Raw genomic sequence first — 48656 nt, 5'->3', positions numbered from 1 at the left:
TTTGAAAAAGCGAGCGAAAAGTTGCTTTATCTGCTATACTAATTTCGTTGCAAGTTCCCGAGAGGATCCGTACGAACGGAGATGCCTTGTAACCGAATTTAACTAGGGGGAATCACCATGACAGAAAGACATTTATTTACCTCAGAATCTGTTTCTGAAGGGCATCCAGATAAAGTTGCTGATCAAATCAGTGATGCAATTTTAGATGCAATTTTAGCACAAGATCCAATGGCACGTGTTGCTTGCGAAACATCCGTAACAACCGGGTTAGTTTTAGTATTTGGAGAAATTTCGACTACTGCTTATGTAGATATTCAAAAAGTTGTACGAGAAACAATTAAAGAAATTGGTTATACTCGTGCAAAATTTGGGTTTGATGGAGATACGGTAGCCGTTTTAGCAGCGATTGATGAACAATCACCAGATATTGCTCAAGGTGTAAATGAAGCGTTAGAAATTCGCGAAGAAGACCAAAAAGATTTACTAGATGAGATTGGTGCAGGTGACCAAGGACTTATGTTTGGATTTGCGGTTGATGAGACATCAGAATTGATGCCTTTACCAATTGCTTTAAGCCATCGCTTAGTTCGACGCCTTGCAGAATTACGTAAATCTAACGAATTAACTTATTTACGTCCAGATGCGAAATCACAAGTTACTGTAGAGTACGGAGAAGATGGTCAGCCTGAACGTGTTGACACAATCGTTATTTCGACACAACATGATGATGCAGTGGATAATGAAACAATTCATAAAGATGTAATTGAAAAAGTTATTAAGGAAGTTATTCCGGCAGAGCTATTAGATGATAAGACTAAATATTATATCAATCCTACTGGTCGCTTTGTTATCGGAGGTCCTCAAGGGGATGCTGGCTTAACAGGAAGAAAGATCATCGTTGATACTTATGGTGGTTATGCTCGCCACGGTGGCGGTGCGTTTTCTGGGAAAGATGCAACAAAAGTTGACCGTTCTGCAAGTTATGCTGCACGTTATATTGCAAAAAATATTGTTGCTGCAGGTCTTGCAAGAAAAGTTGAAGTTCAATTAGCTTATGCGATTGGTGTTGCACAACCTGTATCGATTTCAATCAATACTTTCGGCACTGGAACGCTACCGGAAGAAGATTTGATTGCTGCAGTAAGAGAAAACTTTGACCTTCGCCCAGCTGGTATTATCGAAATGCTTGACCTACGTCGTCCAATTTATAGACAAACAGCTGCTTATGGGCACTTTGGACGTACGGATGTTGATTTACCTTGGGAACGTACAGATAAAGTAGAAGCATTGAAAGCAACTTTAAGTAAGTAATAAAAAATGCTGGAACGATTATCTTTAAGATAGTCGTTCTGCTTTTTTTTATGGTTTTATTCGTTGAATTATCTGAAATCATTCTTGTTTAAATAGATTTTATTTTTGATAATTGAATATGGGGAGGAAAAAAATGAAAAAAGAAACAAATGTAACGTTGGTAACAATAGGCGTATTTATTGCTACATTTATGACGGCTATTGAAGGCACAATTGTAACAACAGCAATGCCAACAATCGTTGGTTCACTACATGGAATGGAAATAATGAATTGGGTATTTTCAATTTATTTATTAACAAATGCCATGTTGACACCAATTTATGGGAAACTAGCTGATAAAATTGGTCGAAAGCCAATTTTTATTTTTGGTACATTACTTTTTATTATTGGTTCTCTGTTCTGCGGGTTATCTCAAACAATGATTGGATTGATCGCAGCACGTGCATTGCAAGGGATGGGCGCGGGAGCAATGATGCCTGTGGCTTTGACAATTATTGGTGACTTATATTCAATAGAAAAGCGTGCAAAAGTATTAGGATTGAACAGCTCTGCATGGGGAATCGCTAGTGTGTTTGGTCCTCTGGCTGGCGGTTTTATTGTTGATACGATTAGTTGGCACTGGATTTTCTTTATTAATGTGCCAATTGGTATTGGATTGATGATACTGATTTGGGTTTATTTAAATGAACCAGCGATTGAACGTGAAGCAAAACCAATGGATGTTTTGGGAAGTTTGAGTCTGATGGCAACATTAGTGACCTTGTTACTTGGTTTTCAATTACTAGGTGATCAAGGATTTACAACGTTTGTTATTAGTTTGTTGATTGTTAGTGTTTTACTATTTTTCTTTTTTATCTGGGCAGAAAAGCGTGCAAAAGATCCTGTTATCATGTTGGAATTGTTTAAGAATCCATTGTTTGTGATTGTCAATTTAGCTGCTGCTTTAGCAAGTGGATTTTTGATGGGAATCGATGTATATATTCCAATGTGGATGCAAGGTGTTCTTGGTTTGAACGCTGCGATAGGTGGATTAGTTTTAGCGCCACTTTCCCTTGTTTGGATGGTAGGATCGTTTTTGGCGAGTCGATGGATGTCACAAATGTCAACTCATTGGGTGTTAAGAATTGGATTGTTGATTACGACTGTTGGTGGCACGTGGTTATACTTGATGCCTTTTGAAAGTAACTTTTTATGGTTCTTTGCAATTTCAACGATTATTGGTGTCGGATTGGGAATTACGATGACGACTTCAACTGTTAGCGCTCAAAATAGTGTTCCACATGAACAATTAGGTGTGGCAACTTCATTTAATACGTTGGTGCGAACAATTGGTCAAACAGTTATGGTGGCAGTTTTTGGTTTATTGATGAACGCAGTTACTCAGAGAGAATTAGCAGCGAAACAACTAACTGATGATGCCGATATCATGAATAAATTAGTGAATCCTCAGACTGCTAAGCAAATTGATGCCACATTATTAGTTCCATTAAGAGAAATTTTATATGATGGATTACACAGCGTTTATTTTGCTGGTTTGCTTCTAGTCGTTCTTGCCTTAGCTTTAACATTCTTTGTACGCATTAAAAGTGGTAGAATAATAGAAAGTTAAAGAAGGTAGGCGAAAAAATTGGCATTTATCCAAGCGAATATCTATTCCAATATATTAGAAATGGAAGTTAACCTAAATGTTATTCTTCCACAGCAAACGAAGAAAATAATTGGCACAAGTACGCAGCAAAAAAACACAGATATCCCGGTGCTGTATTTATTACATGGGATGGGTGGTAACCATAGTGTCTGGGAGCGTCGATCATCTATTGAACGTTATGCTGCAGAGTATGGTTTGGCTGTGATTATGCCGTCAACGGATTTAGGCTGGTACACAGATACGACATACGACATGAATTATTGGACGTTCATTTCAGAAGAGCTGCCAGCTATTTGTCATGAATTATTTCCACAGTTGACAACAAAAAGAGAGAAAACATATGCTGCTGGGTTATCGATGGGAGGCTACGGCGCATTAAAATTGGGATTAGCTAAACCTGAAAATTTTGCAGCAGTGATTTCATTATCCGGAGCAGTTTCTGTGGGGAACCGAATGGATGATTTACTAAAGATTCGAAAGCAGTCTTTCTGGGAAGGAATCTTTGGACCACTAGATCAAATTGAAGGGTCGGTAAATGATCCAAAATTTTTACTGGATAAGTTAGTGACTAGTGGTAAACAAGTACCACGAATCTTTTTGGCTTGCGGGGAATCTGATTTTTTGTTTACTGCTAATCAGGAGATGGCTAAGGCAATCAAAGAAAATGGGTTAGCTGTTACGTTTGAACATGGACCAGGTGAGCATAACTGGATTTTTTGGGATGAATGGATCCAACGTGCGTTTGTTTGGTTATTTGAAGGACAATAAAAAAGAGCAAGTCAGTAATGTGGTGCCCACTACATTACTGGCTTGCTCTTTTATTGTAAAGTTTTGCTATATTCAAGACCAGCTAGGTAAATGGCCACATTATTAAGGAACTCTTGTTTATTATCGGAAGTACGATGGGCATGAATATCTTCAATCAAACCAGTTAACTGATGTTCTTGAACATAAGTACGCATATATATAACAGATTCTTTTAATAGCTCATTACCATTCATTACTTCATGCCGTAGTTTTTGTTCCTGTTGGTAATCCATTAATTGACCAATTAATAAATTATGCAAAGCCGAGATTGCTTGATGACTTTGTTGTAATGAAAAGTTTTGCTTGATGAGTAATTGAATCATCGTTTCTAAATGTTCCAGTCGACTAGGAAATGCTGGAACAGTATGAATTTCGATTTCAGCAGCACAAGGAAACTGAGAATAAAGATCATAATAGTTTTCCATAAACTGTAAAAGTTGTTGCTTCCATGGCAACGTTTCGTTGGGAACGACTAACGTCTCTTCAATTGTTTCTGCCATTTTTTGCAAGAGCTGTTGTTTATTTTTGAAATACCAATAAAGTGCAGGTGCCTGGACGTCTAGTTTTTTTGCTAGATTACGCATAGACAGAGCGGAGAATTCCTTTTTTTCTGCTAAAATTGCAAAGGCATTTTGAATAATTACTTTTTGGGAAAGCTTGGGTTCCATTTAATCGACCTCTTGTATTGCATTATTTTTTTAAACATGGTAAATTGTTATGCGGTCTTATTTTACAGTGTTAAAGAGAGGCTGTCAATTTAACTAAAGGGGTGTATATAACACATGAATCTAATTTTAAGACATGCGAAGAAGTATAAAATGGCTGTCTTTATTTCATTGGTTTCCGTAGGGATTATGGTTGCGGCTACGTTGTGGCAACCAAAACTATTACAACAAGTACTTGAAGCTATTATTACAGAAGATAACGATGAAATGAAAACAATTGGTATCTATCTGATTGGCTTGGCTGTCCTAGGACTGCTTGCAGGCGTGACAAATACGATTTTTTCCGCTAGAGTAGCGCAAGGTGTAAGTGCGGATATTCGAGAAGAAGCATTTCGAAAAATTCAAACATTTTCATTTGGAAATATTGAGCAGTTTTCTGCAGGAAACTTGGTTGTTCGTTTGACGAATGACATCACGCAAATTCAAAATTTAGTAATGATTTCTTTACAATCACTTTTTAGAATTCCATTTTTATTTATTGGTGCATTTATTTTAGCGATGATGACAATGCCTCAATTATGGTGGATCATTGTTGCATTGATTGTTGCAGTAGTTATCATTACTGGACTTTCTTTTACAAGAATGGGTAAGCACTTTATGATCATTCAAGAGTTGATTGACAAAGTGAATAGTATTGCAAAAGAAAATCTCATGGGAATTCGCGTGGTCAAATCGTTTGTCCAAGAAAAGAACCAGCTAAAAACATTTACCAAAGTGAGCGATGAGTTAACTGAGCACAATATCATTGTAGGAACTTTGTTTTCAGTGATGATTCCTTCCTTCATGTTGGCAGCCAATCTAGCAGTAGTGGGTGCGATTTTCTTTGTGAGTGATTTGGCGAAAGATGATCCTACCCTAATTGGTGGAATAGCTTCATTTATGAACTATTTGATGCAAATCATGATGGCAATCATTATTGGCGGCATGATGATGATGATGACTTCAAGGGCTGCTGTTTCACTTAAACGAATCAAAGAAATCTTGGATACAGAACCAGATTTAACTTATCTTGATGTACCTGAACAAGAATTAACAGGCTCTGTAACGTTTGACCATGTGTCTTTCCGTTACCCTGGTGATGACGAAGATACATTAAAAGATATTAGCTTTGTGATTGAACCCGGAGAAATGATTGGGATTGTAGGTGCAACGGGTGCAGGTAAGTCAACTTTGGCACAATTGATTCCTCGACTATTCGATCCAACAGAAGGAACAGTTGAAGTTGGCGGTGTTGATTTGAAAAAGGTGAATGAAAAAAGTCTGCGTAAAACAGTTTCCTTTGTTTTACAAAAAGCAATTCTCTTTTCTGGAACAATTGCACAAAATTTGCGTCAAGGAAAAGAAGACGCAACAAAAAAAGACATGGAGCGTGCATCTAAAATTGCTCAAGCACAAGAATTTATCAGTAAATTAGCAGAGAGCTATGAAGCTCCTGTTGAAGAAAGAAGTAGTAATTTTTCTGGTGGGCAAAAGCAACGCTTATCTATTGCTCGTGGCGTAATTGGTGATCCTAAAATTTTGATTTTGGATGACAGTACTAGTGCCTTGGATGCTCGTTCAGAAAAATTAGTTCGTGAAGCATTGAATCACGAATTAAAAGAGACGACGACAATCGTTATTGCACAAAAAATCGCGTCTGTGGTCAAAGCAAATCGAATTCTAGTATTAGATGAAGGTCGCTTAGTGGGTGAAGGTACACATGAAGAATTAGTTGCAAGTAATCAAGTGTATCAAGAAATTTTTGAAACACAAAAAGGAATGGAGGAGTAATCAATGACTGATTTAATTAAAGCAAGTAAATTTTTCTATCATTATTTGAAACGTTATAAATTCTCCTTTTTCTTTATCTTTGTGACAGTGATTATTGCTACTTACTTACAAGTGAAGGCTCCTCAATTTGTTGGGGAAGCTTTTCAGGAGTTAGCAAATTATGTCACAGGATTAATGCAAGGCGTTGATGATAAGAGCAAATTCATTGATATTATTTGGAAATTGTTGATTTTTTATGTTTTAGCTAGTGCTGCAAACTTTATTTATAGTATTTTATTTACGCAAGTAGTTGGAAAATCAACAAATAGAATGCGTATTGGTTTGTTTAATAAACTTGAAAAATTGACGATTCGCTTCTTTGATTCTCATCAAGATGGTGAAATCTTAAGCCGTTTTACGAGTGATTTGGATAATATCCAAAATAGTTTGAACCAAGCATTGCTTCAAGTTATTACGAATGCAGTGTTGATGATTGGTATTTTAATTATGATGTTTCGTCAAAATGTGGAGTTGGCATGGGCAACGATTGCTTCTACTCCTGTTGCCATCTTGATTGCGGTATTTATCATTCAAAAAGCGCGAAAATATGTTGACTTACAGCAGGATGAAGTTGGTAAATTGAATGGTTATATGGATGAAAAAATCAGTGGGCAACGTGTAATCATCACTAATGGGCTACAAGAAGAAACAATTGATGGTTTTCTGGAACATAACCAAACAGTACGTAAAGCAACTTATAAAGGTCAAGTGTATTCAGGTTTACTGTTTCCAATGATGCAAGGAATGTCGTTGGTTAACACGGCAATCGTCATTTTCTTTGGTGGTTGGTTAGCTTTAAATGGTGATTTAGAACGTTCAGTTGCATTAGGATTAGTAGTAACTTTTGTTCAATATTCACAACAATATTATCAACCATTGATGCAAATTTCTTCTGGCTATAGCATGATCCAATTAGCAATTACAGGTGCTAGAAGATTAAATGAAATGTTTGATGAACCAGAAGAAGTCAAACCAGTTGATGGGAAAGCATTTGATGGTGTTGAACAAGAATTAGCATTAAAGCATGTTGATTTTGGTTACAAACCAGATAATTTAGTTTTGAAGGATGTTTCGATTAAGGTAAACAAAGGCGAAATGGTCGCTTTAGTTGGTCCAACTGGTTCTGGTAAGACAACGATTATGAACTTATTGAATCGTTTTTATGATGTCAATGATGGATCTGTTATGATTGATGGTACCGATATTCGTGAATTTGATTTAGATATGTTACGTAAACATGTGGGGATCGTGTTACAGGAATCTGTATTGTTTTCTGGAACGATTCGCGACAATATTACGTTTGGTAAACCAGAGGCAACGGATGAAGAGGTCATCAATGCAGCGAAACAAGCCAATATCCATGACTTTATCATGTCGTTAGAAAAAGGATATGAAACGGAAGTCTCAGAAGAAAATAATTTATTTAGTACAGGACAGAAACAATTGATTAGTATCGCACGAACAATTATTACGGAACCAAGTTTGTTGATTTTGGATGAAGCAACAAGTAATGTTGATACTGTTACAGAAGCAAGAATCCAAAAAGCAATGGATGAAGCAATCAAAGGGCGTACAAGCTTTGTTATCGCGCATCGTCTCAAAACCATTTTGAATGCCGATCGCATTGTTGTTTTACGTGATGGAGTAGTAATTGAAGAGGGCAATCATCATGAATTGCTAGCAGAAGACGGATTCTATGCTGAACTTTACCACAATCAATTTGTGTTTGAGTAAGAAGGAATGAAAGCATAACTATTTTTGACAGCTAGAGGCCATACAAAAAGAGAGTACAGCTATTTTTAGCTGAACTCTCTTTTTTTCTTCTTTTTCTCAATGCAATAAAGGATGGGTGGCTGATTTTTTTGATTGATAAATTGATAAGTTAAAACGTTGTATTGCTCCTGTGACAATTGTTGGCAAAATTCTTGAACCATGTCAAGTTCATTTTCTCCACCCACATGTCCGTAGTAAACAACTAAAATCAATCGACCTTTTGGAACTAGACGCGCTAAGATCTCTTCCATTGCTTGCTTAGTTGTTTGTGGCAAAGTGATAATTTCTTTGTCGCTTTGTGGAAGATAGCCCAAATTAAAAATACCTGCTTTGATTGGCTGATTAATTGAAATTACTTGGCCAAGGGTTTCATGACCTTGTAAAAATAAAGTAGTGCGTTCTGTTAAGTTGGCTGCTTTCAATTTTTCCTGAGTGGAATCAATAGCTTGTTGTTGGATATCAAAACTATAAACATGTCCTGTTTTACCAATCAACTCAGCCATAAAAACGGTGTCGTAACCATTTCCCATTGTCGCATCAACCACTTGATCACCGGGTTGCAAAATTTCTTTTAATAAGGTGTGGCTAAAATGAAGCGCTGTTTGTAGCATTTATATGAGCTCCTTTGTTCGAACGTTGAATTTTCCTTGGTAGCTATCACGACGAATTAATTCTTCATCAATTGCATTCAAGACTTCCCATTTTTTCAAGCTCCACATTGGTCCAATTAGTGAATCCCAGGGTGCATCACCAGTTAAACGATGAATAATGATTTCTTGAGGAATCATCTCTAGCTGATCACAGATTACATGAACATAGTCTTGTTGACTCATTAGCTGAAGGCGACCCTCATGATAATCACGCAGCATGCGGGTTTTACGCATTAAGTGCATGAGGTGCAGCTTAATTCCTTGAATGTCAGAATCTAAGATTGTTCGGCGAACGTTTTCACGCATCATCTCTAAAGATTCTCCAGGTAAGCCATTGATGAGGTGCGTACATACACGAATGTTGTGTTTGCGTAGTTTACTTACGCCGTCTAGATAAGTTTGATAATCGTGTGCACGATTGATTGAAGTCGAAGTTTCCTCAAAAGTCGTTTGCAGGCCGAGTTCCACCCAAAGATAGAGACGAGTATTTAATTCGGCTAGATAATCAACCACTTCATCTGGCAAGCAATCTGGTCGTGTACCAATCGAAAGTCCAACAACGCCAGGAAGATTGATAACTTGTTCAAAACGTTCTCGAATCACTTCAACAGGTGCATGTGTATTAGTGAAATTTTGAAAATAAACGATATATTGTTGTACATGTGGCCATTTTTGATGCATCATATCAATCTCTTTATGAAATTGAATAGGCAGCGGATCTTCAGGCGCAACAATCATGTCTCCCGACCCAGAAACACTACAAAAAGTACAACCACCATGAGCTACCGTACCGTCACGGTTAGGACAATCGAAGCCACCGTCGATAGGCACTTTGAAAATTTTGCCACCAAATTCATTGCGCAAAGCATAATTCCATGAATGATAACGTTTATTTCCTTCTGCATAAGGAAATTCCATTTAAATTCCTTCTTTCTTTTCCCTTGTTAGGTAATTGATTCCTTCTTTTTCAAATAAATTGGATAAGTATAACATAACCAAGTTAATCCTAATAAGTAACCACCTAAAACATCGCTTGGAAAGTGTACGCCTAAATAAATTCGGCTAATACCAACACTTAAAATAATCAATCCTAAGATAAATTGCAACAAAAATCGCACTGTTTTATTGTTTATCAAATGAGGTAATAAGAAAATCAAGGTGCCATACAAAATCATGCTCCCTGTCGAATGCCCACTAGGGAAGCTATAGCTTGATTCACTAACTAAGTGTGGTAAGGTTGGGCGATCACGCATAAAAAATAATTTAATCAATGGATTAGTAATTCCAGCAATCAAAATAAAATTAGTTGTTAACCAAATCAGTTCGACATGTTTCTTTTTGATCCACAAGAAAAAAATCAAGCAAACAAAAATAGAAATGACGGTTAACGGGTTTCCTAATTTTGTAACCATCATTTGATACGTATTCCAATGTGGCAGTGGTGCTCGAATAATTGAAGTGAAGAATTGATCGAAGCCATGAAGCTGTGATAAATGAAATTTTACAAAATAACTAAGAGTTAAGAAAAGTACAAGAAAAATACTCGCTGTAACTCGAAACGTCGTGTTTTGTTTCATAAAATGCCTCCTTAATCTAATGAAATCATTATAGCATTTTTTTAGTTGCTAGATTTTTTGCTCGGAGAAACGAAATGAAAAACTGATGAAATTTTGATGATAGGATCTAGCGTAATGCTGACGAAAAGATTTAGTAATATTTCTGAAATAAAAACTAATGATTTTAAAAAGTCATTAGTTTCTGCAACGTAGAGCTATCAAGACTTTTATGAACTCAAATGATTGGGTATTACATAAAATTACATACAGATTACAAAGGATAACAAAGAGTTTAAAGAACTTTTAATGTAGTTTAAGAAAAGTTATACTTATAGTAACTGAAAAATGGATGCGGAGGATAGAAAATGGAGAAGGCAACGATCGGAAGAAAAGAGCGGAGACGCCAAGAAGAAAAGAAACGTTTTAGAAATGCAAAACGTGGAGTAGCAGCAGTTGGTACTGCAATGGTTGGTTGTTCTGTTGCGGCACCGTTGATTCAACCAGTTCCTGTAGCCGCAAATGAGCTACCTGCTCAAGTTGGTGCAAGAATCAATACTTCAGCATTTATTGCGGAAATCTCAACTTATGCGCAACCTATTGCCCAAGCAAATGATTTATACGCTTCGGTTATGATTGCCCAAGCAGTTGTTGAAAGCGGCTGGGGAAGTAGTGCGTTGTCACAATCACCTTATCACAATTTATTTGGAATCAAAGGCAGTTACCAAGGTCAAACTGTTTATATGAATACATTAGAATATTTAAATAATAAATGGGTAACGAAAAAAGAACCTTTCCGTCATTACCCAACTTTTGCAGAATCATTTAGTGATAATGCTTATGTATTGTGCAATACTTCTTTTGGCAATGGCTACTATTATGCTGGTACTTGGAAAAGTAATACCAAGTCTTACACAGAAGCTACTGCAGCATTAACTGGTCGCTATGCGACAGATCCAACGTATTCAACAAAATTAAATAATATTATTGTAACTTATGGATTAACCAAATACGATACACCTGCAACTGGTAATGCGGGTGGTGGTGCTACAACTGGTTCAGGCAGTGGGGTGAATACAGGAACAGGCTCAAATAATTCTGTGACGACACCAACTGATAATGGTTCTACAACTACCACATCAACGTATACTGTCAAATCAGGTGATTCTGTCTGGGGTATTGCGAATGCGCATGGAATTACCATGGCGCAATTGATTGATTGGAACAATATCAAAAATAATTTTGTTTACCCAGGTCAACGTTTAACAATCAAAGGGGAACAATCAACAGGTTCATCAACAAATAATTCTGGAAGTAATACGAACTCTTCTGGTAACAGTAATACAACGAATACACAACCAAGTAATGGTTCGAAATATACCGTTAAATCAGGTGATTCTGTTTGGGGCATCTCAAATGCACATGGGATTACAATGAATCAATTGATCCAATGGAACAATATCAAAAATAATTTTGTTTATCCAGGTCAACAATTAGTTGTTTCTAATGGTACAACTGGCACAACGACAAATCCAGGTTCATCAAATTCAAATGCGAATACAAATCAATCAGGTAATGCAAGTGCATCGACTGGTTCTTATACGGTTAAAGCGGGTGATTCTGTCTGGGGCGTGGCAAATGCCCACGGAATCACGATGGCACAACTTATCCAATGGAATAAAATCTCGAATAACTTCATTTATCCAGGGCAAAAACTGATTGTGAAGAATGGGACATCAAGTAGTGCGACAACCAACAATAATGCTACTACGAATAATAGTAATTCGACCAGCTCTTCAGCAGAAACAACAACTTCTTCCACTTACACGGTGAAGGCAGGCGAATCTGTTTGGGGCGTAGCAAACAAAAACAACATTACAATGGCACAATTGATTGAATGGAATAATATTCAAAATAATTTCATTTATCCAGGGCAAAAATTGATTATCAAGGGTGGTTCTACTGCATCGACTAATTCAGCAAGTGGGAATGCAACAGCTACGACTGGAAATAACGCAGCGAATACAACTACTTCTTCAAATAATGCGAAACCAACGATAAGCACAAGTACCAGTGGAGATACGCTGTACACGGTGAAGGCAGGCGAATCTGTCTGGGGTGTAGCAAACAAAAACAACATTACTATGGAACAATTCATTGAATGGAACAACATAAAAAACAATTTCATTTATCCAGGCCAAAAAGTCATTGTGAAAAAAGGATCAGCACAAACAACAGCGCCTACTACTAACTCTGGGACTAAAAAGTACACAGTAAAAGCCGGTGAGTCTGTTTGGAGTGTTGCCAACGATCACAATTTATCAATGGCGCAATTCATTGAGTGGAATAATATTAAAGACAATTTCATTTATCCAGGTCAAAGTGTGATAGTTGCAAAATAAATCTAAAAATTTTGTCAAATACTATTTGAACTTACTGAAGATATTTGTTACTATGAATCTACTTAAATAAGCAACACTTGAAAAGGAATTAGTAAAAAGTTGGAAGTTTTAGAGAGCACATGGTTGGTGAAAATGTGTACGGACGCTTTTGAACTCGCCTTTGAGTTGCCTTTGCTGAAAATAAAAGTAAGCAATGGCGGTGACGACCGTTACAACGTTTGAGGCCTATTTCCAATGGAAAAGGTAAAAATTAGGTGGTACCACGTAGATTACGTCCTATAAAAAGAGCAATCTTTTTATAGGACTTTTTTGTTTTTTATCGGTAGAACGAAAAAAACAATGAGGAAAGTAACTTACTTTCAACGAAAAAAATGCAGGGGGACAGAAAATGAGTTATAACCATAAAGAAATTGAAAAAAAATGGCAAAAATATTGGGCGAAAAATCACACATTTAATACCCAAGATGATCCACAAAAACCAAAATTTTACGCACTAGATATGTTTCCGTATCCATCTGGTCAAGGATTACATGTGGGACATCCAGAAGGATATACTGCAACAGATATTCTTTCACGTGTGAAACGTAGTCAAGGTTTCAATGTGTTGCATCCAATGGGGTGGGATGCATTTGGACTTCCAGCAGAGCAGTACGCATTAGATACTGGGAATGATCCTGCAGAATTCACGAAGAAAAATATTGAAACGTTCCGCCGTCAAATCAATTCTTTAGGCTTTAGTTATGATTGGAACCGTGAAGTGAATACCACAGATCCAGAGTATTACAAATGGACACAATGGATCTTTACGAAATTATATGAAAAAGGGTTAGCGTATGAAGCAGAAGTTGCTGTGAACTGGGTTCCAGAACTAGGAACAGTGATTTCAAATGAAGAAGTTATTGATGGAAAGAGCGAACGTGGCGGCTTTGACGTCGTGCGTAAACCGATGCGCCAATGGATGTTGAAAATTACTGCATATGCGGATCGCTTATTAGACGATTTAGAAACCGTAGATTGGCCAGAAAGCATTAAAGAAATGCAAAGAAACTGGATTGGTCGCTCAGTTGGGGCAAATGTGGAATTCAAAGTGGCTGGGACAGATAAATCTTATACAGTCTTCACAACTCGTCCCGATACATTATTTGGAACAACTTATTCTGTTTTAGCACCAGAATTAGATTTGGTTCGTGAAATCACGACACCAGAACAAAAAGCAGCTGTTGAAGCGTATATTGAAGAAACTGCGAAAAAATCTGATTTGAAGCGGACAGATCTTGCCAAAGAAAAAACAGGAGTCTTTACTGGTGCGTATGCAATTAATCCAGCCAATGGCAAAGAAATTCCAATTTGGATTGCTGATTATGTACTTGCTTCTTATGGAACAGGTGCGATCATGGCAGTTCCTGCGCATGATGAGCGTGACTATGAATTTGCCAGAGTGTTTGATTTGCCAATCCAACCAGTTATTGAAGGTGGCGATCTTTCAAAAGCAGCACATACAGAAGATGGCCCACATATCAATTCTGAGTTTTTAGATGGCTTGAACACAGAAGAAGCCATTGCTAAAATGAATAGCTGGCTTGAGGAAAATGGTTTTGGTAAAAAAGAAGTTAGCTACCGTTTACGCGACTGGTTGTTCTCACGTCAACGTTATTGGGGAGAACCAATTCCAATTATTCATTGGGAAGACGGCACAGTAACTGCACTATCAGAAGAAGAATTACCATTACGTTTGCCAATTACAGATAACATTAAACCAAGTGGTACTGGTGAGTCACCATTAGCAAATATCACTGATTGGGTCAATGTTGTTGATCCAGAAACAGGTAAAAAAGGTCGTCGCGAAACAAATACGATGCCACAATGGGCTGGGAGTTCTTGGTATTACCTACGCTACATTGATCCACACAATAAAAAAGAATTAGCAAACTATGAAAAACTAGAACGCTGGATGCCAGTGGATATCTATGTTGGTGGTGCTGAACATGCAGTGCTACATTTATTATATGTTCGCTTCTGGCATAAATTCCTGTATGATATTGGTGTTGTTCCAACAAAAGAACCATTCCAAAAATTGTATAACCAAGGAATGATCTTAGGCGAGAACAATGAGAAAATGTCAAAATCACGTGGAAATGTTGTAAATCCAGATGACGTAGTTGAAGCTTATGGTGCGGATACATTACGTATGTATGAAATGTTCATGGGACCTTTAGATGCTTCGATTGCATGGAGCGAAAACGGACTAGAAGGTAGCCGTAAATTCTTGGATCGTGTATGGCGCCTGATCGTGGATGAAAACAATAAAATGCGTGATCGTATCACAACCATCAATGATGGCAAACTAGCAAAAGTTTACAATCAAACAGTGAAAAAGGTAACAGAAGACTATGCAAGCATGCATTTCAACACAGCTATTTCTCAATTAATGGTCTTTGTTAACGAAGCGTATAAAGCGGATGCCTTGCCTTACGAGTATGTTGAAGGATTTGTTCAATTGTTAGCGCCTGTTGCGCCACATTTGGGCGAAGAACTTTGGGCAATTTTAGGAAACGAAGATGGAATTTCTTATGTACCTTGGCCAACATATGATGAAGCTGCATTGGTTGAAGATGAGATTGAAGTTGTTTTCCAAGTCAACGGAAAAGTTCGTTCTAAAGCAAATGTTGCACATGACTTAGGCAAAGATGAGCTTGAAAAAGTAGCTTTAGCAGATGAAGCAATTCAAGAACAAATTGCTGGAAAAACGGTTCGTAAAGTGATTGCTGTTCCAAATAAATTGGTTAATATTGTTGCAAACTAAAAACAAGCAGCAAACGGATTAAAACGAGAGAGGAAACTCAAGCATCATTGAGTTTCCTCTCTTTGTTTTTCATTTGGAATGAGGTAGGAAAGCAAAGTAGGCGATAATCGTTTCAACCTATTTTTTTGTCTACTCAATCAAGAATGCTATACTTTATTAAAAAGGGGGAAATGACATGAAGCTTACAGAAAACGTTGAAACGTATTTACAAAAGAAACGAGCGGAAAGAAGTGAAACAATTCGAAAAAGGAATCAAGAACCGAATAGAAGAAAGAAGCAAACTGGCTGGGGAAAAATGGCAGATTCTGGATATGGTGGGTTGAACAGGGTAAATAAAATCGATTTAAAAGATTTTTTAGCCGCCGAGCAACGAAATGTAGAAGAGCGAGTAAAAAAACCTAAAAGATAAATTGGCTTACATAAAAAATGGACTGCGATTTTTTTCGCAGTCCATTTGCATTATTTAGTAATAATAGGATTAATGTGTATGCAGGTATAAATTACTAATTAAAGTTGTTTTTCCTCGATCAGTCGCTTCACGATAGCATAATCACCTTCATAAAGAACATCTTCGCCATTGATTTTTTGATAAGGATCCACGCCTTTTCCGGCAATGACTACGGAATCTTCGGCTGTACTTTCAGTCAAAGCCTGTTCAATCGCAGCTGGACGATCCATTTCATAATGAATAAGCAACTCTTCATTCGTGATTGCTTCAGCAATTTCATCGGCAATTTTTTGAGGATCTTCAAAGGCTGGATCATCAGCCGTTAAGAAAACAACATCTGCTGTTTCTGACAAGACTTTTCCAAAATCATGACGTCGAGAAATAGCTTTATTTCCGGGACTGCCCAAGACAACAATGACGCGCCCCTTAGGATGTTCACTTTTGGCAAATGCCAATAATGTTTTTAAACTTAAATAATTATGTGCATAGTCAACATAAACATGTGCACCATTCTGTTGAATTAGCTGATCCATACGTCCGGGAACGCGAGCTGCTTTTAAGCCAGTTTGCGCATCTTCGATTGAAGCACCAGTCAAAGCAGCTGCAATGATTGCGCTAGTCGCATTTTCTTGATTGAATCCGCCAGCCAGTAAAATATCATATTCTGCTTCGATGGGTAACTGTCCATGATGACTTGTCAAAGCAAAAGGATGACCTAATCCGGCTAAACTTGTGACTTGATAAGTTGTTTCAGGCGAGCGCCCATACACAATTGCAGGTATGTGATAAAGGTCAGCAGTTTCTTTCAACAGCTCGAAATAATCACTTTCATGATTCAAGACAACGGTTTTAGAATTTAAAATCAACTGACGTTTACAATAAAAGTAATCATCAAATGTTGGATGCTCGATTGGGCTAATGTGGTCGGGTGAAATGTTTAAGAAGATACCGACATCTAATGTTAGTCCATAGACGCGCTGTGTTTTATAAGCCTGAGAAGAAACTTCCATGACTAAATGAGTCATCCCATTCGTAACTGCTTCAGCCATCATTCGATACAAATCCAAAGATTCTGGTGTGGTCAAATGAGATTTAAAATAAGTTTGGCCATCTAGTGTTGTATTCATTGTCGAAAGCAAGGCAGTTTTCTTATTCGTTGTGTGGTCTAGGATTGCCTTGGTAAAATAAGCTGCTGTTGTTTTTCCTTTCGTGCCAGTGTAACCAATGACCTGTAGTTTTTGTTGTGGATAATCATAAAATGCCATGGCTAAAATGGCCATCGCTTTACGAATGTCGGTAACGATAACGCCCACAGCAGCTACTTCATAAGGCTGTTCAGCGACATAATAAGCTAGTCCTTGCGAAACAGCAGACTGTAAATACGCTTCTTTAAAGTTCAGACCTTTACAAAAAAATAAAGTTGATTCATCGACTTGACGAGAATCATAACTGATCGTTTCAAATGAAAAATTAGTTGGCGCAGTTAAATGCCAGCCTTGATTGGAAACAAATTCTTTTAATAGATTTTCTTTTAGTAACAATTCACGGACATCTTCTAAGGAGAAGCTCATTGATTGATCCCTCGCTTTGTTGAATTTTCTAACTAATTATAGCATAGCATGAAATGTTTTTCTTTAATGCAAGGTTCTTTTTAGGAAAATCGCTTAGGTTCAGATTACTTGAACAGAGTAGATACTTTTTAAGAAAAGAGCGTGTTGTAGACTAGCAAATTCAGTTGAAAAAGAAACCGAATTCAAAAAAAGCACATCTTCACAGAAAAACCATCGAAAAGAGATTGCTAGTTTCCTGTTTTACAATTAAAATAATAGTAATGTTTTGAAGAAAGTTGGAATAATTGAGATGAATAATCAAAGAGGACCGACAGAAAAAGTTTTAACTGCCCAAGAAAAAATGGCTCGAGGCTCTGCTTGGATGACAACAAGTAATATCCTTTCGCGTTTATTGGGTGCGATTTATATTATTCCGTGGTATGCCTGGATGGGCGAAAATGCAAAAGCAGCAAATGGTTTGTTTAACATGGGCTATAATATTTATGCGCTGTTTTTATTGATTTCAACAGCTGGGATTCCTGCGGCGATTGCCAAACAAACGGCTCGTTATAATTCATTAAATGAATATGGTACTTCTCGCCGACTTTTCTTCCGCGCTTTACAAATGATGGGGATTTTAGGCATTGTTTTTGCCGCGTTCATGTATCTTGCTTCACCTTGGCTTGCGCATGCTTCTGGTGGCGGAGACGAATTGATTCCAACAATGCGTTCATTGAGTATTGCGGTATTGGTATTCCCATGTATGAGTGTAATTCGTGGGTATTTCCAAGGAAATCAAGACATGATGCCTTATGCACTTTCACAAATTGTTGAACAAGTTGCACGAATTTTTTACATGTTGTTGATGACGTTTATCATCATGAAGATGACTACAGGCGATTACGTGGCTGCAGTCACGCAATCAACGTTTGCCGCGTTTATCGGAATGTTAGTTAGTATTGTGGTTTTGCTTTATTATTTAAGAAAACAACAACCACTGATGAATCAGCATATTGAACATAGCAATAACCAAGTAAATGTAGCAACTAGAAAACTATTACTGGATACTATGAAAGAGGCTATTCCATTTATCATTGTTGGATCAGGAGTAACGATTTTCAAATTGGTTGACCAGTTTACGTTCATTCGAATCATGTCTGCCACGACGGAATATTCAAAGGCACAGTTGCTTGATCTATTTTCTATTTTTAGCGCAAATCCAGATAAGTTAACGATGGTGGTCATTGCCTTAGCAACATCGATTGCAGCGACGGGCTTACCATTGATTACGGAAGCCATCACATTGAAGGATCGTCCTGGTTTGGCTAAGTTGACTAGTGGCAATCTACAATTGTTTTCGTTTGTCATGTTTCCTGCTACCGCAGGTGTGATGTTGTTAGCTTATCCATTGAATACACTCTTTTACACACCAGATGTATTGGGCAGTAAAGTATTGGTCCAAGCAAGTTTTGTAGGCTTATTTTTAGGTTTGTATATGTTGATTTCTAATATGTTGCAAGGAATGTTTGAAAATCGTGCAGCTATTCGCTACTTGTTGATAGGCTTTGTCGTGAAATTAATTTTACAGTATCCTGCGATCAGAATATTTCAAGTTTACGGACCGTTACTAGCAACCATGATTGGTTTCGCTGTTTCTTGTATCTTGATTCTTCGTAAAATGCACCAAGTCGTACGTTTTCGAGTTGGCTTTGTTTGGCGAAGAACGTTGTTGATTTTTATCATGACGCTATTGATGTTGTTAGCAACAGGATTAACAAAGCAACTTTTAAGTTTATTCTTAAGCCAAGATAGTAAATTTGAATCATTGATTTTAGTCGTCAGTGTGGCTGGCGTGGGTGTAGCAGTTTATGGTTATTTAGCATTGAAAATTCGCTTGGCGGAGAAATTATTGGGCAGCAGTATGGTCCGACTACGTTATCGCTTACGAATCAAATAAAAAGAAAGAAGAGGAAGTTGCGACAAACGTCAATAGACTGTTGTTGCAAGTTCTTTTCTTTTTAGAAAGTAGGAAAACGCATGCGTTTAGATAAATTTTTAGCCGATGTGGGGTTAGGCAGTCGAAAGGAAGTCAAAGGGTTAATCAAAAAAGGCCAAGTGACTGTTAATGGCAAAGTAATCAAAAGTGATAAGTTTCAGGTAAAAGAACTCTTAGATGAAATTGCTTATTTAGATGAAAAACTTATGTACCAAAAGAATTTTTATTATCTTTTAAATAAACCTGCGGGTGTGGTTTCTGCAACGCAAGATAACTATGATGAAACTGTTTTGGATTTGCTGAATGATTTTGATTATCGTGAGGATCTTTTTCCAGTAGGAAGATTGGATAAAGATACGGAAGGCTTATTGCTCATAACCAATGATGGTGCTTTGGCACATCGACTATTGTCGCCGAAGAAACATGTTGAAAAAGAATATTTTGCAAAAGTAGCTGGGGTGATGACGGCAGAAGATATTGATGCTTTTTCAAAGGGATTGGTCATCAGTCAAGGGGAAGAAACACTTCCTGCTGTGTTAACGATTGATGCAGTGAACGAAGCCGAACAAACGTCAGACATTCGTTTGATTCTTCATGAAGGAAAATTTCATCAAGTGAAACGAATGGTGAAAGCTGTTGGCAAAGAAGTGACTTACCTCAAACGAATCCGAATGGGAAATGTTGTATTACCTGCAGACTTAGGACTAGGTGAGTATCGGGAGTTGACGGCAGAGGAATTAGTAAAAATCCAAGAAAAGTAAACAATTAAAAAATTAGGTGCTATTCCTGCGTAAATACGCAAAAATAGGCAACCTCATTTAGTACAAATGAAAGGGGAGGAATCTGCTATATTCCTTCCTTTTTTTATTGATCAAACTCAAAAATAGGCAGCGACCAATTAAAAATAGTTCAATATCAGCTATAGTTTGTTTCATTATACCTATAATTTGTTTATTCAATCTTGTTTTTGAAAGCGCTATAATTACGGTGCGAACAAGTTGAAAGGAGTTTTTTGATGAAAAAAAGAAAGGGGTTAAAACATTTTTTCTCGATGGTTTGGCGTTTTAAAGCTTTGATTTTAATGGCTGTGCCTGGAATGTTGTGGATGATTTTCTTCTTCTATATTCCAGTGTTAGCAAACGTGGTTGCCTTTAAAAATTTCCATATCTCTGCAGATGGATTTTTGGCAAGTTTGAGAGAGAGCCCGTGGGTTGGTTGGGAGAATTTCAAATTTTTATTTTCTTCAGATCAGGCATTTTTAATTACGAAAAACACGATTTTGTATAATGTAGGATTTATTACACTAAACTTACTGATTTCGGTTGTTTTTGCCATTATCATGAGTGAATTAAGAAATAAAAAATTAGTAAAAGTGTATCAAACAATGTCATTACTACCTTATTTCTTGTCTTGGGTTATCATTAGTTACTTTGTTTATGCCTTTTTGAGCCCAGATAAAGGAATTTTCAACCAATGGCTGTTAGGTCATGGAAGAGAAGCAATCAATTGGTACAATGAACCAAAATATTGGCCATTTATTCTATTGTTCATTGGGACGTGGAAAGGAATCGGCTATAATAGTATCATTTACTTTGCTTCAGTAATGGGAATCGACCCCACTTACTATGAAGCAGCTATGGTTGATGGCGCAAGCAAATGGCAACAAATCAAACATGTGACAATTCCTCAATTAGTACCGTTGATGTCGATTTTAACGATTTTAGCTGTTGGGAATATATTCCGAGCTGATTTCGGATTGTTCTATAATATTCCAAGAAATTCAGGCGCACTGTATGACGTGACTCAAGTATTAGATACGTATATCTTTAATGGGTTGACTTCTACAGGTGACTTTGGAATGACTGCAGCAGCCGGATTGTATCAGTCAGTTGTAGGATTTGTTTTGTTAATGACTACGAATGCGATCGCACGTCGTTTCGACAGCGAATCAGCATTGTTTTAGGAGGGGGATTCGATGAAAAAGAAAAAAGTAGAGCAGGTTCAAGTGCGAGCTTTCAGCAAACCAATGAATCTCTTTTCTAATTTATTGATCGCGATTTTTGCCTTCTCCTGTATCTTGCCGTTTCTATTTGTTATCGCGATTTCTTTGACAGATGAAACAGCGTTAGCAACTAATGGTTATAGTTTCTGGCCAGAAAAATTCAGTACATTTGGTTATACGTATCTATTTGGACAGATGCAAGAGAAAATTTTCCAAGCATTATTTGTAACAGTTTTAGTAACGGTTTTAGGAACTTTGATTAATAGCACAGCTACTTCATTGTATGCCTATGCAATCTCTCGTTCTAATTTCCCGTTCCGTCGTTTCTTTACAGTCTTTTGTTTAATTACCATGTTGTTTTCACCAGGGATGGTAGCCAATTACTTGGTGATGACCAATTTGCTTCAATTAAAAGATACGATTTGGGCACTGATTTTGCCAATGGCAGTTAGCCCATTCAATATTATTGTGATGCGAACTTTCTTTAAACGCTCAGTCTCAGATTCAATTATTGAGTCTGCCAGAATTGATGGAGCAAGCGAGTTGCGAATTTTTATTCAAATCGTGTTACCTTTAGCTGTTCCCGGAATTGCGACAATTAGCTTATTTGCCGCATTAGGTTACTGGAATGATTGGTTCAACGCATTACTTTACATTCAAAATGATAACTTAGTCCCATTACAATACTTGTTGATGAAGATTCAAAGTAATATCCAATATCTCACACAAAATGCGGGAGCTGGAAGCCAGCTTGCTGGAGGTTTAGCAGCTGTACCAGGAGAATCAGCACGAATGGCAATCGTTGTTATCTCAACATTGCCAATTGCGATTAGTTACCCATTTTTCCAAAAACATTTTGTCAAAGGGTTAACGATTGGTGGAGTCAAGGAATAAATAATAAATTATTTTATTTAGGAGGAAGTAAGATGAAGTTATGGAAGAAACTAGCCTTTACAGGAGTTTCAGCGTTGATGGTTGGTACGTTAGCTGCTTGTGGTGGAGGTTCAAATGCAAGCAGTAATTCAGAAGGGTCTGACAGTATCACATTGCAGATGTATCAAATCGGGGATAAGCCAGATAATTATGATGCATTGATGGAAGTGGCGAATAAACGAATCGAAGACAAAATTGGCGCGAAGGTCAATATCAACTATATCGGTTTTGGGGACTACGAGAAAAAAATGAACGTAATCATTTCTTCTGGTGAAAACTACGATATCGCTTATGCAAATAACTATGTTTCTAATGCTCAAAAAGGTGCGTTTGCCGACCTAACTGAGTTAGCACCTAAATACGCTAAAGATGCTTATGATGCGTTAGACGAAGCCTATATTAAAGGAAATTTAGTCAATGACAAATTATATGCGCTTCCAGTAAATGGCAATGTGTTTGCTCAACAAGTGTTAACTTTTAACAAACCATTGTTAGATAAATACAATCTTTCAATTGATGGAATCGAATCTTATGCAGATGCCGAAAAAGTTTTACAAGAATTCCACAAAAAAGAACCAAATACAGCTGCTTTCGCCATTGGTCAAGGCTTCAAAGTTCAAGGTGACTTCGATTATCCATTAGGAAATACGTTACCATTTGCCATTGATTTAAATGGAGACAAAGCAAAGATTATCAATCAATACGACAACAAAACTTATGTTGACTTGCTTCGTACGATGCATAGCTGGTACCAACAAGGCTTGATTCCAAGTGATGCGGCAACAAGTAGCAAAGATTATCCTTTAGAAGGGAACACTTGGTTACTACGTGGCGAAACACAAGGGCCTTTCGATTATGGTGACACAATTTTAAGTAATGCAGCAAACCAAGAATTAGTTTCTAAATCAATCACTGTTCCTTTGAAATCAACAGGACAAGCACAAATGGCAAACTTCGTTGTTTCAAATACTTCAAAAAACAAAGAAAAAGCAGTTGAATTTTTAGGATTACTTAACAGCGATGCTGAATTATTGAACGGATTAGTTTGGGGAATTGAAGGCGAAGCGTGGGAAAAAGTAGACGGAACAGACGACAAGATCAAGTTGTTAGATGGTTACCAACCAAAAACACACATGTCTGCTTGGAACACAGGAAATAACGCAATTTTATACACACAAGAATCAATCACTGATGAAATGATCGCTACACGCGATAAATCAATTGAAGAAGCTGAAACTTCACCAATCTTAGGGTTCAGCTTTAATACAGACAGTGTTAAAACAGAAATCAGTAACATCTCAAACGTCATGAATCAGTATATGGATGGATTAAATACCGGAACAGTTGATCCAGACGAAACTTTGCCTAAATTGCTCGAGGCATTAGATAAAGCTGGTTACGAAAAAGTTTTAACTGAGATGCAAAAACAATACGATGAATTTCGAAAATAAATAAGTCTGACAGCGAGCGGTTCCATCTGCTCGCTGTTCTTTATATAATAAGAGAGAAAAGATTATGTTTTAAAAAGGAGATATTATGTTAGGAAAAGCTTTGGAGACATTGTTCATTCGTGTGTGGGTAGTTGTTAAACTAACACTTTTTTTCTGGTTGTTTAGTCTAGCAGGCGGGATTGTTTTAGGAATTGGACCAGCGTTGAAAACAATTAATGAATTATTTTATCACTATGAGTTTGAGTACAAAGACATAACACTTAAGCAAGGTTGGTACTGTTTTAAGAAATATTTTAAGCGAGGAAATTATTTGTTTTTCTTCTTTTTTGCAGGGTTAGCTATTCTAAGTTATAATCTTTATCTTTCAGTTCAAATACAAGGACTTTTATTTTTGGGAATTGATTTTATTTTGTTGTTTGGTTTACTTTATTTGTTTGCAACGTATCAATGGAGTTTAATTTTAGATAGTGAATATGAAATGACATTCGGCAATGTGATTAAGTTAAGTTTTATTTCAAGTTTATCGAGCTTTTCTACGTTGTTGAAGATGATTATTGGTAGCGGGATTATCCTTGCGTTGACGTGGCATTTCAAAGGTCTATTGTTATTTGGTTTGCTAGGTTTATTGACCGTATGGAATGTGTTGGCGACAAAAAAATGGCGCGAAGAATTAGCGGTTCGAATGGAAAACTATGAATAATCCATTCAAAGTTTTATTTTCAAAAGGGACGTTGCTCAACCGTTTGTTGCGTAAATACGCAGTAGTGATGACTGTACTCACAATTGGCGCAACAATTATTTTTAGTATCCATACTTGGAGTCAAAACCAAAATCAAGCAGAAAATGTCACCAATGAAGCACTGCAAACGACAAATCGAATGCTAAATGATAAAACAACATTAAGCAAAATTATCAAAGATCAACTTCTGGGAAGTCCAGAAAAAATCGAGAATGCGACAACTTATCTGACACAACCAATTGACCGGTATTTGATGTACGCATATACGCAACAAAGTAAAACCAATGAACTATTGTCTTTTCCAAATGAAATGTTGGATCTTTACGTCAACTATGAAGAGCTAAGTTCTCTCTACATTGTTTTTAGTCAACTGCCAGAATATTTTGAGTCTACCAGAGAACACAAAGCGGGAATTGTTAAAACGGGAACCCCGACATTAAAAAATGCTTTTTATATCAAAATGCCGATTACTCAAGGTGGCACGGAGCTGGGAAGCATCTTTGTTGGGTTCCAAAAGAAAGAATTGGAATCCAGTTTAGAAAGCCTGAATGCTTTTAATGGCTTATCTTTGTACATGATTTCTGGCTCTGCTAATCGTCTGTATACTTTTCATAGCGCAGGACTAGCACCAGAAAGCCGAAAGAAACAAGAAACACTGATTACACAAGAATTGGATAAGAATTCTGGACTCCCTTTATCGAAATTGGAAGAACATAACTTTGTTTCCTATCAGGAATTATCTGGTGAGTACCGTATACTAGCAACGCTAGACCAACGAAATGTTTATCGAGAAACTGCAAGAAGTCTGGCACCATTGATTATTGGCGTGATTCTTTTAGACAGTATTCTACTCGTATTCTTATATAAAACATTTAAACGTTATTCTCAGCAAATCGACGTAGTGATGCGTGCAATGAATGAAGCGGCAAATGGTAATCTGGACACGCGAATTGCCCAGGAACAAACGGAGTATGAGCTGAAAGATTTAGCGCAAGGTATTAATACTATGTTGGATAGCATCAACCAATACGTTGAAGATATCTATAAATTAGAAATCAAACAAAAAGATGCACATATGCGCGCATTACAAGCACAAATCAATCCTCATTTTCTTTACAACACATTGGAGTACATTCGAATGTATGCGTTGAGTGAGGGAAGCGAAGAACTTGCAGAAGTGGTCTATGCTTTCTCTGCATTATTAAGAAATAACACGAATCAAGAAACGAAAATTAGCCTTAAAGAAGAGCTGAATTTTTGTGAAAAGTATGTATTTCTCTACCAAATGCGTTATCCTAATCGTGTAGCCTATCATTTTTCGATTGAGGAATCACTAGAGCAAATTGAAGTACCGAAATTTGTAATCCAACCACTAGTTGAAAACTATTTTAAACATGGAATTGATTTTACTCGTTATGATAACGCATTGAGCGTAAAAGTTTTTCAACAAGGATCATTTGTACAAATTCAAGTGAAAGATAACGGTAAAGGAGTTACTCCAGAGCAGTTAGTGTCAATTGAAAATCGATTGGTACATCCAAAAGTCGAGTTACATGAATCAATTGGTTTGCAAAACGTAAATGAACGTTTACGCGCAAATTTCGGTAGCACGTACCGGATGCGATTGTTTGCGAATAAAGAAGGTGGCGTAACGATTAAAATTACATTTAAGAAGAAGGAGTCTGAAAATGTATAAAGTGTTGCTGGTTGATGATGAATACATGATTTTGAATGGATTGAAAAAAATTGTTGATTGGCCCAGTTTTGGATTTGAAATCGTAGCAACGGCAGAAAATGCTATGCAAGGGTTATTGGTTTTAGAAAAACAAGTTATTGATTTAGTTATTACAGATGTAACAATGCCAGAGATGAACGGTCTAGAATTTATTGAAGCAGCTCAAAAAGAGCAATATACCTTTGAGTTTATGATTCTTTCTGGCTACCAAGAATTTGAATACCTTAAAGGTGGTATGCAACTTGGGGCAGTTAATTATTTGATGAAGCCGGTGAATAAAACAGAGTTGATTGAAAGCTTAAAAAAAGTAAAAGAACGTTTGGATCAGCAAAATGAGCAAAAAAATCAGCAAGAAATTTATCAGGAACTTTTATTCAGTCAATGGTTAAATGAAGAGTTAGATGAAACCAGCGAAGAAGAGTTTTTGAGTGGATTACCTCAAGAGTCACAACAAATTTTATTGATTCAGCTAGAAAGAATACATGAATCTGCTATTATTCAATGGTTAAAAGAACAACAAGCAACTACTTATTATCAGCGAAGTTTTGGGGATGTGACTTGCTTCACCATTTTGCTTAGTCCCCAGAAAGTCGGGGACTTTTGTGACTATTTTCAAACGCAGTATGCACAACAAGATTGGCTGATTAGTGTGGGTGACGAAATAAAGGAAATAGATGATATTCCTGAAAGTTTTCGTCGGGCAAAAGACCAGTTGCATCTTCAACAGTTTTACGGTGAAGCCAGACGTGAAATCATTAGGTCCCTGCCTGCAGAAAATCAAGATCAGTTAATTGATTTTTCTACTTTTAGTCGCGCGCTTCAAAGTAATCAGTTAGATTTAGTTCAACAAATGATTCGTGAGTTTTTTGAACAATTCCAATCGGCAGTCATGACTCCCGAGGACATTCGGCACTTCACTTTCTTATTGTTTATGGATATTCAACGAGAGCTGATTACACTAGAAGATGATGAGTACTTGACAGGTATTCATCAAATAAATCAGGCAAAAAATGTGAATGACCTTCAAGAATTGTTGCTTTCATTAGTTCGTAAGCAGCAAAAGCAAAAAAACTATAGTGAAAATATCAAGCAAGCGCTGCAAATACTGCACGAAAATTACCGGGAGCCGTTAACATTAAAAGAAGTATCCGAAAGTTTGCACCTAAATGTGATGTATCTCGGGCAACTATTTAAAAAAGAAACGAAAAAAAGCTTTTCTACCTACTTAAATCATTTACGGATGGAGCAAGCAAAATGGTTGCTACTTCACAGTGAACAAAATATCAATGAAATTTCAAACGAGATTGGCTACAACAACACCACTTATTTCTCTAAATTATTTAAGAAAATTGTGGGACAATCACCAAAAGAGTACCGAGAAAAGCCCCTTACTTAGTTTAAAGAAAAAAGTAGGGAGTACAGTGTTTAGACGTAGGAACTTCTATATAGGTTGAATTGCTGATTTTGGAATGATAATGACTGAGTAAAAAAGACAATCAAAAAGACTGAGCCCAAACGAAAATATGTTTTGGTTCAGTCTTTTTTTATGAAAATAAAAATCAAATTTTATTTTTGCACGTAGTTTATTGTGAAGGCTTATTAGGTTAAAGAAAACGGTAAAGCATCGGCCGCGTATTTTTTGGGGTGAGGAACAGTACCTAAGTGATAACGAATTGTTCCTCCTGTGAGTAAGTCTTCGTGTGTAAAGAATAACTTAGAATGTATTTGATCATTACGGTCAACTTGATGAACAAACTGTTGCTGTGGTTGATTTGGTGAGCTTTCAATCGTAAGTGTCTGACCGTTTGCAAGTTTTAGTTCAACGTGATCGAACAGCGGCAAACCAATAACATATTCTCCAGAACCAGGTGTGACTGGATAAAAACCTAAACTGCTAAAGATATACCAACCTGACATGCTACCATTATCTTCATCACCGGGATAACCTGTCGGTGAATCATTGAAGGTTTGAGTCAACAATTGTTTAATTAACGGCTGAGCCATCTCTGGTTTACCAAGATAACTGAATAGATAAGGGTAGTGGAAGCTAGGTTGATTTGAGATAGCCAGTTGTCCAAATTCAATAGCGGCCATTTCACTCATTTCATGGATTTCAAATCCGTATCCACCAACTTCAAAGGAAGGAGATTGATTACAAAGCTTGATTAATTTTTCTTGAAAAGCAGCTTCTCCACCATGTTCACGAATCAAACCATTAAAATCTTGGTAGACGGCAAAGCTACTTTGCCATGCACTTCCTTCTGCGTAATCTTGACCCCAGCGAGTCGCTGAGAAGTTTTCTCTAAATTGTTGATTCGTATCTTTTGCACGCATGAACCCAACGGTAGGGTCAAAAATATTACGATAGTTTAAGGACTGTCTTTGATAAAAAGCACTGGTCTCATGATCCCCCAGTATAGCAGCAACTTGGCTGATACAAAAATCGCTATAAGCATAATCTAAAGTATGATTGACTGATTCATGATAGGTACTAGGAACATAGCCATATGTTAAATAATCAAGTGTTCCTTGGCGACCATAATTAGGTAACTCACTTTGGACAGTAGCGCTTTTTTTCATTGCTATTAAAAATTCAGGCATCAAATCGCTACGAATTCCTTTTACTGCGGCGTCAGCAATTACCGCATCAATCAATGTTCCGGGCATTAAACCTCGTTCATCAGGCGATAGCCATTTTGGCAAAAAGCCCGTTTCTCGATAACTTGTAAGAAAGCCCTCAAGCATTTCCTCATATTTTTCAGTGGCAATCAATGAATAGAGTGGGTAGACCGTTTTATACGTATCCCAAAATCCATTATTTGTATAAAGAACACCAGAGCGAATAGTTTTGCTGAATGTATCATAGTGAATTTTTTCGCCATCCTTAGTTACTTCATAGAATGTTTGAGGAAAGAGAAATACACGATATAAGTTATGATAAAAAGTACTTACTTGTTTTTTATCATGATGACTGATTTTGATTTTATCGAAATATTCTTGCCAAATTTGGCGATTTTTTTCCAGGTATTCATCAGGCGACTGTGCAGACTCTCTCAATAAATTTACCTGTGCTTGTTCTTCGCTAATAAAAGAAGTACCAAAGCGAATCGTTTGCTGTTCGATCGAGCCAAACGACAACAAAATAGAAGAACTATTTTCTGGAATTGCTAACTCAGTGTCGAATAATGGTTGTTCAAAGGAAAGGATAAAGTGAAAGCGAAAATCAGGATCCTCACATCCAGAAAAGTTGATGAGATAACCAGTAATTGTATGCGAGTCTACAACATTTAACTGGTATCGCTCAGGAAAAGTCAAAAGTAAACCGCTATCATTTTTGTGATAATCAATCGTAAGGACACCACCATACATACTAGGAATCAACGTGGATGAAATTTCATAACGCAGTTGATTGATTGACAGATGCGTAGGGCAAAACGTGCTTTCTTCTGGTCGATAAGAACTCTGAGCATGAAAAAGACTGTTTTCAGGTAGAGTACCACTAACTGGTGTCATTAGGAAATGACTGAAATCACCCATCCAAGGACTAGGTTGATGTGTTAAACGATAACCTTGAAAGATACGGTCTTCTGGGTGGAACCACCAACTTCCTTTTTGGTCGGTTGTTTGTGGGGCAAAATAATTCATTCCAAACGGAACGCCTGTGTAAGGCAGGCAATTTCCGTTTGAATAATTGGACTGGTTGGCAGTCCCGTGGCGAGTATCAATTTGTTGAATGTTCATTGTTAAGCTCCTTCGTTGAGTGTCTTGTTATTAATGTAACTGGGTATTTGGTATCCGCTGGTGATTCTTTGGTTTCAAGCCAATGAATCAACTTTTCTCCAGCAGATTTTCCAAGTTCTTTGAAATTTTGGGCAATAGTTGTCAAAGGCGGATCAACTAAAGCTGCAGCTTGAATATCATCAAAACCGATAATTGAAAAATCAGCAGGAACTGAAAAGCCAGCTTGTTTCAATTGGTTCATTGTTTGAATGGCAACAAGATCATTTTCACAGACAAACGCAGTAAGTTGGTGTTCTTTGATATAGTTTAATAACTCTTTATTCGTTGCTTTTTGGTCGTCAAGCGCAGTATGAAAAGCTAAATTAGCTTTATCAAGAGCTTCAAGATAGCCTAAATAGCGCTGACGAACTGATTGTGGATGAGTTGGTTCGCCAAATAAGAAGCCAATTTTTTGATGACCGTCAGCAATCAATTGATTTGTGGCTATCGAGCCGCCGGCGAAATTGTCTGAAAGAACGGTTGGAAATGGTAGTTCATAAATTTTCTTATCCAAAATAATGACTGGAAAATCTTTCAGTGAAAGTTCAAACAATAAATCTAAGTGTTGCTCCGTATCGATAGCGTAGTAAATCAATCCATCGAATTCATCCATCACTTCTTTTGCCGTTTTTGTTTGGAGAAAATCAAGAGAGGTCATCAATACGTCAAATTGATTTTCTTGCATAATTGGATTCAATCCTTCAGTGAAATCACCAACGGACAAATCAGTTAAGAACGGAAATAAAAAGAGAATTCTCTTTGTTTTTTGAATGTGGACAGCCGAGGTCTCTGGATTGTCTGCTTTGACAAAGCTGCCTTTTCCACGAATTCGATAAATCAAACCAAGCTGTTCCAATTCTGTTAATGCTCGTTTGGATGTGATTCGACTTACTTGATATTTTTGAGAAAGTTCTTTTTCAGTAGGAACTTGGCTATCAATGGCTAAAGTTCCATCAAGAATTGCGTTGTGTAGATCGATAAATATTTTCTTATATAATGGTTGCTCCATAATAACACCTCTTAATGATATATCATGTATAAATGATAGCATAAATAAAGCAAAAGTAAACAATAAAAAATATTGTGAAAGCGTAGACAAAAAACGAACCAAGAAGTATAATCTACTAAGATATATCAAATAGAAAAGAGGATATTGAGAGATGCCATATAAAGATATACCAAAATCAGTTGAAGAATTCATGGGAAAAATTGAACAGAAATGTGGAAGTGAGCATGCAGATTGGGCTAAAAATTTTTCTACTGCGTTTGCTAATACATTGTTAACCACAGTAAAGCGACATTCTGATGGAACAACTTTCTTGCTAACCGGTGATATACCAGCTATGTGGTTAAGAGATTCCACTGCACAAGTGCGCCCTTACTTAGTGATTGCCAAAGAAGATAAAGACTTAGCAGCAATGATTAGTGGGTTGGTAAAGAAACAATTCTTTTATATCAACATTGATCCGTATGCGAATGCGTTTAATGAAGAAGCGAACGGGGCGGGACATCAGAGTGACCATACTGAAATGAATGATTGGATTTGGGAAAGAAAATATGAGATTGACTCATTATGTTATCCTGTTCAACTTGCCTATCTTTTATATAAAAATACGGGGCGAACAGATCAGTTTGATGATTCATTTGTTTCAGGAATCGAAAAAATTCTAAATGTTTTTCAAACAGAACAAGACCATACTAAGTCACCTTATCGATTTGAACGTGATACTACTCGTCTGGAAGACACGCTTGTTAATGATGGGAAAGGTGCAAAAGTGGTACCTACAGGAATGACCTGGTCAGGTTTTCGACCAAGTGATGATACTTGCCAATATGGGTATTTAGTCCCATCGAACATGTTTGCTGTAGTCGTTTTAGGATATATTGAAGAAATTTTTCAAACAGTGTTATCAAATAATCAAATCGTAGCAAAAGCTACCACATTGCGAGAAGAGATTCAACGAGGGATCGAAGTGTATGGTAAAACTAAAAATCAAGCACAAGAGACTATTTTCGCATACGAAGTGGATGGTCAAGGAAATACCTCAATCATGGATGACAGCAATGTACCAAACCTAATGGCTGCTCCTTACCTAGGCTATTGTTCTTCGGAAGACGAGACGTATTTACAAACAAGAAAAACGTTGCTTAGCCCAGAAAATCCTTATTTTTATGAAGGAAAGTACGCAAAAGGAATCGGTTCTTCTCATACGCCTGAAAATTATGTTTGGCCAATTGCTTTAGCAATGGAAGGCATGACCACTGATGATCGAAAAGAAAAAGAGCGAATTTTAGATTTATTAGTAGCTACAGATGCTGGAACAAACTTGATGCACGAAGGTTTTGATGTGGATAACCCTAACAATTACACAAGAGAATGGTTTTCTTGGGCAAATATGATGTTTTGTGAATTAGTAATGGATTACTTTGATATTCGAGTAGAAAAATAGGAGCGATTAGATGAAAAAGAAAGTATATATTATTTCCCACAGTCACTGGGATCGAGAATGGTACATGGCTTATGAACAACACCATATGCGTCTAGTTGAATTAATGGATGATTTATTAGAACTTTTTGAGAATGACCCTGAATTCAATAGTTTTCACTTAGATGGACAAACAATTATTTTAGATGATTATTTACAAGTAAGACCGGAGAAAAGAGCGTTAGTTCAACAAGCGATTGATGCGGGTAAGCTACGTATTGGACCATTTTATATTTTGCAAGATGATTTTTTGATTAGCTCAGAATCCAACGTTCGTAATATGTTGATTGGGTTGGAAGAAACGCAAAAATGGGGTGTTCCAGTAATGCTGGGCTACTTCCCAGATACATTTGGAAATATGGGGCAAACACCTCAAATGATGAAGCAAGTTGGGATTGAAGCAGCAGCATTTGGCCGCGGAGTAAAACCGATTGGCTTTGATAATCAGGTGCTTGAGGCAGAAAATTATTCCTCCCAATATTCTGAAATGAAATGGAAAGGGCCTGATAACTCAGAAATTTTTGGTTTATTATTTGCTAATTGGTATAGTAATGGAAATGAAATACCAGCTGAAGAGCAAGAAGCCAAGGCATTTTGGGATCAAAAATTAGCTGATGCAGAACAATATGCTTCAACTGAACATTTATTAATGATGAATGGTGTCGATCATCAACCTGTTCAAAAAGATATATCAAAGGCAATTGCATTAGCAAATCGTTTATATCCAGATTACGAATTTATTCATTCTAATTTTACCGACTATTTAGCAGCAGTAACAAATGATTTACCTGAAGATTTGGGGACCGTAGAAGGCGAATTAACGAGTCAAGAAACAGATGGCTGGTATACCTTGGCAAATACTGCATCTGCGCGCGTGTATTTAAAACAATGGAATACGAAAGTTCAAAGACAATTAGAAAATATTGCTGAACCGTTAGCGACAATGGCATATGAAGTTTCGGGAAGCTATCCTCATGATCAATTAGATTATGCTTGGAAAACATTAATGCAAAATCACCCACATGATAGTATTTGTGGTTGTTCAGTGGATTCTGTTCATCGAGAAATGATTACACGATTCGAAAAAGCAGACGAAGTTGGGAAATTTGTGGCAGAAGAAGCAATGAGGCAGTTGTCGCAAGTTATTGATACAAGCGAATTCCCAGAGGATACGTATCCTTTTGTTGTAATCAATACAGCTGGAACAGCGAAAACTGGTGAAGCTGTGATTGAAGTCGAGTTGGAACGTAAAAAGTTTGCTGAAGGATTACCAGAGACATTGTTTAAAGAATTGGAAGATGCGCCTGTTAAGAGCTATCATGTTGAGAATGCACAAGGAGAAATCATTCCCGCAATTGTATCTGAAGCAACTGTTCGTTTTGACTATGACTTACCGAAAGATCGGTTCCGGATACCTTATATGGAAAAAGTAGTGACTGTAACTATTCCGCTAGAAGAAATGGCTGCTTTTTCATGGGAGACATTTACGTTAGCTGAAGGAAAAGCCCCAATCGCTATTACTGATTCGATGGTCAGTGACCAAGGACGAGTAATCGAAAATGAATTGCTCAAAATCAAAATTGAAGAGAATGGTTCATTAACGGTGTTGGACAAAAAAATGGATCGACAATTTGAGGATATGCTTGTTTTTGAAGATACGGGTGATGTTGGAAATGAGTATATCTATAAACAACCAAGTGACACCGCCCCAATTCTTTCAAACCAACAAGGGGATTCTCAAGTAGAAATTTTAGTTGATACACCAGAGATTGCTCAAATCCAACTCATTCAGACCATGATGATTCCAGTTTCTGCCGATGAACTTCTAGAAAGGGAACAACAAATGGTAGTTGAATTCCGTTATCGTAAAGCGAAACGAGCAAAAGAATTAAAACCATTATTAATAGAAACAAAAATTACTTTAAGGAAAAATAGTCGGAAAATCGACTTTGAAACGACGATTGACAATCAAATGAAAGACCATCGATTACGCGCGCTATTTCCAACGAAGTTACATGTGGAACACCATGAAGCAGATAGTATATTTGAAGTCGTTACGCGACCAAATAAAGTTTCCGCAAGCTGGGAAAATCCAACGAATCCGCAACATCAACATGCATTTGTTAATCTTCATGATGAAAATTATGGTGTCACAATTGGAAACTATGGCTTGAATGAATACGAAATTGTAGATGCAGGTCAAATTGCATTGACCTTATTGCGTTGTGTTGGTGAGTTAGGGGACTGGGGATATTTCCCAACTCCCGAGGCACAGTGTTTAGGACAGCAACACTTCCAGTATAGTATGGAAATTCATGAACCAAATGAAAAATTCGCATCTTATCAACACGCGTATGCTGCGCAAGTTCCATTTACGACGCAACAATTAGCTAATCAACAAGGTGAATTAAGCAGCAAAAATAATTATTTAGAAGTGGATGCTAAAACGTTTGCAATTACTGCTTTGAAGCGAAGCAAGTTTAATGATAAAGTAGTACTGAGAGGATTCAATCTGTCAGGAAACGAAGAAGAAATGGTTGTTCAAAAACCAGGGACAACTAGCAGATTGTTGAATCTTTTAGAAAAAGACAGTAAGCAAACGATTGAGCCGACATTGATGCCTTATGAAATTCGGACAATCGGATTCGAGGAGGAAAAGTAAATGTACGGCGGAATAGAAGCAGGTGGCACAAAGTTTGTTTGTGCAGTGGCGAATGATCAACATGAAATTATGGAGAAAGTAAGTATCCCTACAACGACTCCAATAGAAACGTTGCAACAAGTGTTTGCTTTTTTTGACAAGTTTGACTTATCTGCTATGGGGATTGGGTCTTTTGGCCCGATTGGCATTGACCAAACAAAAGATAACTATGGATATGTTTTAGCAACACCTAAAAAAGGTTGGGCTGATTTTGACTTTTTAGGGAGTGTTAAAGCACGTTATCAAATTCCAATTGCGTGGACAACGGATGTTAATGCTGCTGCCTATGGCGAATTGAAGAAAGGTGCAGCACAAGGAAAGAATAGCTGTATCTATCTAACCGTTGGTACTGGGATTGGTGCAGGTGTTGTTTTGAATCAAGATATCTTTTCGGGGATTGCTCATCCGGAAATGGGTCATATCTGGGTGAAACGTCATCCAGACGATACTTACGCTGGTACTTGTCCTTATCATGGGGACTGTTTGGAAGGTTTGGCGGCTGGTCCTTCATTAGAAGCAAGAACCGGAATCAAAGGTCAAGATTTACCGGTAGACCATCCTGTGTGGGATATCCAAGCATTCTATATTGCACAAGCTTTAATCAACTATACATTAACTTTAGCACCAGAAAAAATTATCCTTGGTGGTGGCGTAATGAACCAAGATCATTTACTACAAAAAATTCGCCAACAATTTGTTGAATTAATGGCAGGATATATGGAAGTTCCAGAAGCTAGTGAATATATTGTTCGCTGGGGCTTGCCGAATGAAAGTGGGATTATTGGTAGTTTATTATTAGCCGAAAAAGAGTATCGACAAAAATAAAATTTCAAAAAAGTGGTTGAAATAAGAGCAGTCAACTCTGATAGATAAGAAGGATAATCTGGAAATAGCTTTATCTGTTTTTGAGATTATTCTACTCATTTTTGAGAGATTTGCTTTCGAAAAGCCATTTATTCGTAAAAAAGTGTCTGGAGCATAATCATTTTGATTAATGTCACAGACACTTTTTTGTTTTCTCAAGGCCTACCATAGTCCAGGAGTTGCTCTAGCGATAATCGTTTCTTGTGTGAATGGATGTGTCAAATGAAGTTCAATTGCGTGAAGCATCATTCGTTGCGCTGGCCGTGACTGATAAAGTGGATCGCCTACAATTGGATGACCTAGGCTTTCGAGATGAACCCGAATTTGATGTGTCCTCCCAGTAGCTAAAACACAATAAATTTGTGTTTGTGTCGGTAGATTTTTTGCAACGGTTACGCGGGTTGTTGCTGTTTTCCCGTTACGTTCATCAATGACTTGTTTTCGTCGGTTGTGTCGATCGCGTCCAATTTTCTTGGTGATGGTGATATCTTTGGTTAACTTTCCCCAAACGATAGCTTGGTAGCGTCGATAAATCTTCTTTTGTTCGACTAATTGGCTTAAAATAGGCAGAATAAATGGGTTTTTAGCGAATAAAATAGCACCACTGGTTTCTTGATCTAAGCGATGTACAACATATGGTTTCTCATCTTTCGGAGCTAGATAAGCAGCTAAATCATTCAATAAGGTTCCAGTTTCTTTTGCGTTATTGGGATGGGTTTTTAGACCAGCTGGTTTATTTACAATCACTAATTGATCGTCTTCATAGAGCGTGTGGATTTTTTTAGGATCACCAAAGATGATTTCTTGATGACTGTAGTCACTTTCTTCAAAATGCAAAGTAATTGTGTCGCCACCGCGGATTTCTGAATGAAAAGGAGCGGGCTGCGCATTTACCCAAACATTTCTTCGGGTACGCAAAAAATGACGAACTTTTTTTGGTACTAGCCATTCTCGCTCTAATAATTCTTGGATAGTTGTTGCTGAGTGATCAGCGGGTAATGTAATTGTGATTTCCATAACGGAGCTCCTTTCGTCGAAGTCAGTTTTATTTTACCATTTTTAAAATATATTTAAGAAAAAGATTAAATCAATCAACTACTTATTATGCTAAACTACCGTCATTAACTACAAAACTTACATCTTAAGCAGGAAGAAAGGCGCAGTTAGTTGTGGTAAACTGACCGTGTGAATAAAAAGATAGGAGAACATGCAAATGGATTTTCAACGCGTTTGGGAAAAAATAAAAGCTTCTTTGATTAGCTTTTGGCGCTGGATTAAGCCATATTTGAGCCGATTTCATAAATGGCGAAGGCGGATTTGGAAAAAATATCATATCAATAAAGTTATTCTTTTGTTGGGACTGATTTTTATTTTGGTAACGAGTGTTTATTTGTTTATTTTAGCAAAACAAGCAAATGTGGAGACTTTAAAATCAGGATTAAGCCAATCTACTGTTATTTATGATAAAGATAATGAAGAAGCAGGTACACTTTATGCTCAAAAAGGGACTTACGTAGAACTAGATGCAATTTCTCCGTATATTCAGGATGCAGTTATTTCTACGGAAGATCGAAATTTTTATAATCATCATGGATTTGATGTGAAGGGGATTGCTCGAGCAGCAGTTCGTATGCTTACTTCAGGGAGTACCGCTGGTGGTGGAGGGAGTACGATTACGCAACAATTGGCAAAAAATGCGTATTTAACACTCGATCAAACCTTTGATAGAAAAGCAAAAGAGCTGTTTCTAGCGATAGAAATAGAAAAGAAATACAGTAAAGAAGAAATTTTAACTATGTATTTGAATAACGCTTATTTTGGTAATGGTGTTTGGGGTGTTCAAGATGCTGCAAGGAGATATTTTGGTGTCAATGCGAGTGACGTAACATTGTCAGAGGCGGCAACAATTGCGGGTATGCTTAAAGGACCAGGTATTTATAATCCAATTGATAACCCAGAAAATGCTAATAATCGAAAAAATACTGTGTTGAGTGTGATGAAAGAAAACGAAAAAATCACAGCAGAACAAGCCAGTGTGGAGAGCCAAACGAACATTACGGATTATTTAAATGACACGTATACGGATTCGGAATCAGGTTATCGCTATCCTTATTATTTTGATGCGGTAATTGATGAGGCTGTGGAAGCATATGGACTGGATGAATCAGATGTAATGAACAAGGGGTATAAAATATATACTGCGTTAGATCAAAATTATCAAAAGCAGCTAGAAGCGACTTATCAAAATGGACAGCTATTTCCGGCAGATGCTTCGGACGGGGCAATGGTTCAATCTGCGTCTGTTGCATTGAATCCGAAAAATGGTGGTGTACAAGCCTTGGTGGGGCGGCGTGGAGAACACGTCTTCCGTGGATTTAATTTTGCAACACAAATGAAAAGGTCGCCAGGTTCGACAATTAAACCATTGAGCGTGTACTCAGCTGCTTTAGAGTCTGGCTACTTACCTTCTAGTACTTTGCAAGACGCACCACAAAGTTACTATGCTGCTCAAAATTATGATGGTACGTATCAAGGTGAAGTGCCAATGTATCAAGCAGTAGCTCAAAGCTTGAACTTGCCAGCTGTTTGGTTACTCCATGAGATTGGTCTTCAAAAAGGGTATGATAAAGCAGAAGAATTCGGGTTAAGCTTATCAAAATCCGATAAATACTATGGTTTAGCATTAGGTGGCTTAGAAAAAGGTGTATCACCGTTAACCATGGCCGGAGCCTATAGTGCTTTTGCGAATGATGGGCAGATGTATTCGCCACATTTGATTACGAAAATCGTTGATTCTACAGGTGCAGTTATTGTAGATAATACGGACAAAAAACCTAAACAAGTAATTTCAAAAGAAACAGCAGAACAAATGACAAGTATGCTGCTTGGCACATTTTCTAATGGAACAGCAGTTGCTGCAAATCCAGCTGGTTATACGGTTGCTGGTAAAACTGGTACTACGGAAACGAATTTTGATGCCACTAAAGCAAATGATCAATGGATTGTTGGCTATACACCAGACGTAGTTATTTCAACTTGGATGGGTTACGAAGAGTCCAGCGAATTGCACTACTTAGAAGGAACGAGTGGGAATGTTGTGGGCCGAGTCTTTAAGTCTGCTGCAGAAGGAATTCTTCCTTATACTTCAAATACAAGTTTTAGTGTCGCGGATGCGTATGCAACAGGCGGAGAGGTCGTCCCAGCAGATCAAGTGGACAATCCATCAGAAGCAGAGGACAATGCTGAAAAATGGAAAGAAAACTTAGATCAATATGGCGAGAAAGCAAAAGAAGGATTGAAGAACTTTGGTGACTTTGTAAAAGACGGCGTACAAGGAATTGGCGATGCAGCCAAAGATTTGTGGCGGAAATATCAAAGTGAGTAGTTCTTTGAAAACGGATAGCTGCATGTTACAATGAACTCAACTACTGAAAGAAAAGAGGCAATATTATGTCAAATATCTATGATAGCGCGAATCAAATCGAACGCGAAATTCGTGAACTTCCTGAATTCAAAGCTTTACAAGAAGCATACGGTAAAGTAAAAGAAAATAAAGAAGCGCATGAACTATTTAAAAACTTCCAAGCAATGCAAATTGAATTACAGGAAAAACAAATGCGTGGCGAAGAATTCTCTGATGAAGATGCAATGAAAGCACAAGAAATGGCTATGAAAATTCAATCAGAATCAGTTATCAATGATTTAATGGAAAAAGAACAAGGTTTTAGTACAATTATTAATGATTTAAATCGAATCATCATGACACCAGTACGTGACCTATATAGCGAATAATTAATAGTAAATAGAAAAGAGCAGTGCTGATTGCAGTCCTGCTCTTTTTTTGCTTCTAGCTAAGTAAAATTCTTTCTCTAGTTTTTTATCAACCAACATAATGCAAGGAAATAACAATATTGTGAATATAAAAATAAAAAAATGAAGGGTATAATTTTGAAAGCGATTACCAAAAAGGAAAAGGAGTGACTGGAATGCTTTCGCAACAAGTAGTTTCTGAGGAGACAATCAATAAGAAAACAAGTGCGTTTGGTTTGAAGGACAAAATTGGTTACATGCTTGGTGATTTAGGGAATTGTTTTATTTTAGGATTGGTTAATAGCTTGTTGATGATTTATTACACAAATGTCCTTGGTGTTTCTGGAGCAATAGTAGGTACGCTTTTTCTAGTTTCAAGAATGTTAGATGCATTTGCGGATGTTTTCGTTGGACGGCTACGTGATATTTCTAAGGTAACAGAAGTTGGACGATCTATCCCGTAGATTCGCCGAATGAAGTATCCGTTTTGTACCGTAACAGTTCTAATGTTTTTGCCTATTATTCAGCATTTACCAATGTTGGACAAGATGATTTATATTTTTGTTTCATACATTGTGTATGGTATTTTTCTTTCAATAATTAATATTCCTTATGGGGCAATGGCGGCAGCAATCAGTTCAAATCCGGATAATCGGTCTTCGTTGTCGATTTTCAGAAGTATTGGATCAGCAATCGGTGGATTAACTACGGGTTTCTTTATTCCAATATTAATGTATACGCAAAATAAAAATGGTCAACAGATTATCTCAAGTGAACGCTTTTTCTGGATTGCCATTGGCTGCGCGTCAATAGCTTTTCTAGCATATATCTTAACTTGTAAGCTATCCACGGAGAGGGTAAGAGTAGAAAAAAAGAAGAGATTCAAGCAACCAGGTTGGTTAAAGACTTAATTTCGAATCGTGCACTAGTAGTACTAGTTGTTGTGGACATTTATATTGTGATCAATCAAATTTTAGCTGGGACAATTATGACTTATTTATTTAATGACTACTTCCATAATAAAGAAGCAATGTCGATTGCTTTATTATTCACGTATGGAACGGTCGTTGTATTGGCTCCTTTTGCAACGGCGTTGACAAGATGGTTTGGTAAGAAAGAAGCAAGCGTTGTCGCTCTAATGTTTTCTTCTATTATGTATTTATTGATGTATTTTTTACATATTACAAATGCATGGGTATACTTGTTCCTACTATTTATTGCAACATTGGGATCAGGATTATTCAATTTGATGGTGTGGGCTTTCATTACAGATGTAATTGATTATCATCAATATACAACGGGGTTACGAGAAGACGGAACAGTTTACGGTGTCAATTCTTTTGCTAGAAAATTGGGACAAGCATGTGCAGGGGCAATTGGTGGTTTTATGTTAACGATGATTGGCTATCAATCGTCTTCAGTAGGCGGAACAATTCAGTCAGCTTTAGTGCAAGAACGTATTTATACGATTGCTAATTTATTGCCAGCAGTTTGTTTGCTATTATCTGCGGTGATTTTACTTGTTGGTTATCCACTCAATAAGAAAGAAACGATTAAAATGGGTGAAAAATTAAAACAAATCAATCGTTAAGTTGTGAAGAGATAGAATTTAAAATTAGGTCAAGCGAAATGTAAAATTTTGCTTGACCATTCTTTTTTTTTATGATAGAGTGAATGAGTTGTTGAAAAACAACTAGAAGTTAAAAAAATAATTTCAAAAAGTTGTTGACGTGTGAATTATCACATGATAAGATAACTAAGTCGTTTAAAAAGGACTGCTTATGAAGCTTGATTTCATCAAGAAAAACTTTAAAAAAAGTTCTTGACAAATAACAAACGATGCGATATATTAAGTGGGTTGCTGAAAGATTTCTCGAATGAAATCAAAGAAACTTTTTTAAAAAAGAGTTGACATTCAAACGTCACTCTGATATGATATAAAAGTTGCTACGGCAATTCAAGTAGACCTTTGAAAACTGAACAAAGTAAGACAAACCAAATGTGTAGGGCGTCTTGATTCAATTCAAGACAACAAACATTTTTAAACAGCAAGCAATATGCTAGCAAACAAATTGAGCTTAACAATCGAAAGATTGTTCTAACTTTTATTATGAGAGTTTGATCCTGGCTCAGGACGAACGCTGGCGGCGTGCCTAATACATGCAAGTCGTACGCTTTTTCTTTCACCGGAGCTTGCTCCACCGAAAGAAAAGGAGTGGCGAACGGGTGAGTAACACGTGGGTAACCTGCCCATCAGAAGGGGATAACACTTGGAAACAGGTGCTAATACCGTATAACAATCGAAACCGCATGGTTTTGATTTGAAAGGCGCTTTCGGGTGTCGCTGATGGATGGACCCGCGGTGCATTAGCTAGTTGGTGAGGTAACGGCTCACCAAGGCCACGATGCATAGCCGACCTGAGAGGGTGATCGGCCACATTGGGACTGAGACACGGCCCAAACTCCTACGGGAGGCAGCAGTAGGGAATCTTCGGCAATGGACGAAAGTCTGACCGAGCAACGCCGCGTGAGTGAAGAAGGTTTTCGGATCGTAAAACTCTGTTGTTAGAGAAGAACAAGGATGAGAGTAACTGTTCATCCCTTGACGGTATCTAACCAGAAAGCCACGGCTAACTACGTGCCAGCAGCCGCGGTAATACGTAGGTGGCAAGCGTTGTCCGGATTTATTGGGCGTAAAGCGAGCGCAGGCGGTTTCTTAAGTCTGATGTGAAAGCCCCCGGCTCAACCGGGGAGGGTCATTGGAAACTGGGAGACTTGAGTGCAGAAGAGGAGAGTGGAATTCCATGTGTAGCGGTGAAATGCGTAGATATATGGAGGAACACCAGTGGCGAAGGCGACTCTCTGGTCTGCAACTGACGCTGAGGCTCGAAAGCGTGGGGAGCAAACAGGATTAGATACCCTGGTAGTCCACGCCGTAAACGATGAGTGCTAAGTGTTGGAGGGTTTCCGCCCTTCAGTGCTGCAGCTAACGCATTAAGCACTCCGCCTGGGGAGTACGACCGCAAGGTTGAAACTCAAAGGAATTGACGGGGGCCCGCACAAGCGGTGGAGCATGTGGTTTAATTCGAAGCAACGCGAAGAACCTTACCAGGTCTTGACATCCTTTGACCACTCTAGAGATAGAGCTTCCCCTTCGGGGGCAAAGTGACAGGTGGTGCATGGTTGTCGTCAGCTCGTGTCGTGAGATGTTGGGTTAAGTCCCGCAACGAGCGCAACCCTTATTGTTAGTTGCCATCATTTAGTTGGGCACTCTAGCAAGACTGCCGGTGACAAACCGGAGGAAGGTGGGGATGACGTCAAATCATCATGCCCCTTATGACCTGGGCTACACACGTGCTACAATGGGAAGTACAACGAGTCGCGAAGTCGCGAGGCTAAGCTAATCTCTTAAAGCTTCTCTCAGTTCGGATTGTAGGCTGCAACTCGCCTACATGAAGCCGGAATCGCTAGTAATCGCGGATCAGCACGCCGCGGTGAATACGTTCCCGGGCCTTGTACACACCGCCCGTCACACCACGAAAGTTTGTAACACCCGAAGTCGGTGAGGTAACCTTTTTGGAGCCAGCCGCCTAAGGTGGGATAGATGATTGGGGTGAAGTCGTAACAAGGTAGCCGTATCGGAAGGTGCGGCTGGATCACCTCCTTTCTAAGGAATATTACGGAGACTACACACGTTTGTCATCATTACTTTGTTCAGTTTTGAGAGGTTTACTCTCAAAACACTTTGTTCATTGAAAACTGGATATTTGAAGTAAGATCAAAACAAACCGAGAACACCGCGTTGAATGAGTTTTTTAATAAGTTCAATTGCTTATTTTTCTTGACTAGTTTCTATCGCTAGAAATGATGTCAAAACCCAACCGTAAGGTTGATAAGGTTAAGTGAATAAGGGCGCACGGTGGATGCCTTGGCACTAGGAGCCGATGAAGGACGGGACTAACACCGATATGCTTTGGGGAGCTGTACGTAAGCTATGATCCAGAGATTTCCGAATGGGGGAACCCAGCATCTTTTATAGGATGTTACAAATATGTGAATACATAGCATATTTGAGGTAGACGCAGAGAACTGAAACATCTAAGTACCTGCAGGAAGAGAAAGAAAATTCGATTCCCTGAGTAGCGGCGAGCGAAACGGGAAAAGCCCAAACCAACAAGCTTGCTTGTTGGGGTTGTAGGACTCCAATATGGTAGTTTTTTCAGATAATCGAATGACTTGGAAAAGTCAGTCAAAGAGGGTAAAAACCCCGTAGATGAAATTTGGAAGACACCTAGGAGGATCCTGAGTACGGCGGAACACGAGGAATTCCGTCGGAATCCGGGAGGACCATCTCCCAAGGCTAAATACTCCCTAGTGACCGATAGTGAACCAGTACCGTGAGGGAAAGGTGAAAAGCACCCCGGAAGGGGAGTGAAATAGAACCTGAAACCGTGTGCCTACAACAAGTCAAAGCCCGTTAATGGGTGATGGCGTGCCTTTTGTAGAATGAACCGGCGAGTTACGATTGCATGCGAGGTTAAGTCGAAGAGACGGAGCCGTAGCGAAAGCGAGTCTGAATAGGGCGTTTGAGTATGTAGTCGTAGACCCGAAACCATGTGATCTACCCATGTCCAGGTTGAAGGTGCGGTAAAACGCACTGGAGGACCGAACCCACGTACGTTGAAAAGTGCGGGGATGAGGTGTGGGTAGCGGAGAAATTCCAAACGAACTTGGAGATAGCTGGTTCTCTCCGAAATAGCTTTAGGGCTAGCCTCGGAATTGAGAATGATGGAGGTAGAGCACTGTTTGGACTAGGGGCCCATCTCGGGTTACCGAATTCAGATAAACTCCGAATGCCATTCATTCATATCCGGGAGTCAGACTGTGAGTGATAAGATCCATAGTCGAAAGGGAAACAGCCCAGACCACCAGCTAAGGTCCCAAAATATATGTTAAGTGGAAAAGGATGTGGGGTTGCACAGACAACTAGGATGTTGGCTCAGAAGCAGCCACCATTTAAAGAGTGCGTAATAGCTCACTAGTCGAGTGACCCTGCGCCGAAAATGTACCGGGGCTAAACATATTACCGAAGCTGTGGATAACACCTATGGTGTTATGGTAGGAGAGCGTTCTAAGGGCGTTGAAGGTAGATCGTGAGGACTGCTGGAGCGCTTAGAAGTGAGAATGCCGGTATGAGTAGCGAAAGACAGGTGAGAATCCTGTCCACCGAATGACTAAGGTTTCCTGGGGAAGGCTCGTCCGCCCAGGGTTAGTCGGGACCTAAGCCGAGGCCGAAAGGCGTAGGCGATGGATAACAGGTTGATATTCCTGTACCCGTTGTTTTTGTTTGAGCAATGGAGGGACGCAGGAGGCTAAGGAATGCAGACGATTGGAAATGTCTGTCCAAGCAGTAAGTCTTAGGTTGAGTCAAATGCTTAATCTTTTAAGGACAAGCTGTGATGGGGAGGGAAATAATAGTACCGAAGTTCCTGATGTCACACTGCCAAGAAAAGCTTCTAGTGAGAAAACAACGGCCCGTACCGCAAACCGACACAGGTAGTCGAGGAGAGAATCCTAAGGTGAGCGAGAGAACTCTCGTTAAGGAACTCGGCAAAATGACCCCGTAACTTCGGGAGAAGGGGTGCTGATCGTCAGATCAGCCGCAGTGAATAGGCCCAAGCGACTGTTTATCAAAAACACAGGTCTCTGCAAAATCGTAAGATGAAGTATAGGGGCTGACGCCTGCCCGGTGCTGGAAGGTTAAGAGGAGTGCTTAGCGTAAGCGAAGGTACGAATTGAAGCCCCAGTAAACGGCGGCCGTAACTATAACGGTCCTAAGGTAGCGAAATTCCTTGTCGGGTAAGTTCCGACCCGCACGAAAGGCGTAACGATTTGGGCACTGTCTCAACGAGAGACTCGGTGAAATTTTAGTACCTGTGAAGATGCAGGTTACCCGCGACAGGACGGAAAGACCCCATGGAGCTTTACTGTAGTTTGATATTGAGTGTCTGTACCGCATGTACAGGATAGGTAGGAGCCGTAGAAATCGGAACGCTAGTTTCGATGGAGGCGCTGGTGGGATACTACCCCTGCGTTATGGCCACTCTAACCCGCACCACTAATCGTGGTGGGAGACAGTGTCAGATGGGCAGTTTGACTGGGGCGGTCGCCTCCTAAAAGGTAACGGAGGCGCCCAAAGGTTCCCTCAGAATGGTTGGAAATCATTCGAAGAGTGTAAAGGCAGAAGGGAGCTTGACTGCGAGACCAACAAGTCGAGCAGGGACGAAAGTCGGGCTTAGTGATCCGGTGGTTCCGCATGGAAGGGCCATCGCTCAACGGATAAAAGCTACCCTGGGGATAACAGGCTTATCTCCCCCAAGAGTCCACATCGACGGGGAGGTTTGGCACCTCGATGTCGGCTCGTCGCATCCTGGGGCTGTAGTCGGTCCCAAGGGTTGGGCTGTTCGCCCATTAAAGCGGCACGCGAGCTGGGTTCAGAACGTCGTGAGACAGTTCGGTCCCTATCCGTCGCGGGCGTTGGAAATTTGAGAGGAGCTGTCCTTAGTACGAGAGGACCGGGATGGACTTACCGCTGGTGTACCAGTTGTTCTGCCAAGGGCATTGCTGGGTAGCTATGTAGGGAAGGGATAAACGCTGAAAGCATCTAAGTGTGAAGCCCACCTCAAGATGAGATTTCCCATTTCTTTAAGAAAGTAAGATCCCTGAGAGATGATCAGGTAGATAGGTCAGAAGTGGAAGTACAGTGATGTATGGAGCGGACTGATACTAATCGATCGAGGACTTAACCAAGAATGGTAAAAGAAAAAAACTCGGTAGAGTTGAGATTACTTCAAATCCAGTTTTGAGTGAGCAAAAGCAAACTCAATAAGATAACACCACAGTGTGGTGGCGATAGCGAGAAGGATACACCTGTAACCATGCCGAACACAGAAGTTAAGCTTCTTAGCGCCGATTGTAGTGAGGGGTTGCCCCTTGTGAGAGTAGGACGTCGCCACGCAACGGTAAAAAACAGATGAGTGATTAAGCTCATCTGTTTTTTTGTATTCTCATAAAATTTCTATATTAAAAAAGCGAACAAACTTTCGTATTCGGGTGAAAAAAACACATAAAAATGTTATGATAAAAGAAAAAAGGAGGGAATTTGATAGTGAAATTTATCCACGCGGCTGATTTACATATAGATAGATCTTTTGAAGGATCCATTCCATTCGATAAACGTGTTCAAGAAAAATTAATACAGGCAAATCAGATTGTTCTAGCAAATATTGTAGATCAAGCAGTGTTCCATGAAGTTGACTTTGTTCTGTTTGCTGGAGATACTTTTCATCAAAACAAACCTTCACTTAAAACACAAAAACACTTTTTTGAACAAATGGAACGTTTAAACCGAATAAATATTCCTGTATATATGATTTTTGGAAATCATGATTATTATCAGAAAGAAAGATACTGGTTTGAATTTCCTGAAAATGTTCATTTGTTTGTAGATGAAGAAGTAAAAACAAAAGTGCTGAAACTAAATTCGGGTGAAAAAGTTGCTATCAGTGCTTTTAGCTATTGTCATCCATGGATACAACAAGAAAAAGTACTAGAGTTTCCCTCTCGAGCAAATGTCGATTATCATGTTGGAATGTATCACGGGGAATTGGGCACAAAAGATCATAGTAACTATGCTCCATTTAGTTCCAGTCAAATGCAAGAAAAAAATTATGATTATTGGGCGTTAGGTCATATCCATGTTCCAACTATCGTTAGCAATCATGGAAGAATCGTATATTCTGGCGCACCTCAAGGACACACGAGAAAGGAACAAACTTCAACGTCTGTTTCATTAGTAGAATTGAAGCGAAGTGAATATCAAACAACGCCTATAGAAGTAGCTGAAGTATATTGGCATCGTCAAAAAATTTCTTTTGAGCAAGTTCGAACAACTAACGAGATTTTCCCCATGGTTCAACGACAACTGGAAATTTCTAACAATAAATTTCATCTAATTGAGCTAGAGATTGTTAACTATGAACATTTAGGAATGGATATTGTGGAGCGAATTGATTCTGGTGAAGTATTAGAATATTTAATTGAAGAATTAAGAAAGTATACATCAAATTTATTTATATGGCGTATTGTTCTTATGAAGGATACTGTTCAGAAACAAATAACCGTAACTGTTTCAAAAAAATTGAAGTATCAATTATTTGAAAGTTATCAAATTCCTCAAGATTTCAAACAAATTTTGAGTGAATTGTATAGCCATCCAGAAGCAACAAAATTATTGAATGAGTTACCTGATTATCAGAGTGAGACATTACTTGCTGCACAAGAATTAATCAATCAGGATTTTCAATTCAAGGAGGATAATGAATGAAAATTTTACGGATTGAAATTAATGCTTTTGGAAAATGGCGTCAAAAGAGTTTTGATTTTTCTTCAGGTAATCAATTGATTTATGGCGAAAACGAAGCAGGAAAATCGACTGTTTATCAGTTTATTCAAGCAATCCTCTTTGGTTTTCCATCAAAAGGGAGAAAAAAGAAAGACTATACACCAAAAGATGGAGCGGCTTATGGTGGTCGTGTCTGGTTCGAACATCCTGTTCATGGTGAATTTATGGTCGAGCGCTATAAACAACAGAATCGTGGAAAGGCAAAAGTTGTTTTTG

31 protein-coding genes, 3 rRNA genes, 1 pseudogene, 1 riboswitch and 1 other annotated feature (1 of these 37 only partly in view) are annotated in these 48656 nt (G+C 38.2%); of the genes and pseudogenes, 27 read left to right on the top strand and 8 right to left on the bottom strand.

The features are described 5' to 3' along the window. Window positions 1-42: 42 nt before the first annotated feature. Window positions 43-120, top strand: a riboswitch (SMK box riboswitch). From metK to IGJ93_RS11725, 3 genes are all read left to right on the top strand, one after another. Continuing rightward, window positions 118-1311 (top strand): methionine adenosyltransferase, encoded by a 1194-nt coding sequence (gene metK, locus IGJ93_RS11735; protein ID WP_071869306.1) that lies wholly within the window; start codon window positions 118-120, stop codon window positions 1309-1311. Its footprint overlaps the riboswitch before it by 3 nt. A gap of 133 nt (window positions 1312-1444) precedes the next feature. Then, window positions 1445-2920, top strand: a complete 1476-nt coding sequence (locus IGJ93_RS11730) for an MDR family MFS transporter (protein WP_067481704.1) — start codon at window positions 1445-1447, stop codon at window positions 2918-2920. A gap of 18 nt (window positions 2921-2938) precedes the next feature. Then, on the top strand, window positions 2939-3727 hold the full coding sequence (locus tag IGJ93_RS11725) for an alpha/beta hydrolase (protein WP_270660609.1): 789 nt from the start codon (window positions 2939-2941) through the stop codon (window positions 3725-3727). Window positions 3728-3777: 50 nt separating this feature from the next. On the opposite strand, the gene IGJ93_RS11720 is transcribed toward IGJ93_RS11725, so the two are convergent. Then, window positions 3778-4434, bottom strand: a complete 657-nt coding sequence (locus tag IGJ93_RS11720) for a TetR family transcriptional regulator (RefSeq protein ID WP_095803855.1) — start codon at window positions 4432-4434, stop codon at window positions 3778-3780. Window positions 4435-4548: 114 nt separating this feature from the next. On the opposite strand from IGJ93_RS11720, the gene IGJ93_RS11715 reads away from it, so the two are divergent. Continuing rightward, window positions 4549-6261: an ABC transporter ATP-binding protein gene (locus IGJ93_RS11715; protein ID WP_430596954.1), complete on the top strand. Its 1713-nt coding sequence runs from the start codon at window positions 4549-4551 to the stop codon at window positions 6259-6261. Between the two features lie 3 nt (window positions 6262-6264). Then, entirely contained in the window at window positions 6265-8034 is a 1770-nt protein-coding gene (locus IGJ93_RS11710; RefSeq protein ID WP_067481697.1) for an ABC transporter ATP-binding protein, read from the top strand. A gap of 65 nt (window positions 8035-8099) precedes the next feature. On the opposite strand, the gene IGJ93_RS11705 is transcribed toward IGJ93_RS11710, so the two are convergent. From IGJ93_RS11705 to IGJ93_RS11695, 3 genes are read right to left on the bottom strand one after another with little or no spacing between them, the layout of a single operon-like run. Next, window positions 8100-8684 (bottom strand): class I SAM-dependent methyltransferase, encoded by a 585-nt coding sequence (locus tag IGJ93_RS11705; RefSeq protein ID WP_067481695.1) that lies wholly within the window; start codon window positions 8682-8684, stop codon window positions 8100-8102. After that, complete coding sequence (locus IGJ93_RS11700) at window positions 8685-9641, bottom strand: TIGR01212 family radical SAM protein (protein WP_067481693.1); 957 nt, start codon at window positions 9639-9641, stop codon at window positions 8685-8687. Window positions 9642-9667: 26 nt separating this feature from the next. Further along, on the bottom strand, window positions 9668-10300 hold the full coding sequence (locus IGJ93_RS11695; protein WP_067481691.1) for a phosphatase PAP2 family protein: 633 nt from the start codon (window positions 10298-10300) through the stop codon (window positions 9668-9670). 344 nt (window positions 10301-10644) lie between these two features. Between IGJ93_RS11695 and IGJ93_RS11690 the strand changes: the two genes are divergently transcribed. The 3 genes from IGJ93_RS11690 to IGJ93_RS11680 all read left to right on the top strand — a co-directional run bounded on the left by IGJ93_RS11690 (window position 10645) and on the right by IGJ93_RS11680 (window position 15890). After that, window positions 10645-12678 (top strand): LysM peptidoglycan-binding domain-containing protein, encoded by a 2034-nt coding sequence (locus tag IGJ93_RS11690; protein ID WP_430596953.1) that lies wholly within the window; start codon window positions 10645-10647, stop codon window positions 12676-12678. Window positions 12679-12747: 69 nt separating this feature from the next. Beyond that, window positions 12748-12960: a binding site (T-box leader), on the top strand. A 106-nt stretch (window positions 12961-13066) separates the two neighbouring features. Further along, complete coding sequence (leuS, locus tag IGJ93_RS11685) at window positions 13067-15481, top strand: leucine--tRNA ligase (RefSeq protein WP_067481686.1); 2415 nt, start codon at window positions 13067-13069, stop codon at window positions 15479-15481. Between the two features lie 175 nt (window positions 15482-15656). After that, window positions 15657-15890, top strand: coding sequence for a hypothetical protein (locus IGJ93_RS11680; RefSeq protein ID WP_067481684.1), 234 nt, complete (start codon window positions 15657-15659; stop codon window positions 15888-15890). A 98-nt stretch (window positions 15891-15988) separates the two neighbouring features. Here IGJ93_RS11680 and IGJ93_RS11675 read toward each other — a convergent pair whose 3' ends face one another. After that, window positions 15989-17500, bottom strand: coding sequence for a UDP-N-acetylmuramoyl-L-alanyl-D-glutamate--L-lysine ligase (locus IGJ93_RS11675; protein WP_067481682.1), 1512 nt, complete (start codon window positions 17498-17500; stop codon window positions 15989-15991). A gap of 289 nt (window positions 17501-17789) precedes the next feature. Here IGJ93_RS11675 and IGJ93_RS11670 point away from each other — a divergent pair, with 289 nt between their 5' ends. From IGJ93_RS11670 to IGJ93_RS11635, 8 genes are all read left to right on the top strand, one after another. Further along, window positions 17790-19436, top strand: a complete 1647-nt coding sequence (locus IGJ93_RS11670) for a putative polysaccharide biosynthesis protein (protein WP_067481681.1) — start codon at window positions 17790-17792, stop codon at window positions 19434-19436. An 80-nt stretch (window positions 19437-19516) separates the two neighbouring features. Beyond that, complete coding sequence (locus IGJ93_RS11665; RefSeq protein ID WP_067481678.1) at window positions 19517-20236, top strand: pseudouridine synthase; 720 nt, start codon at window positions 19517-19519, stop codon at window positions 20234-20236. A 254-nt stretch (window positions 20237-20490) separates the two neighbouring features. Further along, entirely contained in the window at window positions 20491-21438 is a 948-nt protein-coding gene (locus tag IGJ93_RS11660) for an ABC transporter permease (protein WP_067481676.1), read from the top strand. A 12-nt stretch (window positions 21439-21450) separates the two neighbouring features. Next, window positions 21451-22371: a carbohydrate ABC transporter permease gene (locus IGJ93_RS11655; protein ID WP_067481675.1), complete on the top strand. Its 921-nt coding sequence runs from the start codon at window positions 21451-21453 to the stop codon at window positions 22369-22371. Window positions 22372-22403: 32 nt separating this feature from the next. Next, complete coding sequence (locus IGJ93_RS11650; RefSeq protein ID WP_067481673.1) at window positions 22404-23861, top strand: ABC transporter substrate-binding protein; 1458 nt, start codon at window positions 22404-22406, stop codon at window positions 23859-23861. An 85-nt stretch (window positions 23862-23946) separates the two neighbouring features. After that, a complete protein-coding gene (locus tag IGJ93_RS11645) occupies window positions 23947-24561 on the top strand; it encodes a DUF624 domain-containing protein (RefSeq protein ID WP_067481672.1) in 615 nt (204 codons plus the stop codon). Further along, window positions 24554-26296 carry a sensor histidine kinase gene (locus IGJ93_RS11640; protein ID WP_071869316.1) on the top strand — a complete coding sequence of 581 codons (1743 nt, stop codon included), beginning with the start codon at window positions 24554-24556 and terminating at the stop codon, window positions 26294-26296. Before IGJ93_RS11645 ends, IGJ93_RS11640 begins: the two co-directional genes overlap by 8 nt. After that, a complete protein-coding gene (locus tag IGJ93_RS11635) occupies window positions 26289-27731 on the top strand; it encodes a response regulator transcription factor (RefSeq protein WP_071869317.1) in 1443 nt (480 codons plus the stop codon). The genes IGJ93_RS11640 and IGJ93_RS11635 overlap by 8 nt, the downstream gene beginning before the upstream one ends. A gap of 203 nt (window positions 27732-27934) precedes the next feature. Here IGJ93_RS11635 and IGJ93_RS11630 read toward each other — a convergent pair whose 3' ends face one another. Further along, a complete protein-coding gene (locus IGJ93_RS11630) occupies window positions 27935-30076 on the bottom strand; it encodes a GH92 family glycosyl hydrolase (RefSeq protein ID WP_095803852.1) in 2142 nt (713 codons plus the stop codon). After that, window positions 30057-31124 carry a GntR family transcriptional regulator gene (locus IGJ93_RS11625; protein WP_071869319.1) on the bottom strand — a complete coding sequence of 356 codons (1068 nt, stop codon included), beginning with the start codon at window positions 31122-31124 and terminating at the stop codon, window positions 30057-30059. The genes IGJ93_RS11630 and IGJ93_RS11625 overlap by 20 nt, the downstream gene beginning before the upstream one ends. 151 nt (window positions 31125-31275) lie before the next feature. On the opposite strand from IGJ93_RS11625, the gene IGJ93_RS11620 reads away from it, so the two are divergent. Genes IGJ93_RS11620 through IGJ93_RS11610 form a run of 3 tightly spaced genes read left to right on the top strand, consistent with a single transcriptional unit; the run spans window position 31276 to window position 36127 of the window. After that, window positions 31276-32565, top strand: a complete 1290-nt coding sequence (locus tag IGJ93_RS11620) for a glycoside hydrolase family 125 protein (RefSeq protein WP_270492995.1) — start codon at window positions 31276-31278, stop codon at window positions 32563-32565. A 10-nt stretch (window positions 32566-32575) separates the two neighbouring features. Continuing rightward, window positions 32576-35263, top strand: coding sequence for an alpha-mannosidase (locus tag IGJ93_RS11615; protein WP_086270659.1), 2688 nt, complete (start codon window positions 32576-32578; stop codon window positions 35261-35263). Further along, complete coding sequence (locus tag IGJ93_RS11610) at window positions 35264-36127, top strand: ROK family protein (RefSeq protein ID WP_067481660.1); 864 nt, start codon at window positions 35264-35266, stop codon at window positions 36125-36127. A gap of 201 nt (window positions 36128-36328) precedes the next feature. Here the strand turns inward: IGJ93_RS11610 and IGJ93_RS11605 are convergent, their stop codons facing one another. Further along, window positions 36329-37183: an RluA family pseudouridine synthase gene (locus IGJ93_RS11605; protein ID WP_067481659.1), complete on the bottom strand. Its 855-nt coding sequence runs from the start codon at window positions 37181-37183 to the stop codon at window positions 36329-36331. Between the two features lie 196 nt (window positions 37184-37379). Here IGJ93_RS11605 and IGJ93_RS11600 point away from each other — a divergent pair, with 196 nt between their 5' ends. The 8 genes and pseudogenes from IGJ93_RS11600 to IGJ93_RS11565 all read left to right on the top strand — a co-directional run. Next, a complete protein-coding gene (locus IGJ93_RS11600; protein ID WP_270346781.1) occupies window positions 37380-39551 on the top strand; it encodes a PBP1A family penicillin-binding protein in 2172 nt (723 codons plus the stop codon). Between the two features lie 65 nt (window positions 39552-39616). After that, a complete protein-coding gene (locus tag IGJ93_RS11595) occupies window positions 39617-39958 on the top strand; it encodes a YlbF family regulator (protein ID WP_067481657.1) in 342 nt (113 codons plus the stop codon). A 194-nt stretch (window positions 39959-40152) separates the two neighbouring features. Continuing rightward, window positions 40153-41567, top strand: a pseudogene (locus IGJ93_RS11590) (MFS transporter). 515 nt (window positions 41568-42082) lie between these two features. After that, window positions 42083-43643: ribosomal RNA gene (locus IGJ93_RS11585) — 16S ribosomal RNA — on the top strand. A 229-nt stretch (window positions 43644-43872) separates the two neighbouring features. Further along, a 23S ribosomal RNA gene (locus IGJ93_RS11580) occupies window positions 43873-46786 on the top strand. 92 nt (window positions 46787-46878) lie between these two features. Beyond that, window positions 46879-46994, top strand: a 5S ribosomal RNA gene (gene rrf / locus IGJ93_RS11575). Together the 16S, 23S and 5S rRNA genes form the textbook arrangement of a ribosomal RNA operon. 147 nt (window positions 46995-47141) lie before the next feature. Beyond that, a complete protein-coding gene (locus IGJ93_RS11570; protein WP_284590669.1) occupies window positions 47142-48362 on the top strand; it encodes a metallophosphoesterase family protein in 1221 nt (406 codons plus the stop codon). Continuing rightward, window positions 48359-48656, top strand: the start of a protein-coding gene (locus tag IGJ93_RS11565) for an ATP-binding protein (RefSeq protein WP_284590649.1). It continues 2396 nt past the right edge of the window; 298 of the gene's 2694 nt are visible here — the first part of the coding sequence; the start codon lies at window positions 48359-48361; its stop codon lies beyond the right edge, outside the window. Before IGJ93_RS11570 ends, IGJ93_RS11565 begins: the two co-directional genes overlap by 4 nt.

Origin of the sequence: Enterococcus sp. DIV0174, assembly GCF_050529065.1 — a bacterium.
In the GTDB taxonomy this organism is placed as follows: Bacteria; Bacillota; Bacilli; order Lactobacillales; family Enterococcaceae; genus Enterococcus_B; species Enterococcus_B thailandicus.
The sequence above is the reverse complement of the archived record's forward strand: the minus strand, read 5'-3'. Positions and strand labels throughout refer to the sequence as shown.

Coding starts and splice junctions, on each gene's coding strand:
- IGJ93_RS11620 (WP_270492995.1), top strand. CDS start 31,276: ATGCCATATAAAGATATACCAAAATCAGTTGAAGAATTCATGGGAAAA.
- IGJ93_RS11705 (WP_067481695.1), bottom strand. CDS start 8,684: ATGCTACAAACAGCGCTTCATTTTAGCCACACCTTATTAAAAGAAATT.
- IGJ93_RS11710 (WP_067481697.1), top strand. CDS start 6,265: ATGACTGATTTAATTAAAGCAAGTAAATTTTTCTATCATTATTTGAAA.
- IGJ93_RS11615 (WP_086270659.1), top strand. CDS start 32,576: ATGAAAAAGAAAGTATATATTATTTCCCACAGTCACTGGGATCGAGAA.
- IGJ93_RS11690 (WP_430596953.1), top strand. CDS start 10,645: ATGGAGAAGGCAACGATCGGAAGAAAAGAGCGGAGACGCCAAGAAGAA.
- IGJ93_RS11645 (WP_067481672.1), top strand. CDS start 23,947: ATGTTAGGAAAAGCTTTGGAGACATTGTTCATTCGTGTGTGGGTAGTT.
- IGJ93_RS11695 (WP_067481691.1), bottom strand. CDS start 10,300: ATGAAACAAAACACGACGTTTCGAGTTACAGCGAGTATTTTTCTTGTA.
- IGJ93_RS11640 (WP_071869316.1), top strand. CDS start 24,554: ATGAATAATCCATTCAAAGTTTTATTTTCAAAAGGGACGTTGCTCAAC.
- IGJ93_RS11670 (WP_067481681.1), top strand. CDS start 17,790: ATGAATAATCAAAGAGGACCGACAGAAAAAGTTTTAACTGCCCAAGAA.
- IGJ93_RS11700 (WP_067481693.1), bottom strand. CDS start 9,641: ATGGAATTTCCTTATGCAGAAGGAAATAAACGTTATCATTCATGGAAT.
- IGJ93_RS11660 (WP_067481676.1), top strand. CDS start 20,491: ATGAAAAAAAGAAAGGGGTTAAAACATTTTTTCTCGATGGTTTGGCGT.
- IGJ93_RS11680 (WP_067481684.1), top strand. CDS start 15,657: ATGAAGCTTACAGAAAACGTTGAAACGTATTTACAAAAGAAACGAGCG.
- IGJ93_RS11650 (WP_067481673.1), top strand. CDS start 22,404: ATGAAGTTATGGAAGAAACTAGCCTTTACAGGAGTTTCAGCGTTGATG.
- leuS (WP_067481686.1), top strand. CDS start 13,067: ATGAGTTATAACCATAAAGAAATTGAAAAAAAATGGCAAAAATATTGG.
- IGJ93_RS11595 (WP_067481657.1), top strand. CDS start 39,617: ATGTCAAATATCTATGATAGCGCGAATCAAATCGAACGCGAAATTCGT.
- IGJ93_RS11610 (WP_067481660.1), top strand. CDS start 35,264: ATGTACGGCGGAATAGAAGCAGGTGGCACAAAGTTTGTTTGTGCAGTG.
- IGJ93_RS11630 (WP_095803852.1), bottom strand. CDS start 30,076: ATGAACATTCAACAAATTGATACTCGCCACGGGACTGCCAACCAGTCC.
- IGJ93_RS11730 (WP_067481704.1), top strand. CDS start 1,445: ATGAAAAAAGAAACAAATGTAACGTTGGTAACAATAGGCGTATTTATT.
- IGJ93_RS11665 (WP_067481678.1), top strand. CDS start 19,517: ATGCGTTTAGATAAATTTTTAGCCGATGTGGGGTTAGGCAGTCGAAAG.
- IGJ93_RS11625 (WP_071869319.1), bottom strand. CDS start 31,124: ATGGAGCAACCATTATATAAGAAAATATTTATCGATCTACACAACGCA.
- IGJ93_RS11655 (WP_067481675.1), top strand. CDS start 21,451: ATGAAAAAGAAAAAAGTAGAGCAGGTTCAAGTGCGAGCTTTCAGCAAA.
- IGJ93_RS11715 (WP_430596954.1), top strand. CDS start 4,549: ATGAATCTAATTTTAAGACATGCGAAGAAGTATAAAATGGCTGTCTTT.
- IGJ93_RS11635 (WP_071869317.1), top strand. CDS start 26,289: ATGTATAAAGTGTTGCTGGTTGATGATGAATACATGATTTTGAATGGA.
- IGJ93_RS11605 (WP_067481659.1), bottom strand. CDS start 37,183: ATGGAAATCACAATTACATTACCCGCTGATCACTCAGCAACAACTATC.
- IGJ93_RS11675 (WP_067481682.1), bottom strand. CDS start 17,500: ATGAGCTTCTCCTTAGAAGATGTCCGTGAATTGTTACTAAAAGAAAAT.
- IGJ93_RS11720 (WP_095803855.1), bottom strand. CDS start 4,434: ATGGAACCCAAGCTTTCCCAAAAAGTAATTATTCAAAATGCCTTTGCA.
- IGJ93_RS11600 (WP_270346781.1), top strand. CDS start 37,380: ATGGATTTTCAACGCGTTTGGGAAAAAATAAAAGCTTCTTTGATTAGC.
- metK (WP_071869306.1), top strand. CDS start 118: ATGACAGAAAGACATTTATTTACCTCAGAATCTGTTTCTGAAGGGCAT.